This is a genomic window from Variovorax sp. CAN15, from assembly GCF_030462475.1.
In the GTDB taxonomy this organism is placed as follows: domain Bacteria; phylum Pseudomonadota; class Gammaproteobacteria; order Burkholderiales; family Burkholderiaceae_C; genus Variovorax.
On the sequence record NZ_JASMRZ010000007.1, the window covers coordinates 1 to 55,037 of the forward strand.

Sequence of the window (55,037 nt, forward strand, 5' to 3'; positions counted from 1 at the left end):
CACAGATGGTCACAGATGGTTGACCACCGCCAGGTCGTGACTGATGAGCAGGTAGCTGATGCCGAACTGCTGCTGCAGGTCCTGCATCAGGTTGAGCACCTGGGCCTGCACCGAGACGTCGAGCGCGCTCACGGGCTCGTCGGCCACGATGAGCTTGGGGCGCGTGATGAGCGCGCGCGCGATGGCGATGCGCTGGCGCTGGCCGCCCGAGAACTCGTGCGGGTACTTGTCCATGTCGGTGGTGCGCAGGCCGACGGCGGCGAGCGTTTCGGCGGCGCGTTCGCGCTGTTCGCTTTTCGTGGTGGCAGCCAGGGCTTCGAGCGGTTCGGCGACGATGCGCGCCACTGTCTGGCGTGGGTCGAGCGAGCCGTACGGGTCCTGGAACACCATCTGGAAGTCGCGGCGTGCGACGCGCAGCTCTTCCTTCGAGAGCGCGTGCAGGTTGCGGCCTTCGAGCGAGACGGTGCCGGAGGTCGGCGTATCGAGCGCCATCACGAGCCGGGCGATGGTCGACTTGCCCGAGCCCGATTCGCCGACGATGCCCACGCTCTGGCCGGCCTGCACTTCGAAGCTCACGCCGTTGAGCGCCTTCACGGTGGGCGGCGGGCCGAAGAGCTTCTCGCGAGGCAGCGCGTAGTGGCGATAGAGGTTGTTGACGGCCAGCAGGGGCTGGCGGGCGGTGGCAGCGGGCTGGCTCATGCGGTGGCGGTCCTGGCGGTGGATGCGGCGATCTCTCCGAGCCGCAGGCAGCGCACCACGTGGTTGTTGGGCAGCAGCGTCTCGCGCGGCCGCGTGCTCTGGCACAGGTCGATGGTATGGGCGCAGCGGCCGGCGAAGGCGCAGCCGCGCGGCATGTCGACCAGCTCGGGCACGCTGCCCTGGATGGTCGGCAGCCGGCCCGCGCGCACCGCGCCGATGGCCGGGCGCGCCGCGAAAAGGCCGCGCGTGTAAGGATGCGCGCGGCCGGCGAAGACCGTGTCGGTCGGGCCGCTTTCCACCGCGCTGCCGCCGTACATCACGAGCATGCGCTTGACGCTGTTGGAGATCACCCCGAGGTCGTGCGAGATCAGGATCAGCGCCATGCCCATTTCCTTGACCAGGCTCTGGATCAGGTCGAGCACCTGCTTCTGGATGGTCACGTCGAGCGCGGTCGTCGGCTCGTCGGCGATCAGCAGGTCGGGCCCGCAGGCGAGCGCCATCGCGATGCCGATGCGCTGGCGCTGGCCGCCGGAGAACTGGTGCGGGTAGGCGTCGAGGCGCGACGCCGCATCGGGAATGCCCACGCGGTCGAGCAGGTTCAGAGCTTCCTTGCGGGCCTGCTCCTTGGTCAGGCCGCGATGCAGCCGCAGCGGCTCGCCGACCTGGCGTGCGATGGTGTGCACCGGGTTCAGGGCCGTCATCGGCTCCTGGAAGATCATGCCGATGCGGTTGCCGCGGATCTCGCACATCTTCTTTTCGGGCAGGCCGACGAGCTCCTGCCCGTCGAGCTTGATGCTGCCCGAAACCTTGGCGGTGGAGGGCAGCAGGCCCATGAGCGACATCACGGTGATCGACTTGCCGCAGCCCGACTCGCCGACGATGCCCAGCGTTTCGCCGCGCTCCAGCGAGAAGGAGATGCCGCGCACGGCCTGCGCCGGCCCGCGTTGGGTCTGCAGGCCGATCTGGAGGTTGTTGACTTCGAGGAGAGGCATATCGCTTAGCGGGCGCGTGCGAGGCGCGGATCGAGCAGATCGCGCAGGCCGTCGCCGAGCATGTTCAGGCCGAGCACCGCGAGCGCGATGGCCATGCCGGGGAAGACGGCCAGCAGCGGCTGCTGGAACATGAGGGTCTGCGCTTCGCTCAGCATGCGGCCCCACGAGGGTTGCGGCGGCTGCGTGCCAAGGCCCAGGTAGGAGAGGGCGGCTTCGGCAAGGATGGCGATGGCGAAGCGGATGGTGATCTGCACGATCAGCACGGCCGAGATGTTCGGCAGCACGTGCTGCATGGTGATGGCGAAGCTGCCCTTGCCGCAGGCGCGTGCGGCGGCGACGTACTCGCGCGACCAGATCGCGTTGGCCGAGGCCCGCGTGATGCGTGCGAAGGTAGGTATGTTGTAGATGCCGATGGCCACGATCGCATTCACGATGCCTGCGCCGAACACTGCCGTCATCATGATGGCCGACAGGATCGCGGGAAATGCCAGCGTGAAGTCGGACAGCCGCATCACGGCTTCCTCGACCCAGCCGCGCTTGGCGGCGGCGAGCAGGCCGAGCGCGGTGCCGACCACGAGGCCGATGCCGACCGCGATCACGCCGACCAGGATGGATGCGCGCGCGCCGACGAGCAGCAGCGAGACCACGTCACGGCCGAACGCATCGGTGCCCAGCCAGTGCGAGCCGGAGGGCGCCTGCAGCTTGTTCGCCATGTCCATTCCGTAGGGCGAGTAAGGCGTCCACACATAAGAGAGCAGCGCCGCCAGTACCAGCAGCGCGGCAAGCACGCCGCCGATGCAGAAGCTGCGATGGCGAAGCGCGCGGTGCCAGAAGCCGGGGGCCTTCAGCGCCACGCCGGTAGCGGCCGGCAGCGTGCCGGAGGTCGGGTTGATGGCACTCATATGTCGCTGGCCTTGATGCGCGGGTCGATGACGGCATAGAGCACGTCGACCACGAAGTTCACGATGACCACCATGGCCGCCAGCAGCATCACGCAGTTGCGCACCACGAYCAGGTCGCGGTTGCTGATGGCCTGGAAGATCAGCCGGCCCAGGCCGGGAAGATAGAACACGTTCTCCACCACGATGGTGCCGGCCARSAGTTCCGAGAACTGCATGCCCATGACCGTGATGACGGGAATCATCGCGTTGCGCAGCACGTGCGTCCAAAGCACCATGCGCTGCGACACGCCCTTGGCGCGGGCYGTGCGAACGAAGTCTTCGCGCATCACTTCCAGCACTGCCGAGCGCGTRATGCGCGCGAGGATCGCCGCCTGCACCACCGCCAGCGACAACGCAGGCAGCAGCAGCGAYTTGATGCCGGCAAAGATGCCTTCGCCCCAWCCYTCGAAGCCGCCGGCTGAGAACCACTGCAGCTGCACCGAGAACACCAGGATCAGCAGGATGGCGAACCAGAAGTTSGGAATGGCGATGCCGACCTGGGCCATGCCCATSAGGCCGACGTCGCCGAGCTTGTTGTGGCGGGCCGCSGCGGTCACGCCCACYAGCAGCGCGATCACGACGGTSAGYGCCATGGCCATCACGGCCAGGGGCACMGTCARKGCAAGGCGCTCGAGGATSARGTCGAGCACCGGCGAGCTGTAGGCGTAGCTGTCGCCGAGGTTGCCGGTGAGCAGGCCGCCGATCCAGTGCCAGTAGCGCGTCCAGGCGGGCTGGTCGAGGCCGAGCTTGGTGGCGAGTGCYGCCACGGCCTCGGGCGAGGCGTCGGGGCCCATGAGCATCTGCGCGGCGTTGCCGGGCAGGATCTCGAGCACGAGGAAGACGATGACCGAGGCGCCGATCAGGGTGCCGATCAGCGTGGCGAGGCGCTTGACTAGGAACAGACTCATGGGGCGGGGCGCAGCATAACTGACTCCCGCAACAAATGTGCCGCGAATGTGGCCTTTGTCATTCACCGGCTGCCGGCCCGGCCCGAGCCGCGATAATCGAGGCCATGGCCCTCATGATCACCGACGAATGCATCAATTGCGATGTCTGCGAGCCCGAGTGCCCGAACGATGCGATCTACATGGGCGAGGCCTTCTACGAGATCGATCCGCACAAGTGCACCGAGTGCGTGGGCCATTTCGATGAGCCGCAGTGCGTGCAGATCTGCCCTGTGGCCTGCATTCCCGTGAACCCCGAGCATGTGGAAAGCCGCGAGACGCTGATGCAGAAGTACCAGCGTCTCACGGCGATCAAGGTGACTGCTGCTGCAGCAGCAGCTTCATCCGGCGCCTAATCGGCCGACTTCCGCTTCTTTTTCTTGCGTTCCGGTGCGTCGGCGCCCCGGCCGCTGCTGAAGCTCATGCTCGATTTGCGGGGTGCATTGGCTTCCTTGCGAGCACGGTCGCGCTCCCTTTGCTCGGCCATGGCGAGCCGCCTCTCCGCCAGGGCCGCGCTTCTTGCCTCCCGCGCGGCGCGCTGCTCCCGGTCGTACGCGGCCTTTTCCAGCGAAAGGCGGTTGCGCTCCATGCGGTCGGCCTGGGTTTGGGCGCTGCGGATGCCGGCGTCGGCGGCCCGACGGTCCTCGTCGCTGCGGCGATCGTCCACCTTGACCGTTTTGCCGCCTTCGCAGGGCTGGTCTGAGTAGGCGTTGCCGCAGCGCCAGGTGTTCGCCCCTTGGGCGGCAGCACCTGCGGAACAGACGCCGATTGCTATTGAAAAGATAGCGGCCGCGGTTTTCGAAACCGTCTTTCCGTCCTTCTCTTTCTTCTCGCTCATTTTTATTTCTCTCCCTCCCTGCACTTCAATGGCCGGCTAGGTGGCGGCAGGCGTGCCCCCTTCGCCGGGCTCCCTCCGCGGCGGTTTGGGCCGGGGTGGTTTGCTCGTGTGAATGACCAGGGTCGCCTTTTCCATCTCGCCCGCGACCAGCGCGGGAATCGCGTGCAGCGTGCGGGTGATGGCGTCCTCGATCGCTTCGCGCTGTTCCTTGAGCGGCTTCTTGAGCACCCAGTTGACGACCTCCGACTTCACGCCGGGGTGCCCGATGCCCAGGCGCAGCCGCCAGTAGTCGCCGGTGCCCAGTTGCGCGTGGATGTCGCGCAGCCCGTTGTGGCCTGCATGGCTGCCGCCGAACTTGAGCTTGACCTGTCCCGGGACCACGTCGAGCTCGTCGTGCACCACGAGGATCTCTTCGGGCGCGATCTTGAAGAAGCGCGCGAGGGCGGCCACCGACTTGCCCGACAGGTTCATGAAGGTCTGCGGCTCCAGCAGCCAGATGCTCTGGCCGCCGATGCTTGTGCGTGCGGCGAGGCCGTGGTAGCTGCGCTCGGGCACGAGATTGAGCTTCCATTCGCGCGCGAGGGCGTCGATCCACCAGAAACCGGCGTTGTGCCGCGTGGCTTCGTACTCGGGGCCCGGGTTTCCGAGGCCGACAAACAGCTTGATCATGGTCGTGGATTATCCGGTCGCCGGAAAAGCAGAAGGCCCGCACGAGGCGGGCCTTCGACAAGCAACAAATGCGAAAGAAGCGAATTACTTCTTGGCAGGTGCCTTGGCGGCGGGCGTCTTGGCCGCGGCCTTGCCACCCTTGCCGGCCGGAGCGGCTGCTGCTGCGTCCGCAGCTGCTGCGCCTTCGGCGGGCGCTTCTTCTTCGGCAGCCGGCGTCACGGCCGAAGCCAGCACCGGGTTGGCCTTGCCGTGGCTGACCCACTTCACGCCGCGGGGCAGCTTGATGTCCTTCAGCGTGACGGTGCCGTTCTTCTTCAGGCCCGACAGGTCGACTTCGATGAATTCGGGCAGGTCGGTCGGCAGGCAGTTCACTTCCAGTTCGGTCGTGATGTGGTTGACCAGGTTGTGGTCGAGCTTGACGGCGTCGGACTCTTCCTCGCCCTTGAAGTGCACGGGCACCTTCAGGGTCATGCGGGTCTTGGCGTCCACGCGCTGGAAGTCGATGTGCTGCACCAGCTGGCGGAAGGGGTGGTATTGCACGTCGCGCAGCAGAACCTTGCTGACGTTGCCGCCCAGTTCCATCTCGAGGACGCTGGAGTGGAAGGCTTCCTTCTTCAGGGCGTGCCACAGCGCGTTGTGATCGATTTCGATCAGTTGCGGCTGGGTGTCGCCACCGTAGACGATGCCGGGGGTCTTGCCCGAGATGCGGAGACGGCGGCTCGCACCCGTGCCCTGCTTTGCGCGCTCAAAAGCGACGAATTTCATAACTAGCTCCTGTAAGAGTCCACCGCGACCAGTGCGACTCCGGTTCAAAAAGGCCGCCCGTAAAGGAGGCCCGCTTCATGCCCCGGTCAGAACAGGTTGTCCTGATCCGAGAACAAACTCATCACCGACTCGCCCTTGGCAATGCGCTGGATCGTTTCTGCGATCAGCGGTGCCACGGAGAGCTGGCGGATCTTTCCGCAGGCTTTGGCGCCGTCGGAAAGGGGAATGGTGTTGGTCACGACCACTTCGTCGAGGGCCGAGCCTTGGGTGATGCGCTCGATCGCCGGCCCCGAGAAGATCGGGTGCGTGCAGTAGGCGTAAACGCTCTTGGCGCCGCGCTCCTTGAGTACTTCGGCCGCTTTGACCAGCGTGCCGGCGGTGTCGATCATGTCGTCCATGATCACGCAGTTGCGGCCGTCGATCTCGCCGATCACGTTCATGACTTCGCTGACGTTGGCCTTCGGGCGGCGCTTGTCGATGATGGCGAGGTCGCAATTCAGCTGCTTGGCCAGTGCGCGGGCTCGAACCACGCCGCCGACGTCCGGCGAAACCACGATCAGGTCTTCGTAGTTCTTGGCGCGCAGGTCGCCCAGCAGCACCGGCGAGGCGTAGATGTTGTCGACGGGGATGTCGAAGAAGCCCTGGATCTGGTCGGCGTGCAGGTCCATCGTGAGCACGCGCTCGACGCCGACGGTTTCCAGCAGGTTGGCCACGACCTTGGCCGAGATCGGCACGCGGCTCGAGCGCGGGCGGCGGTCCTGGCGGGCATAGCCGAAGTAGGGGATCACGGCGCTGATACGTTCGGCCGAAGCGCGCTTGAGCGCGTCGACCATGATCAGCAGTTCCATCAGGTTTTCGTTCGTCGGTGCGCAGGTCGACTGCACCACGAACACGTCGCGTGCGCGGACGTTCTGGTTGATTTCGACGGTGACTTCGCCGTCGGAGAAGCGGCCGACGCGGGCAGCGCCCAGCGAGGTGCCGAGGTTGTGCGCGATTTCTGCGGCAAGGCCCGGATTGGCGTTGCCGGTGAAAACCATGAAATCAGGGTGATTAGCCTGCATGAGCGCGTCCCGGCAGTGCAAGTGGGCTTAGGAAGCCGCCAAAAGGTTCGTAGGCGTGGCGGCCGGTGAGCCGCCGATTATTGCAGCGGGTGGGCTGCAAATGAAGACTGCGGCCCTCGGGCCGCAGTCGTGAAGATTTGGCAGGGGAGAAAGGATTCGAACCTTTGCATGCTGGAATCAAAATCCAGTGCCTTAACCAGCTTGGCGACTCCCCTACACGGGTCGACGGCTTTCGCCATCAACCGATATATGTCGCATCGAACCGAATGAACGATCCGATCATCTTCAGGTTGCCCATCCGCAGAGTGGATGGGCTTCCAGGTTGCTGCATTGACGAACCTGCCAGCCTTCGGGGGCTTCGAGCAGTTCCGCTTCCTGCGGCGATTGCGGCAGCTTTGCGAACACCGAGCTTCCGGAGCCGGTCATCCGGGCCTTCAATCCTTGGGCGCCGAGCCATTCGATGGCGTCGGTGACCACGGGACAAAGTCGCTGGGCAACCGGCTGCAGGTCGTTGTGGCCGAAGTCGAAAACCCGGTTTCCCAAGTTTGTCGCTTCCGACGATTCGCTGTCTGCAGCAAAGCCTGAGATTATAGCAACAGGCGTGGCACGTTGAAGGTCTGAGTCCGAAAAAATTAATCGGGTATCGAGTCCCTCGGGTGGTTTGACCACCGCGAAGCGCGCCGACGGAAGTGTAACCGGTGTGATTTCCTCCCCGATGCCTTCCACCCACGCGTTGTGCCCGCCGAGGAAGAAGGGCACGTCGGCACCCAGCTTCAGGCCGATGTGGGCCAGCCGCGACAGCGGCAGGTTCAGCCCCCACAGGCGGTTGAGAGCGAGCAGGCAGGTGGCGGCATCCGACGAGCCTCCGCCCATGCCTGCCTGCGCCGGAACATGCTTGGCGACGCCGATGTGCGCACCCTGGCCGGGCGCCGCGAACGGCTGCAGGGCGCGCGCGGCGCGCAGGATCAGGTCGTCCGCGGGCAGCTCCGTCGTCAGGTCCTCGCGGCTGAGCTGGCCGTCGCGCCGCAGTTCGACGTGCAGCGTGTCGCACCAGTCGATCAGCATGAACACCGACTGCAGCAGGTGATAGCCGTCGTCGCGCCGGCCGGTGATGTGGAGAAAGAGATTGAGCTTGGCCGGCGCAGGGAGGTCGTAGATCGCCTTCATGACCGCTCGAACACGATGCGCAGGTCGGCGCGCGGGCTCGGCGACTCACGCACCGCCTGCAACCGCCCGCTGCCGAGTTGCGCGAGATCGGGCTTCCAGCCGGGCACGGGCTCGTTGCGGCCCGCGAGCCAGCCGAAGAGGGCGCCGACCGGAATGGCCGCGCCAGTAGCGGCCTCGATCAGCTCATCCACGGAGTCGAAGCGCCGAGTCTTGCTGCCGTCCTTCAGCAGCGCCTCGCCCGGTGCCCAGTGCAGTTGCGCGAGCGTGCTGCCGATGGGCGTCGTGAGCGTCAGGTCGCCCGCCTCGGCCGAGCCGCGCAACTCGAACAGCGCCGCGAAGGTCTGCACCGGCTCGCTTTCGATGCGCAGCGACATGCGGCCGCTCCAGTTGTCCGTGCTCTTCGGCGTAGAGGAGCCGCCGGACAATTGCGCGCAGCCGGTAACCAGTATGGCCGCTGCCCCGCCCGCCGCCAGAAAAGCGCGACGGCCGCCCTGCATCGGCGCGAATGCCCCTGCCTGCGCCATGTCAGGGCTTCACTCGCAGGCGCTTGAGCGTTTCCTGCAGCGTCTCGTTCTCGGCGTCGCTCAGCAGGGCTTCCTTCCAGATCGTGACCGCGCGGTCCTTCTGGCCGGAGGTCCACAGGACTTCGCCGAAGTGCGCTCCGATCTCGGGATCGGGCCGCGTCTTGTAGGCCGCCTCGAGGATGCGGATGGCTTCCGCGGTGTTGCCGAGCCGGAATTCGACCCAGCCCAGGCTGTCGGCGATGAACGGATCTTCCGGCGCCAACTGCACCGCCTTCTGGATCAGCGTGCGCGCCTCCTCGAGCCTGATCTTGCGATCGGCCAGCGAGTAGCCCAGCGCGTTGTATGCGTTCTGGTTCTCGGGCTTGAGTTCGATGAGCCGGCGCAGCAGGCGCTCCATGTCATCGAGGCGGTTGAGCTTTTCCGCGACCATGGCCTGGTCGTAGACCAGATCGCCGTCGTCCGGCGACGCAGCCGAAGCCTGGGCGAGCATGTCGTAGGCCGCCTGGTACTGCTTGGCGTCGCGCAGCAGCTGCACTTCGGCGAGGAATTTCTGCTTCTTGTCCTCGGCCGTGCGCTCGGGCAGGCTGCGAATGACTTCGCGTGCCTGCGGCAGCTTGCCCTGGCGGGCCAGCAGGCTCGCGCGGCGGGTCTGTGCGGCCACCAGTTCGTCGGCGCCGTCGACGCGCGAGAGCCAGCGCTCGGCCGCCGCATAGTCCTTGCGCCTCTCCGCCAGCTGCGACAGCGCGAAGTACGCCTGCGACACACCGCGTTTGCGGTCGGCGGCATCGTCGGCATCCTTGCTGTTGCCGCCGCCTTTCGGGCTACCCGACAGTTCGATGAAGCGCTTGATCGAAGTTTCGGCCGCGGCGTCCTGCCGGGCCTGCATCTGCAGGCTGCCCAGCAGCAGCCACGGCTCCGCGAGTCCGGGGCGCGTGGTGGTCAGCGTCTGCAGCTGGGCGGAGGCATCGCTGTAGCGACGGTTTTCGACCAGCACGCGCGCATAGGCGACGCGCAGGTCTGGCGAGGCCTTCGGGTTGTTGTTGAGAAAGCGCATGACGATCGGCTCGGCGAGCGGCTGGCCAGGGTCGATCATTTCGAGGGCCAGCGCGGCGGGGGCCTCGGAGGTCGGGTCGATCTCCTGGCCCTTGCGTGCGGCCTCCAGTGCACCGGAAGCATCGCCCGCGTTCAGGCGCAGCCGGCCGACGGTGGCCCAGGCCAGCCCGCCCGTTGCAGGGTTCTTGAGTTCGTCGGCCAGCGCTTGCTCGACCACCGAGGCAGCCAGCTTCTTGTCCGATGCGCGCGAGTAGTTGCGCACGATCACGGCCATGAGCAGCGGTCGCTCGATCTGCGAGGTGGCCGCAACTTCGGCGCGCAGCGGCTCGACGGTTTCGCTGATGCGGTTCAGCGCGATCAGGATCTGCAGTTCGATGCGGCGTGCGTCGCGCGAATTCGGCAAGGTTTCCTGCCAGGCGCGTGCCGCGGCGAGCGCCGCGTCGCCGGAGCGCGACTGCAGCGCGATCTCGACTGCGCGCTGGAACAGCTTGCCGTCGCGCAGCCGGCGCGCGGCGTCGAGCACGAGCGCATAGCCGGAGCCGGGGTCGCCGGAGCGGGCGGTCATCTCGCCCATCAGGATCTCGTAGAACAGGTCGGCCGTCAGCGCGGATTGCAGCGGCGCGGGTTCGGCGGCTTCCTTGGCCGCAGTCGGCCGGGGCCTGGCTGCGGGCTTCGATTGCGCCGGCCGTTCGATGGCGGGAGTGGGGCTGATGGGAGCTGCCGGATCGGAAGTTTGCGCGTGGGTGGCGCAGGCCAGCAAGGCGAGAGACGCGGCCGCCGCAAGGCGGTGTCGGCGGGGCGAAAAGTTCATGCAACCATAATAATCCAGCCTTTTGTACGAGCATCGCGTGGGGCTTCGCCGCCGCGGGCGTTTGCCGAAGATTTACTTTCCATGCCCGAGCTACCCGAAGTCGAAGTCACCCGCCGCGGATTCGCCGAGCGGATCGCGGGAGGCCGCATCGAGGCGGTGCGCATCGGCAAGCCGCTGCGATGGGCGCTGATGGTGCTGCCCGAGGCGCTGGTCGGCCGGCAGGTGCGCGAGGTGCGCAGGCGCGGCAAGTACCTGCTGATCGATCTCGATCGCGGCATCCTGCTGCTGCACCTGGGCATGTCGGGCAGCCTGCGCTTCGATGCCGCGCTGCCGCCGCCTGGCCCGCACGATCACTTCGATCTTGTTACCGACCGAGGCACGCTCAGGCTCAACGACCCGCGCCGTTTCGGCGCAGTTGTTTACGTGGAAGACGAATCCGCCCCATGGGCCATCAAGCTGCTGGGCGGCCTGGGCATGGAGCCGCTGGATGAAGGCTTCGACCTCGACGCCTTCCACGCCGGCCTGAAGAAGCGCAAGACGGCCGTCAAGCAGGTGCTGCTGGCGGGCGACGTGGTGGTGGGTGTGGGCAACATCTATGCGTCGGAGGCGCTGTTCCAGGCGGGCATCCGGCCGACGTTGTCGGCCGCGCGCATCAGCCGCCCGCGTGCGGCCAAACTGCACGCGGCGGTGCGCGAGATACTGGCGCGGGCGGTGGAGAAGGGCGGCAGCACGCTGCGCGACTTCTCCAACATCGACGGCCAGAACGGCTACTTCCAGCTCGAGGCGACCGTCTACGGCCGGGCGGGCGAGCCCTGTCGGGTTTGTGCAACGCCGATCCGGCTGCTGCGGCAAGGACAGCGTTCCACCTATTACTGCCCCCAATGCCAGAAGTAGGCGCGGGCTCGCCTGCCGGGGCGGGAAAATAGAAACAATCAGGAAACGTCAGCGGCACGCATGCCGATGTATATTTGTAAATTGTTTCTTACATATTCCCCTTGAGCCGCTCCTTCAACCAACAACTCGATCAGCACGGTGCGTGGCGGAGCAATTTCGCCCACCGGCTGCAGTGGCTGTCCCGCTGGCTGACCGAGAACGAGCTGCTCGACCAGGCGGTGGCGGAGCGCCTGCGCGGGCTCGAGACGCAGATCCGCACCAGCAAGGTCATGGTTGCCTTCGTGGCCGAGTTCTCGCGCGGCAAGTCGGAGCTGATCAACGCCATCTTCTTCGCCGGCTACGGGCGGCGCATCATGCCCGCGAGCGCCGGCCGCACCACGATGTGCCCGACCGAGCTGGGCTATGACGCCGCGATCGCGCCCAAGCTGCGGCTGCTGCCCATCGAGACCCGGCTGGAGCCCCATTCGCTGGCCCACTGGCGCGACAAGCCCACGCGCTGGACCGAGATCGCCATCGACGTCGGCAACGCCGAGCACCTGGCGCAGGCCATGGGCAAGGTGGCCGAGGTGCGCTGGGTCAGCAAGGACGAAGCCCGCACGCTGGGCTTCTGGAACGACGAAACGCCCGACGACAACCCGGTGCAGGACGCCGAAGGCCGCGTCGAGATTCCGCGCTGGCGCCATGCCGTGCTGAACATGCCCCATCCGCTGCTGGAGCAGGGACTGGTGATTCTCGACACTCCGGGCCTGAACGCCATCGGCGCCGAACCCGAACTCACGGTGAGCCTGATTCCGCAGGCGCACGCTGTGGTCTTCATCCTGGGCGCGGAGACCGGCGTAACGCGCTCCGATCTTTCCATCTGGCGCGAACACCTGATCACCGAGGACGAGGGCAACGACACGCGCTTCGTGGTGCTCAACAAGATCGACACCATGTGGGACACGCTCAGCACGCCCGCGCAGATCGAGCTGCAGATCGAGCGTCAGCGCGAAGGCGCGGCCCGTCTGCTCGAAGTGCCGCTGGCGCAGGTGCTGCCGGTGTCCGCGCAGAAGGGGCTGCAGGCCAAGATCCAGCACGACGGCCAACTGCTGCAGGCCAGCCGCCTGCCGGCGCTCGAATCGCTGCTGGCCGAAGGCGTGCTGGGCAAGCGCGAAACCATGCTGCGGCTCGCGGTCGATGCGGGCATGACCGCGCTGCGCGCCGAGGCCGAGCGCATCCTGAAGGTGCGCCAGCGCGACCTCGCCGAGCAGGCGCTCGAACTGCAGGGCCTGCGCGGCAAGAACGTCTCGGTGATCCGCCACATGCGCGCGCGCATCGATCAGGAGCATGCCGAGTTCGAAGGCAGCAACACGCGCATCCTGGCGCTGCGCTCGGTGCAGGGCAAGCTGCTGCGCGAGGTGTATGCCGTGCTCGGGCGCACCGCGCTGAAGGCCGACATGGTGAAGCTGTCGGCCGCGCTCAAGCGCCCCGGCGTCAAGTTCAACGTGCGCAAGGTGTACGCCGAGACTTTCGACTCGCTGCGCAACAACCTGCGCGAAGTGCAGGCGACCACGGCCGAGATCCAGTCGATGCTGCACGCCACCTTCCGCCAGCTCAACGCCGAGCAGGGCTTCACTCTGCAGGCGCCGGCCGAGCCCGACCTCACGGGCTTCGAGCAGGAGCTGGCGCAGATCGAGCGCAGCCACATCCACTACCTGGGCGTGGGCAACCTGCTCAAGCTCGCGCAGGCCGACTTCTGCGACAAGCTGGTGCGCGCGCTCGCCAGCCGGCTGCGGCTGGTGAACGAGGCCGCCATGACCGAGGTCGAGCGCTGGAGCAAGGGCGCAAGCGCGCAGATCGATGCGCAGCTCAAGGAGCGCCGCCGCAACTTCAGCAAGCGCATCGAGGCGATCGAGCGCATCCAGAGCGCGGCGGGCAACCTCGACGAGCGGCTGGTCGAACTGGCCGCGCAGGAGAGCAACCTCACCGAGCTCCATGTGCAGCTGCGCGAGTTCACTTCGCTGATCGCGCAGCACGGAAAGCCGCAGCCCGCGGCCACCATCGGCGAACTGCGTGCGGCCTGAAAAAACCGCCTCCACGGCGGCGACCGCGACCCAGCCATTGCCCCCGGATTTCGCAGCGCAGATCGTGAGCTGGCAGCGCAGCCACGGGCGCGGCCAGCTGCCGTGGCAGAACACGCGCGACCCGTATCGCGTGTGGCTGTCGGAGGTGATGCTGCAGCAGACGCAGGTGTCGACGGTGCTCGGCTATTTCGCGCGCTTTCTCGAACGCTTTCCCGACGTGAAGGCTCTCGCCGCCGGCACCGAGGACGAGGTGTTCGGCCTGTGGAGCGGGCTGGGCTACTACAGCCGGGCGCGCAACATGCATCGCTGCGCGCAGGAGGTCGTCGCGCGTTTCGGCGGCGAGTTTCCGCGCACTGCGACCGAGCTCGTCACGCTGCCGGGCATCGGCCGATCGACCTCGGCGGCCATCGCGGCCTTCTGCTTCGGCGAGCGCGTGGCGATCCTCGACGGCAATGTCAAGCGCGTGCTGACGCGCGTGCTCGGCTTCGCGGGCGACATGTCTTCGGCGGCGCAGGAGCGCGCGCTGTGGGATCTGGCGACGCACCTGCTCCCTCCTGCGAGCGACAAGGAAGCCATCGCGTCCTACACGCAGGGCGTGATGGACATGGGTGCCACGGTGTGCCTGCCGCGCAAGCCTAGCTGCATGATCTGCCCGGTTCAGAAGAGCTGCGCGGCCCTGCGCGAAGGCGCGCCGGAGCGCTACCCGGTCAAGACGCGCAAGCTCAAGCGCAGCGCGCAGTCGCTGTGGGTGCTGCTGGCGCGCGATGCCCAGGGCCGAGCGTGGCTAGAGAAGCGGCCGGCGAAGGGAATCTGGGGCGGTCTTTACTGCCTGCCGGTGTTCGAGAGCCGTGAAGAGCTTCTTGCTGCCCTGCCTTTAGCCGCGCGGCGCGGTGCTCACGACCTGCCGGCCTTCGTGCACGTGCTGACCCACAAGGACTTGCATCTGCATCCGGTGCAGATCGATGATGGCCAGCCGCAAGGCGAGGGCGCGCGCTGGTTCGCAGCAAAGGAGTGGAGCCGGCTGGGCCTGCCGGCCCCGATGCGCAAGCTGCTGGAGGGCGGCGAGGCCTAACCCCGCCAGCCGATCAGTTCGCGTCGAGCTCGCGGTGCCGCTTCAGGGCGCCCCAGCGAGCGCCGAACGAGCGCGCCAGTTGCTCGACCAGGAACACCGAGCGGTGCTGCCCGCCCGTGCATCCGATGGCCACCGTCACGTAGCTGCGGTGGTCGCGCGCCAGCGCGTCGAGCCAGTGCGTCAGGAACTGCTCGATGTCGTCGTACATGCGCGCCACGTCGTCGTGCTCGCGCAGCCATTCGATCACAGGCTCGTCGCGGCCCGTGAGCGGGCGCAGCGCGGGCACGTAGTGCGGGTTGGGCAGCATGCGCACGTCGAACACGTAGTCGGCATCCAGCGGCACGCCGCGCTTGAAGGCGAAGGATTCGAACACCAGCGTCAGCGCGCTCTGGGGTGCCGAGATCAGAGATTTGATATAGCTCTGCAGCTGCGCCGGGCGGATCAGGCTGGTGTCGATCACGTCGGCGCCGTCGCGCAGATCGGCCAGCAGCTCGCGCTCGAGTTCGATCGCCTGAGCCAGCACACGGTGCTGCTCGGGCACGTCGGTGCGGCTTTCCTGGCGTGAAAGCGGGTGGCGGCGGCGGGTTTCCGAATAGCGGCGCAGCAGCGCGTCGGTGGTCGCGTCGAGGAAGAGCGAGCGAAGCGAAATGCCGCCATCGCGGCGCAGCGCGTCGAGCTGCTGCGGAACGGTGGGCAGCGAGACGCCACTGCGCACGTCCATGGCAATCGCCACGCGCGTGGCCTGCTGCTCGTGCTGCAGCGCGATGAACGAGGTCAGCAGCTCGGGCGGCAGGTTGTCGACGCAGTAGTAGCCAGCGTCTTCCAGCGCATGCAGGGCCACCGACTTGCCGGAGCCCGACATGCCCGTGATGAGCACGAGGTCGAGCGTCATTGCGCCGTCGCCGAGGTCTTGTGGCCGAGCATCTCGCGCGCGTGGGCGAGCGAGGTCTGCGAGACTTTTTCGCCGCCCAGCATGCGGGCGATTTCCCTGGCGCGGTTGTCGTCGTCCAGGCGCGACACGCCGCTTTCGGTGCGCGGGCCGTCGCTGCCGGTTGCAGCCGTCTGGCGCTTGGCCACCACCAGGTGGTGGTCGGCGCAGGCCGCCACCTGCGGCAGGTGGGTCACGGCGAGCACCTGGCGGTCGCGGCCGAGCTGCTTCATCAGGCGGCCGACGGTCTCGGCGACCGCGCCGCCCACGCCGGAATCGACCTCGTCGAAGATCAGCGTCTGCGCCGCACCGAGCTCGCTGGTGGTGACCGCGATGGCCAGCGCGATGCGCGAGAGTTCGCCGCCCGAAGCCACCTTGCCGATGGCCCGCGGCGTGCTGCCGGTGTGGCCGGCCACGAGGAAGGCCACGTCTTCGAGGCCAGCGCGGCTGGGTTGAGCCAGCGGCTGAAGCTCGACCTCGAAGCGCCCGCCCTGCATGCCCAGGCCCTGCATTGCGTCGGTAACGGCCTGCGAGAGTCGGGGCGCCGCCTGCTTGCGGATCTTGCCGAGCGCCTTGGCTTCCTTCATGTAGGCCTGCTGCGCGGCTTGCTCGGCGCGCTCCAGGCCTTCGAGATCGCTTTGCGCGTCGAGCGCCTGCAGCTCGGCCTGCCAGCCGGCCAGCAGCGCCGGCAGCTCGGCCGGCGGGCGCTTGTAGCGGCGCGCCAGCGACATCCAAAGGCCCATGCGCTCGTCGAGCTCCGCAAGGCTTTGAGGGTCGGTTTCGGCATCGCGCAGGTAGCCATGCAACGTGTGGGCCGCGTCGGAGGCCTGGGCCACGCAGGAGGCGAGCACTTCGCCAAGCGAACGGAACTCGGGCTCGATGTGCTCGCAGTTCTGCAGCAGCGTGGCCGCGCGCTGGAGCGCGGAAAGGGCGCCGTTGTCATCGTCCTCCAGCGCCTGGCTGGCGCCCTGGGCCGCGTCGATCAGCGCCTGTGCATTGGAGATGCGCGAGTGGTTGGTCGACAGCTCTTCCCATTCGTCGGCGCCCGGCGCGAGCTTGGCGACTTCGGAAATTTGCCACTGCAGCCGTTCGCGTTCGCGCTGCAGCGAGTCTTGAGCGGAGCGGGCGTGTTCGAGTGTGGATAGCGCCTGCCGCCAGGTCTGCCAGGCGGCGTCGAGCGCATCGGTACGCGCGCCCGCGTAGGCGTCGAGCAGGCCGCGCACCGCTTCGGGCCGCGTCAGGCTCTGCCAGGCGTGCTGGCCGTGGATGTCGAGCAGTCGGTCGCCGAGCTCGCGCAGCTGGGTGGCGGTGGCGGGGCTGCCGTTGATCCAGCCGCGGCTGCGGCCCTGCAGATCGACGGTGCGGCGCAGCAGCAGCGCGTCGCCGGGTTCGAAGCCGCCTTCGTCCAGCCAACTGTCCAGCGCCGGGTCGGCATCGAATTCGGCGCTCACGTCGAGGCGCTCGGCGCCTTCGCGCACCGCGCCGGCATCGGACCTGTTGCCCAGCGCGAGTTGCAGCGCGTCGATCAGGATGGATTTGCCCGCGCCTGTTTCGCCGGTCAGCACCGTGAAGCCGCCGGACAGGTCGAGTTCTAGTGATCGCACGATCACGAAGTCGCGCAGTGCGATGCGTCGCAATGCCATCTCAGTTGTTCCTCCAGGGTCCGTGCAGGGGGCGTTGTGCGAAGTCGTAGGGTTCGAGGCGCGAAACACCGCGGAACCGGCTTTGCCGGGCTGCCGGTGTTGCCCCCTGCAAGGGGGTTGGCGAAGCGACACGAAGTGCGCGCAGCCTGGGGGCGAGCTTCATTCAGGAGCCCCCTTCGTTCCAGTGAAGTTTCTTGCGCAGCGTGTCGAAGTAGCTCCAGCCGCGCGGATGCAGGAAGCGCACGCGGAAGTCGGAGCGGCGCACCACCACGCGGTCGCCGATAGCCAGCGAGGCGAGCGACTGCATGTCGAAATTGGCGCTGGCATCGCGCCCGCCCACCAGCTCGATGACGATCTCGTCGGCATCGGGCAGCAGGACCGGGCGGTTCGACAGCGTGTGCGGCGCGATCGGCACCAGCACCCACCCCGGCACCGCCGGGTGCAGCAGCGGGCCGCCGGCCGACAGCGCGTAGGCGGTTGAGCCCGTGGGCGTTGCGATGATCAGTCCGTCGGCGCGCTGGTTGGCCACGAAATGCCGGCCCACCGAGACGCGAAGCTCGACCATGCCCGATGTGGCGCCGCGGTTGACGACCACGTCGTTCATGGCGAAGGCGTCGAACACCGAGGCACCGTCGCGCACGACCCTGGCCTGCATCAGGCTGCGGTGGTCTTCCTCGTACTCGCCGGCCAGCATCGGAATCAGCGTGGCCTGATAGTTGTCGAGCGGAATGTCGGTGATGAAGCCGAGCCGGCCGCGGTTGATGCCGATCAGCGGAATGCCATAGCTGGCGAGCTGACGGCCGATGCCGAGCATGGTGCCGTCGCCGCCGACCACCAGTCCGAGGTCGCAGCGCTGGCCGATTTCCTCGACGCTCAGGGCTTCGTAGCGTGGATGGGCGGGGAGGGTGTCATCGGTGTCATCGGCTTCTTCGCATGTCGGGCGCTCGACGTAGACCGTGCAGCCTTGCGATTCGAGAAAGGCACCGATGTCTTCCATGACGCTGTCGCGCGCATCCGCCTGCGCCCGGGCGCCGGAAGCCTGGTATTTGCCGATCAGGGCGACGTGACGAAAGCGTGAGGTCATATCTCACAAATTACAACACTAAAATCTTGCAATGCTGGACGACCGTGCCAAGTTGCTGCTCAAGACGCTCGTCGAGCGCTACATCGCCGATGGGCAACCCGTCGGATCGCGTACGCTGTCGCGTTCTTCGGGGCTCGATCTGTCGCCGGCAACCATCCGCAACGTCATGTCCGACCTCGAGGCGCTGGGGCTGATCGCCAGTCCGCACACTTCGGCCGGCCGCATTCCGACGCACCGCGGATACCGCCTCTTCGTCGACACCATGCTGACCGCGCAGCGCGAGCAGATGACCGCGCCGAGCCTCGCGCCCGACCAGCCGCAGAAGGTGATCGCCAATGCGGCGCACCTGCTGTCGAACATGTCGCAGTTCGTGGGCGTGGTGATGGCGCCGCGGCGCGCTTCGGTCTTCAAGCAGATCGAGTTCCTGCGGCTGTCGGAGCGGCGCCTGCTGGTGATCATCGTCTCGCCCGACGGCGACGTGCAGAACAGGGTGATTTTTCCGGAGGCCGACTACTCGCAGTCGCAACTGGTCGAGGCATCGAACTACATCAACGCGAACTATGCGGGGCTCACCATCGAGCAGGTGCGCGACAGGCTGCAGTCCGAGATCGAGAAGCTGCGCGGCGAGATCGCCACGTTGATGCAGGCGGCGGTGCAGGTCAGCTCGGAAGTGCTGACCGAGGCGCAGGAAGATGACGTCGTCATTTCCGGCGAGCGCAACCTGTTGGCGGTGAGCGATTTCTCCAGCGACATGGGGCAGTTGCGCCGTGCCTTCGAGCTCTTCGAGCAGAAGGCCCAGCTAATGCGTCTGCTCGACGTGTCGAGCAAGGCAGAGGGCGTGCGCATCTTCATCGGTGGCGAGAGCAAGGTTGTGCCGTTCGAGGAGCTTTCCATCGTCAGTGCCAACTACGAGGTCGACGGGGAAGTCGTGGGCACGCTTGGTGTGATCGGACCGACGCGCATGCCCTACGAGCGGATGATCCAGATCGTCGACATCACGTCGCGTCTCGTGAGCAATGCGCTGAGTCATCGCAAGTAGGCTCGTCGGCGCGCATAGAATCGTTCCACGTGGGCCGTTAGCTCAGTTGGTTAGAGCAGCGGACTCATAATCCGTTGGTCGATGGTTCAAGCCCATCACGGCCTACCAACAATAAGACTTCAGAGTCAATGAAGGGTTTGCTACTGAAAATGTAGCAAACCCTTTTCTATTGTGACTATTTTTCTTTGATGCAAGGGTCGATGTAAGAAGATTTCGGGGTCCGGCTTTCGTGATGAGTTGCAGGACGTGATGGCGCTGGTCCACGCCACGCCCGCATTCGTGCGCGACCACCCGGCGCGCGGTGCGGCCCGGCAGTTCCCCAAGGCGAAGTGCAACACTGCCGGCACCCGCCGTCGGGGCGCGGCGTGCGCACGCGCTGCTCAGACGACTACCTGTGGCTGCCGCTCGCAACCTGTCGCCGCGCCCTCGTCACTGGCGACAACGCCGTACTCGACGAGCCGGTGCGTTTTCTGCAGGGGTGGCCCCTGAAGGACGGCAAGGCCTCCTACTACGAACTACCGACCGAGTGCATCGAATCGGCCAGCTTGTACGAGCGCTGCGTGCGCGCCGTGGCGTATGTCCTGCGTTTCGGCGAGCATGGGCTTCCCTCGATGGGGACAGGTGGCTGGAACGACGGCATGGACCCCGTCGGTGCCGTGGGGCGGGGCGAGAGCGTCTGGCCGTCCTTCATCCTCGACACGGTGCTCACCCAATTCGGCCAGTTGGCTACTTGGCGAGGCGACGCATCGTTCGCGCGGCGCTTCGCCGTCGAATCGGTGCGGCTGCGCGCCGCGAGGGAGCAAAGCGACTCGCCGCGTGCCGTCGCGACCTACAAGACCGAGCCGTACGTCAGCGCATCGGATGTGTATGCGCCGGCGCCGCACGCAAGCCGTTGCGGCTGGGCCTGGTACACGGGGCCGGCTGGCTGGATGCCGCGTTTCATTCTCGAGTCGCTGTTGGGATTGACGGTGGAGTCGAACGGACTGCGGATCGCTTCCTGCGTTCCGAAAGACTGGGGCTCGTTTCAGTTGAACTATCGGTATCGCGAGACGCTCTACCGAATCGAGGTGTTGCCCACATCACGCGAAGGCGATGGTCCTGCGCCGATGCTGGACGGCACGGAGTCGTTCGGCTCGGCCATTCCCCTGATCGACGATCGCCGCGAACACGCGTTCGTTGTTCGCCTCAACCAGACGGGAGACTCGCGATGCAGATCGGCATGATCGGACTCGGACGCATGGGCGCCAGCATGGCAACCCGCCTGCTGCGCGGAGACCATGCATGCGTCGTCCACGACGCGCACCCCGAAGCGATGGCGCCTTTGGCGGCGCTGGGCGCGCGCAGCACGACTTCGCTGCAGGCCTTCGTCGCGGCGCTGGCGCCTCCACGCGCGGTGTGGGTGATGGTGCCGGCGGCAGTCGTCGACGATTTGCTCGCACAGTTGGTCCCGCTGCTGCAGCGAGGCGACATCGTCGTCGATGGCGGCAACTCCTACTACCACGACGACCTGCGCCGCGCCGCCGCGTTGCGCGAATCTGGTATCCAGCATGTCGACGTGGGCACCAGCGGCGGGGTTGCGGGGTTGGGGCGCGGGTATTGCCTGATGATCGGTGGCGAGGACACCGCTGTGCAGCGGCTCGCGCCGGTGTTCGCCACGCTGGCGCCGGGGCCTGGCACATCCGCGCCGACGCCGGGTCGGCGTGCCGACGCCGGCACCGCCGACCAGGGCTGGCTGCACTGCGGTCCACACGGCGCAGGCCACTTCGTCAAGATGGTCCATAACGGCATCGAATATGGCGTGATGGCGGCCTATGCCGAGGGCCTGAACATCCTGCGCGGCGCCAACGTCGGCAAGTCCGCGAGCGCCGCCGATGCAGAGACGACGCCGTTGCGCCATCGCGAGCTGTACCAGTACGACATGGACCTGCCCGAGATCGCAGAGGTCTGGCGTCGTGGCAGTGTGATCGGTTCATGGCTGCTCGACCTGACCGCAGCGGCACTGGCCGAGGACCCGGAGCTCTCGAAATTCGAGGGCCGTGTCTCCGACTCCGGAGAAGGCCGCTGGACCGTCCAGGCCGCGATCGACGAGGCGGTGCCGGTCCCGGTGCTGAGCGCGGCGCTCTACGCGCGCTTCAGCTCGCGTGGCGAAGCCGATTTCGCCAACCGCGTTCAGTCGGCCATGCGGCACGAGTTTGGCGGCCATCTCGAAAAGCCGGCTCCTGGCCCGGCGTCCAAGGGGGGCGCATGAACCATCAAACCCCAGCCGCGTCTTCCGAGGCGCGCATCCCCTCCGATGCGTTGGTGGTGTTCGGCATCACCGGCGATCTGGCACGCAAACAGATCTTTCCAGCGCTCTACGCGATGTGCAAACGCGGAACGCTGCGCGTGCCGGTGATCGGTGTCGCCTCGTCGGACTGGGGCATCGAGCATCTGCGGGCCCGTGCGATCGAGAGCATCGGGCACGACGATGACGGCGTCGACAAAGGCGCCCTTGACCGATTCCTCTCGCTTTTGCACTATGTGCGCGGCGACTACGCGGACCGGGCCACTTTCGATTCGCTCAAGCACACGCTCGGCGACGCGCAGCGGCCCGCGCACTACCTGGCCATTCCGCCGGCGCTGTTTCCGACCGTCATCGAAGGCCTGGGGGCGGCGGGCCCCGGGGCGAATGCCCGCGTGATCGTCGAGAAGCCTTTTGGGCGAGACCTCGCTTCAGCCCGCGAACTCAACCGCGTGGCCCTGGCGGTGTTTCCCGAAGACTCGATCTTTCGCATCGATCACTTCCTTGGCAAGGAGTCGATCATGAACATCCTGTACTTCCGCTTCGCCAATTCGTTCCTCGAGCCGATTTGGAACCGCAATCACGTGGCGAGTGTGCAGATCACGCTGGCTGAGCAGTTCGGGGTCGAAGGGCGGGGCGCTTTCTACGAGAGTGCCGGGTGCCTGCGCGACGTGGTACAGAACCACCTGTTCCAGATCGTCGCCTTGCTGGCGATGGAGCCACCGGCGAGCCGCGACTTCAAGGCTGTGCACCGCCACAAGGCCGACGTGTTCGCGGCCATGCGCCCGTTGCAGCCAGCCGACCTGGTGCGGGGCCAGTACCTCGGCTACCGCGACGAACCGCAGGTCGCCCACGACTCCGATGTCGAGACCTATTGCGCGTTGCGGCTCCACGTGGATTCTTGGCGCTGGGGCGGCGTGCCCTGGTACCTGCGTTCCGGCAAGTGCCTGCCGGTGACCGCTTGCGAGGTGGTCGTGCAGCTGAAAGCACCGCCGCAGAACCTGTTCGCCGACTCTGCGGTGCGCGAGGACGCGAACTATCTGCGCTTTCACCTCTCACCGCATTCGACGATTGCGCTCGCCGCGCGCGTCAAGCGCGCTGGCAAGGAATTCGTCGGGGATCAGCGCGAGTTCTCGCTGCTGGAAGAGGAGCCCGGCGAACAGACGCCCTATGAGCGGCTGCTGACCGACGCGATGGATGGCGACGGTGCGCTGTTCACACGCGAAGGGGCGATCGAGTCCGCGTGGGCGGTGGTGGAGCCGGTGCTGGCCAGGTATCCACCTGCCATTGGTTATGCGCCGGACACCTGGGGGCCGCCGGCCGCGAATCACCTGATCGCTGCCGATGGCGGCTGGCACAACCCCGAACCAGCGAGCTGAGGCCATGCCTCTGCCCATTGAAGACTACGCGCTGATCCGTGATGGCCACACCGGCGCGCTGGCGGGGCGCGACGGCCCGATCGATTGGCTGTGCCTGCCACGCTTCGACTCGAGCGCGTTCGGCTGCGGATGGAACTCGTCATCCGCTTCGACTGCGGCTCCATCGTGCCCTGGGTACGGCGCGCCAACGGCACCTTGTTCGCAACCGCCGGGCCCGACACGCTGGAGCTTCACACGCTGGTTCTCACATGCGGCGAGCACATGACTTCGACGGCCAGCTTCGAGGTTGGTGTCGGCGAGTGCGTTCCGTTCGTGCTCAACTACCGGCCGTCGCACGTGCCGGCACAAGAGCCCGTCGACGCGGGCAGCACATTGGCGCAGACGCACAGCCGTTGGCAGGACTGGTCGCAGCGGTGCAGCTACCAGGGAGGTTGACAGGAACCGGTGGTGCGCTCGCCGATCACGGCAAGGTAGAACGCGCCCTGCCCATGGACGGCAGCTGCGCCGAAGCCGTGATCGAGAAGTTCAGGCCTGAAAGTCTGGACGGCGGCGCGTGGGCGACCCGCTTGCAGCGCGTGGGCGTCGACGAGGCAGCCGGACTGTTGTCGCGTCACCATGGCCATCCAGCGTCGAGTGGCGGCAAAGCAAGGGTGCCGGGCGGATGTCGGCGAGCACGGTGATCGTGGGTAGCCTGAAGTTGTTGACAATGTCGCATATGCATCACGAGCCCAACTTCCTCGAAAATTTGCGCGCTGAACTTTCGGGCTGGCGGGTTTGGATAGATCGCTCGATCGTGCTGGGGTATGCGGTTGCGGCCGGTCTCTTCGTGGTGGGATTCACGATCGCCAGCGATTGGGCTTTCGGCCTTTTTCGCCAACTCTATGGCTCTCACGCCTGGGTCGTGCTTCTTTGGACGCCGGCTGCGGCCGCTGGCATCGTCTGGGCCACACGGCGCTGGTTTCCGGGTGCGGCTGGTTCGGGCATCCCTCAGATCAAGGCGGCACTTCACCCAGCATTGCCTCCCGAGCAGCGCGGCCTGTTCGCATCGTTGAGGCTGACACTGGCCAAGGTGGCTCTCGGAGTTGCGGGGTTCACCGCCGGGCTTTCGATTGGCCGTGAAGGGCCCTCGGTGCAGGTGGCCGCCGGTGTAATGCAGCACGCGCGCCGTTGGCTTTCGCCGAATTCGACCATCAACATTCACGCACTGCTGGTGGCCGGAGGCGCTGCTGGCATTGCCGCGGCCTTCAATGCACCTCTGGCCGGCATCGTGTTCGCGATCGAGGAGCTGTCGGGCCGTATCGAGGCGCGAACCAGCGGGGTCATCATCACGGCCATCGTGCTGGCCGGTTTGGTGGCGGTGTCGGCGTTCGGAAACCTGAGCTACTTCGGCGTGATCCGGGCCCCGCAACTGGGCTGGGGAGCACTGGGTCCCGGCCTTCTGGTGACCCTGGTCAGCGGCGCGGCGGGCGGCCTTTTCGCGCGGCTGCTGATTGCTTCGCTCACTGGGGCGCCGCAGCGCATGAATCGCTGGCGCGCGCGCTGGCCGGTGCGTTTTGCCGCTGCCGGCGGTCTGGTCGTGGCGGTGATCGGCCTGGTCACGGGGGGCGTTACCTTTGGTGCGGGCTCCGAGGCCGTCAAGCAGATGCTGGCCGGTCATGATGAACTTACACCTCTGTATACCCTCCTCAAATTCATTGCCACCTGGATCACGGCCTGGTGCGGCGTGCCGGGCGGCATCTTTGCTCCTGCGTTGTCCATCGGTGCGGGCATCGGCGACGGGATTGCCCGGCTGGCGGGCACCGACCTTGGGCCGGCGCTGATCGCCATGGGCATGGCAGGCTTTCTGGCAGCAGTGACCCAGGCGCCGCTGACTGCTTTCATCATCGTGATGGAGATGGTGGATGGCCACTCGATGGTGTTGAGCCTGATGGCGTGCGCCATGTTGGCAAGCCTGGTTTCGCGCATGATCAGTCGACCGCTCTACGACACCCTGGCCGAGCACATGGTGAACGGTGCCAATGCGTTGCGCGGGATAGAACCGGCGCCGCGGCCGTCGGCAGAGCCAACGACCAAGAGCGCCTGAGCCGCTTTCGGACAGATGCAGGCCACAGCGAAGTCATCTTGATTGCCTGAGCGAGGGGCATCCTGTGCGCGATGAGCGGCCGCGCGCCACAAGCACAGCGCGCAGTTCAAGGCCGTGGTTCTGACGGCATGTCGGAAATGGAATGCGTGACACCGTACAGACGTCGTGAGCTTTTGCCACGAATGTTCTCCCTTGAACCACAAGCTGCTGTGGCCCTGGATTGCAATTGAAGGAATCCGATGAATGTTCATGATGATCTTCTCGCTCTGGAAGAGCGTATCGGCAAGGCCTTGAAAGACTGCGAAACTTGGCGGGCAACAGGTTTTGGCGAAAAGTATCTCGAAGCCTACGATCTGGTCGAAGCCCTGCAGTTGCAGTTGCAGCTGCGGCAACGCCTTCGACTGCCCCCAGAGGCCAGGCCGAGTACGGATCTGCTGGCTCTGGGGACCCGTTGAGTTTTCTCATCGCAAAACCGCGGCATCGTTAAAATGCTCTGATGCACAAAGGCAGCCGCGTTTCCATGAAGCACCAGCCGGGCTATCCCGGTAGCCAGCTTCCGCGCGGCTACTTCTGCTCGGTAACCCCGCCCTAAGGCCATCCCTTCGCTTCGCTGCGCTCTTCAGCGCACGCATCTGTGCAAGCTCGTTCCGCTTGCGATCGTCTCCCTCTGAATACCTGAGGCCGCCGGCATGCCCGGCGCAGTCTCCATTTTTCCCATGCTCCTTTCATGCATCCGCAGGGACTGGCTCTCCAACGTGCGAGGCGACCTCCTGGCCGGCCTCGTCGTGGCACTCGCTCTCATCCCAGAGGCCATCGCCTTTTCCATCATCGCGGGCGTTGATCCCAAAGTGGGTCTGTACGCCTCTTTCAGCATGGCCGTGGTTATCGCCTTCGCAGGTGGACGCCCAGGCATGATCTCCGCCGCGACGGGGGCCATGGCGCTCGTCATGGTCCTCCTGGTCAAGGAGCACGGGCTTCAGTACCTTCTTGCCACGACCGTACTCACAGGTGTCCTCCAGATCGTGGCCGGGCTGCTCAAGCTGGGCTCGCTGATGCGCTTCGTCTCGCGCTCGGTGGTGACCGGCTTCGTCAACGCGCTGGCTATCCTGATATTTCTTGCGCAGTTGCCAGAGCTGACGAATGTCACCTGGGTGGTCTATGCGATGACCGCCGCAGGTCTGGCGATCATCTACGGCTTCCCGTACATCACGCGTGCGATTCCCTCACCGCTGGTGTGCATCGTGGTGCTGACCATCGTTGCCATCGTGCTGAAGCTGGACATTCGTGCCGTGGGCGACATGGGGAGGCTGCCGGACAGCCTGCCGATCTTCCTGCTGCCGGACGTGCCGCTCGACTTCGAAACCCTCAGGATCATCTTCCCGTATGCGCTGACGCTGACCGTGGTTGGTCTGCTCGAGTCGATGATGACCGCCGCCATTGTGGACGACCTGACAGACACGACCAGCAACAAGAACCGCGAATGCATGGGCCAGGGCGTGGCCAACATCGCCACCGGCTTCATCGGCGGCATGGCCGGCTGCGCCATGATCGGCCAGTCGGTGATCAACGTGAAATCGGGCGGCCGCGGCCGGCTCTCCACCTTCTGCGCGGGGCTGTTTCTCCTGATCCTGATCGTGTTCCTCGGCCCCTGGGTCAAGCTGATACCGATGGCGGCGCTGGTCGCCGTGATGATCATGGTCAGCATCGGTACGTTCAGCTGGGATTCGATCCGCAAGCTGCGTGAGTACCCTCCGAGCTCCTCGCTGGTGATGATCGCTACCGTGGCCGTCACTGTCTCCACGCACGACCTGGCCAAGGGCGTGTTCGTCGGCGTTCTGCTGTCGGGCATCTTCTTCGCCCACAAGGTCGGCCGCGTGCTGCGTATCGACCGCACTAGCGACGCCGAGGGCCGCCTGCGCAACTACTCCGTGGTCGGCCAGGTCTTTTTCGCCTCGTCCGAGACTTTTGTCGGCGCGTTCGACTTCAAGGAAGTGGTCGAGACGGTCCGGATCGACGTGAGCGGCGCCCATTTCTGGGACATCACGGCCGTCAGTGCGCTGGACAAGGTCCTCCTCAAATTCAAACGCGAAGGCACCGAGGTCGAGGTCATCGGCCTCAACGAGGCCAGCGCCACACTCGTGGACCGCTTTGCCATCCACGACAAGCCCGGCACTGTCGAAAAACTCACGCACTGAAGGATATGCGCCATGAACAAGGGTTGCGCCTGTATTGATGGGTTCGGCAATACCGCTGCCGTGATCGACTGGGCCGCCTGGTCGGCGCTGCGGCTTGATATCCCTGTGGAATTCCTGCATGTGCTGGAACGAGACCCGGGTCGGAGTGCGGTCGGCGACTGCAGTGGCGCCGTCGGGCTCGGCGCCCAGGAGTTCCTGCTGCAGGAGCTGAGCGAGTTGGACGGAAAACGCAGCAAAGTGGCCATGGAGAGCGGCCGCCGCTTGCTGGCTGCCGCCCGCCAACGGGCGCATGCCGCGGGGATTGCGCGTCAGGACGCGCCTGCGCCATGGCGAGTTGGTGGAAGGCGCGCCCGATGCCGAGCCTGACACATGACTGTTGGTGCTGGGCATGCACCACCGCGCAGAGACGCACGGCAGGATTCATCTCCACCACCGTGCGGAGCGCGTCATCAGCTCGATCAAGCGCCCGGTGCTTGTCATTACGGGCGATTCCCTTCGCGGCGCCCACCCGATTCGTCATCGCCTTCGACGGTAGCCCTGTCGCCCGCAAGACGGTCGAAACCGTTACGCGCAGCCCGATGAGGACGGGCCTTCCGGTGCTGCTGGCTATGGTCGGCTCCGGTGCGCCCGAGGCCCGACGTCAAGTGGAAGATGCCTGCCTTGTGCTCGAGACAGCCGGCTTCGTTGCGGAGACGGAACTGGCACCCGGTGAGCCCGAGGATGTCCTTCCTGCGCTGATATAAGTAGCTCACTTTGCTTGCAGGTAGCATGCCGGGGTCGACAGCGCACCGCACGATCAACTCTTTCCACTGATGTCCGCCGTCGTTCATCACGGCGGCGCAGGCGCTACGGCGGCAGGATTGCGGGCAGGCAAGCACACCGTGATCTGTCCTTTTTTTCGGAGACCAACCCTTCCGGGGGGCGTCGTGTCGCGGCGCCGGGCGCGGGACCGGGTTTTGACAGGCCCTCCGTGCGGGGCCAGTTACACTCGGAAAAAGGGTGCGGACTCGCGCGATGCGGTACGCAGGTTCATGCGCTGGTCGGGCCGCCACGCGGAATTGAAACGTCAGCACCTGATGCAAGAACCCGCCATCCAATACATCGCCGCAGCCCTTTTTGCTGTGGCGCTCCTCCATACCTTCACGGTCAAGCAGTTCGAGCGCCTGTCGCACCGTTTTCCGCGGCATGCCGGCATGTTTCACTTGCTGGGCGAGGTCGAGGTCGTCTTCGGGTTCTGGGCCATCGTGCTCGTTCTTTCGATGGCGCTGGTGGTCGGCGGCGATCAGGCGCTGACCTACGCCGAGTCGCGCAACTACACAGAACCGCTCTTCGTCTTCGTTGTCATGGTAGTGGCTGCGTCCCGGCCAGTGCTGATGACGGTCATGTCCAGCGTGAACACCATTGCGCGCGTATTGCCGTTGCCTACGCCGATTGCGGTGGCCTGGCTCGGGCTCGCGGCTGTTCCGCTGCTCGGATCCCTGATCACCGAACCGGCGGCCATGACCATTGCTGCGCTGATGCTCGCGCCGCAGATTTTCAGATCACAGGTGCCCGAGTCTCTGAAATACATGGCCTTGGGGGTGCTGTTCGTCAATGTGTCGATCGGAGGCACGCTAACTTCCTATGCCGCGCCGCCCGTTCTGATGGTCGCCTCAACCTGGCAGTGGGACAGCGCGTTCATGGTTGTCACCTTCGGCTGGAAGGCCGCGCTGGCTGTGCTTGTGAATGCCACCGTCGCCACGTATGTGTTGCGCAAGCACTTGCCCGTTGTCTCTGCAAGTGCGGCGTCTTCCGGTGCGCGGGTGCCGATTCCGGTAGTGTTGACACACCTGATCCTGCTCGCTGGCATCGTGATATTCGCGCACCATCCGGTGGCCTTTCTCGGGCTCTTCCTGATGTTCCTGGGGTTCACACAAGCCTACGAGCGGCATCAGAACCCTCTGATCATCAAGGAGGCGCTGCTTGTCGGCTTTTTCCTGGCTGGCTTGGTGGTGCTTGGCGGAATGCAGCAGTGGTGGTTGCAGCCGGTGGTGTCCGGCTTGGAGCCGGTGGCCCTGTTCTTCGGCGCCCTCGGGTTGACAGCCATCACGGACAACGCGGCGCTGACCTATCTGGGATCGCTCATCGCGGGAATCTCGGACGAGTCGAAATACATGCTCCTGGCCGGAGCGGTGGCTGGCGGTGGACTGACGGTGATCGCCAATGCGCCGAACCCGGCAGGCGTTGCGCTTCTCAAGAAGGGATTCTCCGACGAGACGATCGGCGCTGGCGGCCTGCTGCTCGGAGCGCTCGGGCCGACGATGGTCGCTGCCGCAGCGTTCATGCTCTTGTAGAAGGCTGAACCGGGGGACGGCGCATCGCGCGAGGCGGCTGTTCAAACCGCTCGGGCCGTCCATCCTTTTCTAGACTGCCGCGGCGCGATCTGGCGGAAGTTGCGGCAATCACGAGCGAGCGGAAAGCACGCGGCAACCCGAAGACGATGGCCCGTCGCCTCGATCGATGAACGTGTCCTTGAGTGGCGTGGTTGGGGTGCACCTCAAAACAACGAGGCGCTGCGCCATGGATGACCTCGCCGTTGCAGGCTTGCTGATCGTCAGCTCGTTCCTCATTCTTGGCAGCGGTGCCTGGATCGGCCTCACCCTCTCGGGGGTGGCGTGGATCGGCATGGGGTTCTTTTCGTCGCGCTGCGCCGGGATGCGATGGCCTGGGGATCTGCTTCCAGCTGGACATTGACCGCGATGCCACTCTTTGTATGGATGGACGAGATCCTGTTTCGCACCAGACTATCGCAAGACATGTCATGACGGGGCGCCCGCTGCCGCACATCGCGAAGGTGACACTGCCCATGTTCTTGTAGATGGTTCTGGCCGTGCTGCTCATCTACTTCGTGCCCGGAATCGTGACCTGGCTCCCGCAGCAAATGCCCCTGTAAGGCAGACAGCCAGCCAAGTTCCGCGGGCATGCGATCGCGACCTCCGCGAAGAGGCCATTGGCGTCGGAGGTCGCTTGCCGGTCTCGTTCGTGAGCATGCAGGCCGCGAGGGCGGCGCAGGAGCGGCCGCGCAGCGATGACAATGGCGTTCCAAGCAGCTAGGGAATCTGGAATGCTCGACATCGCCGCCACCTGTCTCGTTATCACGGCCCTTCTGGCATACCTGAATCATCGTTTCATCAGATTGCCGACGACCATTGGCGTCATGGTGATTGCCTTGGTTCTTTCGCTGGGCATCGTCATGCTCGATGCGCTGGGCTTGGATCACGGGTTGCGGCAGTACGAGGAATCCTTCGTCCGGTCGATCGATTTTTCGGACGTGCTGATGCAGGGAATGCTCTCGCTGCTGCTGTTCGCAGGTGCGCTTCACGTGGACATTAGCGAACTGAAGGCCTATCGATGGCAGGTCGGCGTCTTGGCACTCGTCGGCACCCTGGCTTCGACCTTGGTCGTCGGCTTCGGCATGTACTTCGTGCTGCCCTGGGTCGGCATCAAACTACCGTTGCTTCAATGCTTGCTTTTCGGCGCGCTGATCTCCCCTACCGATCCGATTGCCGTGATGGGTATCCTGAAATCGGCCGGCGCCCCCAAAAATCTGGAGTTGGTGGTCGCCGGTGAGTCGCTGTTCAACGACGGCATTGGCGTGGTGATTTTTGTCCTGATCCTCGGCATGGTGACGAGCGGCAGTGCACCAACGGCGGGCGTCGCATTCGAGCTGCTGGCGCGCGAAGCCGGCGGTGGAGTCGTCTTCGGCCTCGTGCTCGGCTACATCACTTATCGGATGCTCAAGAGCGTGGACCAATATCAGGTCGAAGTGCTCCTGACACTCGCCGCCGTGCTGGGCGGCTATGCGCTCGCAAGCCATCTTCACATCTCAGGACCCCTGGCCATGGTCGTCACGGGGCTGATGATCGGTAACCGCGGCCGGGCGCTGGCCATGTCGGACACCACGCGGCGCTACATCGACATGTTCTGGGAACTGCTCGACGAAATCCTCAATGCGGTGCTGTTCGTATTGATCGGGATGGAAGTGCTCTTGATTGCGTTCACTGCACCGCTCCTTGTCGGTGGCGTGGCAGCTGTTGCTGTGACGCTGCTGGCGCGGTGGCTGACGGTCGGTGTGCCTGTCGGCGCGCTTGGGAGTTTCTTTCGACTTCCGGCGGGGTCTTCGCGCGTGCTCACCTGGGGTGGACTGCGCGGCGGCATTTCCGTGGCGCTCGCTCTGTCGTTGCCCGCTGGGCAGGAACGTGACACGATCCTCGCGCTGACCTACTGCACGGTGGTGTTCTCGATCCTGGTGCAGGGATTGACCATTGGGCGAGTGATCAAGCAAACCATTGCAACGGGTTCCGCCGGCAAGTAAGGACCTCTTCCCGCCCAGGGGGAAGGCGGTCTGGCCAGAGTCGGCTGATCGCGGCGAAGGTCCCCGAAGCACGCCGCGTCGTGACTCAGTCCGGGGTTTGGCTGGCCAGCCGCACGACCTCCGCGAGCTCGGAGAGTTGGTCGGCGTGCTGCGCCGCCAGGCGCGCCAACTTCTTTCGACCAGCGGCAAGCAGATGCACCTCGACTTGCCGGCGATCGACAAGGCTCGGCTTCCGCTTGACGAGCCCCGCCTCTTCGCAGCGCGACACCAGCGCGACCACGCCATGCGGCTGAGCTTGCAGGCGCTCGGCGAGCTCTCCGATGGTGGCCCATTGGCGACCGGGAAAACCCTGGGTGTGAAGCATCAGTTGGTACTGCAGCACCGTGATGCCCTCGGCCCGTGCGGCGTCTTCGCTGAATCGCAGAAAGCTGCGCAGCCTGAAGCGGAACTCGGAGAGTGTTTCGAAGCGCTGCTTTTCGAGAGCGCCTTGATCGTTCGACATGTCGTTTCTTGAAAGTGGCCGCCGAATGTATCAGCCCGATCGCAGAACGCACAGGGTTATTACTCACGGCGTGATATAAATAATCTCATAACATGACATATCTGATCGGCAGCTGACCAAGCGCGGTCATGCAGCCTCATCTCGCCTGCAAGGCTCGCTGCGAGCTAGCGGGTGTTCGGCGTTGCCGAAGCCGTGCCTTTTCTTTGTCCGAACTTCCCCGCCATTCCATGAAGATCAAGAGTCAGAAGGACTTCCTGTCCGGTGTCATGTTCATTTGTGTCGGCCTCGCATTCGCGATCGGCGCCACGAATTACCCGATAGGCTCCGGCGCCCGAATGGGGCCGGGTTACTTTCCGTTGGTGCTTGGCATCCTGCTCGTGATCGGAGGAGCGATCGTCATCTTCGGCGCGCTCAAATTCAATACGCCCGACGGCGATCCGATGGGGCGGATCGCGTGGAAGCCCCTGGTGCTGATCATCGGCGCCAACCTTGTGTTCGGGCTGCTCCTGGGAGGGTTGCCGACGCTGGGCGTCCCCGCAATGGGCCTGTTGATCGCGATCTACGCGCTGGTCGTGATCGCCAGCATTGCCGGACCCAGGTTTTCGTTGAAGACGTCGTTGATTCTCGCGACGATTCTGGCGATCGGGAGTTACCTCACCTTCATCGTCGGCCTGAGTCTGCAGTTCCAGGTCTGGCCCACTTTCATCACAGGCTGAGGACGATCGCATGGAACTGATCAACAACTTGTCCATCGGCTTCGAAGCTGCATTCACGCTGCAGAACCTGGTCTATGCGTTCATCGGCTGCCTGCTTGGAACGCTGATCGGGGTGTTGCCTGGCATCGGCCCCGTCGCAACGATTGCCATGCTGCTACCGGCAACCTACGCGCTTCCACCTGTGGCAGCGCTGATCATGCTGGCTGGCATCTACTATGGCTCGCAGTACGGCGGTTCGACCACGGCGATCCTGGTCAACCTGCCCGGAGAATCCTCATCGGTGGTGACCGTGATCGATGGCCACCAGATGGCCAAGCAGGGGCGAGGAGGGCCCGCGCTCGCGGCAGCGGGCCTTGGCTCGTTCTTCGCTGGCTGCGTCGGCACGCTCGTTCTTGCAGCGTTCGCGCCACCGCTGACAGAGCTGGCCTTCAAGTTCGGTCCCGCCGAATATTTCTCGTTGATGGTGCTGGGCCTGATCGGTGCAGTGGTCCTGGCGTCCGGTTCGCTGATCAAGGCCATCTGCATGATCATGCTGGGTCTGCTGCTGGGGCTGGTTGGCACAGACGTGAATTCGGGCGTGGCTCGCTACAGCTTCGACATCCCGGAGCTCACCGACGGCATCAGCTTCATCGCGATCGCAATGGGTATCTTCGGCTACGGCGAGATCATCGCAAACCTCTCCCAGAGCGAAGACGAGCGTCAGGTCTTCACTGCCAAGCTCCAGGGCCTTATGCCGACGCGGGAAGACTTCAAGAACATGTTCCCTGCCGTGCTGCGCGGCACCGCGCTCGGCTGCACGCTCGGAATTCTTCCAGGGGGCGGCTCGCTCCTGTCGGCGTTCGCCTCCTACACGCTGGAAAAAAAGCTCAAGCTGAAGCCTGGCGAGATCCCTTTCGGCAAGGGCAACATCCGCGGGGTGGCGGGGCCGGAGTCGGCAAACAATGCGGGGGCGCAGACCTCGTTCATTCCGCTCCTTACCCTCGGCATTCCGGGCAACCCCGTGATGGCATTGATGGTCGGGGCCATGACCATCCACAACATCCAGCCGGGCCCGCAGGTCATGACGAGCAATCCGGAGCTTTTCTGGGGTCTGATCGCATCGATGTGGATCGGGAACCTGATGCTGATCGTGTTGAACCTTCCACTGATCGGCATCTGGATCAAGCTGTTGTCCATTCCCTATCGATGGCTGTTCCCCGCCATCGTCCTGTTCTGCGCCATTGGCGTGTATTCGACGAACAACAACACGTTCGATGTCTGGATGGTCGGCTTCTTCGGTGTTGTCGGCTACGCGTTCATCAAACTCGGCTGCGAGCCGGCCCCCTTGTTGCTGGGGCTGATCCTGGGGCCGATGATGGAGGAAAACCTTCGGCGTGCCTTGCTGCTTTCACGAGGCGATTGGAGCGTGCTCGTGACACGCCCGATCTCGGCGACCCTACTGGTCTGCGCGATGCTGCTGCTGATCATCGTCCTCTTGCCAGCTGTCAGATCCAAGCGCGAGGAAGCGTTTGTCGAGGAGGGCTGAATATGACGTTGACTCACTGGAGCGCGGGAAGGCTTTGCAGATTCGCAATCCTGTTGCTGTCTGCGGGGCTGACTGCCTGCGGAGTGCTCGGTCCTTCGCCGCGAGCCGATCCAGTGCCCGTCTTGTCCGCCCATGACGAAACGCCTGCTGCCGCGTCCGCGCCCCTGCCGGGTAGGGAGCCAGAATTTGCATGGCCCGCGAAGGGCGCGGTCGTCGGCCGCTTCGACGGTCAAGCGAATCGCGGGGTGGACATCGCCGGCAAGCCGGGCGACGCCGTTATGGCCGCGCGCGACGGCCGGGTGGTGCTTGTGAGCAATGCGCTTGCCACTTACGGGACGATGATCGTCCTCATGCATGACGAAGCCCTGCTGACGGCCTACGCTCACCTCGACAAGACGCACGTGAAAGAGGGCGAGACGGTGCGCAAAGGCCAGCGCATTGCCGACATGGGACACAGTGCGGCTGGCGACATGGAGCTGCACTTCGAGATTCGCGAGCGAGGCGTGCCGGTCGATCCATTGCCATATCTGCGCGCCCGCTCGCATTGACGTCGCGGCTTTCCCGCAGGCCTGGAGTGCCGTTAGGGGGTCATGTCCGAACTGGTGAAAAGCCGTGTGGCGCACCAAGCGATACGCGCAGGCTCAACTCTGAAGAAAGTCGATTTCAGCTTTGCAATATCTTGAAAACATCAATTGGGAGCGGTGGAGTGCTCCCGCGCTCGCAGGACTGCGGATCGTACTGATCGTGGCAGCTGCCTGGGTCTCCATCAGCCTGCTTCAGCGCATGGTTCGCATGGTGCGCCTGCGCGTCGAAGGACGGTTGGGCGGTACAGATGGTGCCCGTCGCGCGGAGACGCTGGGACGCGTCGTGCGATACCTCATCGCGCTGGTCATCAGTGCGGTTGCGGTCATGCTGGTGCTGGCGGAAGTCGGCGTCTCTCTCGCGCCCATTCTCGGCGCGGCAGGCGTCGTTGGCCTGGCCATCGGCTTTGGCGCACAAAGCTTGGTGAAGGACTACTTCACCGGGTTCTTTCTCCTGTTCGAAGACCAGATCCGCACTGGCGATGTCGTCAAGATCGCGGGCATCGGCGGCTCCGTCGAGGACATCACGTTGCGGCATGTGCGCCTGAGGGACTACGACGGCAACGTGCATTTCATTCCAAACGGGATGATCACGTCGGTCACCAACATGTCGCGCTCCTTCGCCCAGGCTGTGGTCGATGTCGGTGTGTCCTATCGCGAGAATGTCGACGAGGTGATGGCGCTGATGTGCAAGGTGGCCGGTCAACTGCGTGCGGACCCCGAGCATGCGGGCCGGATCCTCGCCGACCTGGAGATGGCCGGCGTCGAACGGCTCGACGACAGTGCCGTGGTCTTGCGTTGCCGCTTCAAGGTGGCGCCGCTGCAGCAATGGACCATCAGGCGTGAATTTCTCCGGCGGCTGAAGGCGGCATTCGACGATCAGGGCATCGAGATCCCGTTCCCCCATGTCACCGTGTACGCGGGCGCCGGCAAGGATGGATCGGCTCCGGCACTTCCATTGCGCGTCTCGGGCGACACCGGTGCCACGCTCCCGGCCACAGAGCCTTCGCTGCCATGACCTCTGCCGAGCGGCGGGTATTTCCCGATACGACTTTCTTTCCTTGCCGCCAGAGTCGTGGTCTTTGCCGCAGCGGCAAGTGATCCGGTTCGAATCGAGCCTTCAAGACTTCAATGGAGACCGCCATGCACCACCCCATCCACTTGTCTCGCCGCACACTGACGCTCGGCGCCGTGGGAGCGGCCGCCCTGGCGGCGCTGTCGCCGGCCAGGGCCCAGCAGAAATTCATCAACATCCTGACTGGCGGGCAGAGCGGCGTCTACTACCCGATGGGTGTGGCGCTGTCGCAGATCTACGGCAAGGCCATTCCTGGTGCGAAGGTGACGGTGCAGTCGACCAAAGCCTCTGCGGAGAATCTCAACCTGCTGCAGGCTGGCCGCGGGGAGATCGCGTTCACGCTCGCCGACGCGTTGTCCGACGCCTGGAAAGGCAACAAGGACGCGGGTTTTGCCACACCGCTCAAGAAGTTGCGTGCCGTCGCAGGGATCTACTCCAACTACATACAGATCGTGGCAAGCGCTGATTCGGGGATCAAGACCATGGCGGACCTGAAAGGGAAGCGCATTTCGGTCGGAGCCCCCAAGTCGGGCACCGAGCTGAACGCGCGTGCCATCCTGAAGGCTGCGGGACTGACCTACGCCGACTTCTCCAAGGTGGAATATCTCGCGTTCGGCGAATCGGTCGAACTCATGAAGAACCGGCAGCTCGATGTCACCTTGCAGTCCGCGGGCCTTGGCGTGGCCTCGATCCGCGACCTCGCGACGAGCGTGAAGATCGTGGTGGTGCCGATCCCTGCAGAGATGGTCGCCAAGGTCGGCGATGCCGCCTACCAGCCGGCCACGATCCCTGCCAACACCTATGACGGCCAGACCGTCGACATGCCGACCGCGGCGATCAAGAACTTCCTGGTCAGTCATGAAGGGGTTCCGGCCGACGAGGTCTACGCCATGACCAAGAGCATGTTCGAGAACCTCGATGCACTTGTGGCTGCGCACAATGCGGCAAAAGGCATCAAGCGCGAATCGGCAATTGCCGGCACCACGGTCACATTCCATCCTGGCGCCGAAAAGTACTACCGTGAGATAGGCCTTCTGAAATGAACGCACCGACCGCGCCAGCGCACGCGCCGGGCGTTGTCGACGCGGCCTCGCAGGAGACAGAGACTGCCGATCCTGCGGCATTTTCGGGCGCGTTGTTCTGGGTGGCCGTGGCCTTCTCGGTCTTCCAGATCGTCACCGCCGCGTTCAGTCCGCTGTCCAGTTCCGTGGTGCGGGCGGTCCACGTCGGATTTCTGTTGCTGCTGGCATTTGTCCTGTATCCGCCCCTGCGCCAACGTTGGCTGGGATGGTGCATTGGAGCCGCTGCATTCGCCACCGGCATCTATCACTGGGTGTTCGAGGCTGACCTGATCCAACGCGCGGGAGACCTTACGACATCCGACATGATCGCCGGCATCCTTGTCATCGTGCTGGTATTCGAAGGGGCACGCCGGATCATGGGGCTCGCGCTACCTTTGATCTGCGCGATGTTCCTTGCCTACGGCCTCTTCGGGCAGTACCTGCCCGGCGGGCTGGCCCATCGGGGCTACGGCCTGGACCAGATCGTGGGTCAACTGAGCTTTGGCACCGAAGGCATCTACGGCACGCCGACCTACGTGTCGTCCTCCTACATCTACCTCTTCATTCTGTTCGGCGCCTTCCTGGAGCAGGCAGGGATGATCACGCTGTTCACCGACTTCGCGCTCGGACTGTTCGGGCATACCAAGGGGGGGCCGGCCAAGGTCGCCGTCGTGTCTTCGGGGCTGATGGGTACGATCAGCGGCTCCGGCGTCGCCAACGTCGTGACGACAGGACAATTCACGATACCTCTCATGAAGCGCTTCGGCTACAACGCCGCATTTGCCGGCGGGGTCGAGGCGACGTCCAGCATGGGAGGCCAGATCATGCCGCCCGTGATGGGGGCGGTGGCCTTCATCATGGCCGAGACGATCGACGTGCCCTACGTGGAGATCTGCAAGGCGGCGGCCGTTCCCGCCCTGCTGTATTTCCTCACCGCCTTCATCATGGTTCATCTCGAGGCTGGACGCCGCGGGCTCGTTGGCATTCCCAGGGATCAATGCCCGGACCCGTGGGCCGCGATCAAGTTGCGCTGGTACCTGATCCTTCCGCTGGCAGTGCTCGTATGGCTGTTGTTCTCCGGCTATACGCCGCTGTTTTCGGGAATGGTGGGATTGGCATTGACCGTCGTGCTGATCTTTGGTGCTGCCATCACGGTGCGCTTCGGCGGCAACACGCTGCGCGCCATCTTCTGGGTCCTGATCGGTCTGGCCGCGTCGGCGTTCTTCAAGTACGGCATTGGCGCGATCATCGCGCTGGCCATGGCGATGGCGGGCGCCCTGTGGTTCCTCAAGGGTGGTCGGGCCGCCCTGCGTGCTGCACTGAACTCCCTGGCCGACGGTGCCAGACACGCATTGCCGGTGGGCATTGCGTGCGCCCTTGTCGGTGTGATCATCGGCGTGCTCACTCTGACCGGTGCCGCCACGCTGTTTGCCGGCTACATCATCCAAATTGGCCGGAACAGTCTGTTCCTGAGCCTCGTGCTCACGATGCTGGTCTGTCTGGTCCTGGGCATGGGCATTCCGACAATCCCCAACTACATCATCACCAGCTCGCTCGCGGCGCCTGCGTTGCTGCAGCTCGGCGTGCCATTGATTGTTTCCCACATGTTCGTGTTCTATTTCGGGATCATGGCCGACCTCACGCCGCCAGTGGCTCTGGCCGCGTTCGCGGCAGCGCCCATCGCACGCGAATCGGGTCTGAAGATCGGGATGCAGGCGCTGCGAATTGCGATTGCCGGCTTCGTCATTCCATTCATGGCGGTCTACGCACCGGCCCTGATGCTGCAGGGCGGGACGTGGCTGGATACGGGCTATGTCGTGGTCAAGGCCATTGCGGCCATCTTGCTCTGGGGCGGTGCAACGCTGGGTTACTGGGTAGGGCCGTTGCGCTGGTACGAGCGGATCTGGGCCTTCACGGCGGCGGGCTTTCTCGTCGCCGCACTGCCGGCTACGGATGAAATCGGCATTGGCATGACGGCCGCGCTGATGCTGTTGCACGGCCTGAAGCAGCGCCGCGCACGCGGCGCCGCGCCCTGAGCATGGCCGCTGTCGCCGCACTGTGCCTGGTGGCTGGCGCTCTGCATGTGGTCATTCCCGAAGACCACTTCACCCTGCGCTGGCAGCATTCGATCGAGAAGATCGAATGGGACGAAGACTATGCGGTCGTCGGCGGGTGGCTCATGCTGAATGAGGCTCGAATTCGAGGATCGGGGGCAGGCATGGAGCCGCCGCCCGGGGCATGGTTCCATGACGGCGTCTGGCACTACAAGCTGCGCGATCCTTGGCGTAAGGAAGTTGTCCTGGCCCGTTCTCCCTATGTGCGTGACTACGAAGTGTGCACGCAGCGCGGATGCGCATCGATGGGGCGGTGGATTCCCGTGTCTGCCGGTACCACGGTTCTGTCGGCGTGCGCGGTCGGGCGCTGACACAGACGCTGCCGGGTTTTGCGTGGAGGGAGACGAAATCCATCCCATGACCGCAAGTCCCGCATCTGCAAAACCCGGGGTGATTCACGCAAGCAAGACGCTGCCGTTGTTACCTGCCTGGCGATCCGCGCGGCGTAGGTGCCTGCTGTGCCGCGCAACGCATTTGCAGTTGTTGGAAATGTGACCGCCAAGCCACCGCCTCGAGCCATTCTCCAACCGAAAGGCTCAGTCGGGTCGTTGTTTTCCCGTTCGCGACGTCGACCAGCTTTACCAAAAAATGACCGCTGTCGGAGTCTGTACCCAGAATGACATTGGTAGAGCGCAAGGACAGCAGAAGGCCCGTCGGCCCGGGGGTGTCGAGTTTCGACAAAACCAGATGACAAGGGTCGCGGATCATCAGCTTGCGCTTCTCGCCTGCAAGTGCGTGGTTCAACAATTGCAGATGGGTGGAGACGCTCATGCTCCTGTCGCCTGGTCGATCGCCGCGGGGGTATCCGTCGCGGCATGCCACAAGCAAGGCAAGAATCGTCAATGCTAGGCAAAGTGCGGCGTTTCGTGCGACGACAGAATTCATCGAGATGGCTTTCCTGGGGTGGGGAGGCGCTACGTCATCGCCATTGCCCCGTGCACTTCGCCCAACTGCAATCGGCAACGAAGCGTTTAGACACGCCTCCACGGGTGCGTACAACCAGGTCGCGGTTCGAAGGTTTGCGATGGGGCGTGCCTGAGTTTCGCGGGACTGGCCTATGCCTAGACATAAACGATAAGCGATTTCAGGCGCAGCCCCTATCCTGAATGAAATGAAGAGTCTTTTCCAACTTGGAATGCGGCACCGCAGCGTGGCGAGCGGCGATAGATTTCAACATTGCGGCATGACCAAGTTTCCATTGCGGAAAGGCACAGTAGCCATGATGGCTGCGGGCCTTGGAGCCGCTCGAGAATGTTCCTCCGATGGAGTGGTTCAGTCATGAATGCCCGAATTCGCAAGCTTCTCAATCAACTCGGCGAGACCTTCTGGCTCGTACCTGGCGCCATGGTGCTCGCGGGGATCCTGCTCTCGATCGCCTTGCTGAACGTCGATCGCAGCGGCCGCTTGCCCGCATGGCTGACCGAAAGCAACTGGTTCTATAACGGGGGTGGCACCGGCGCACGGACCTTGTTGGGAGCGATTGCATCGTCGACGATCGGGGTCGCGGGCACGGTGTTCTCCATCACCATTGCCGCCTTGTCACTCGCCGCCGGGCAGATGGGGCCACGCTTGCTGCGCAATTTCACGCGTGACCGTGGCGTGCAGATGACGCTGGGTGCATTCCTCGGTACTTTTTCTTATGCCCTGATGGTGCTGCGCAGTGTCAGAACCCAGGAGGAGGGGTCTTTCACACCGCACCTTGCGTTGAGCCTCGGGATTTTGCTGGCCTTCGCCTGCGTTGCGACTCTTGTCTATTTCGTGGCACACATGGCCAATCGGATCAATGTCGACACGGTGGTCGAACTGGTAAGCGATGACATACGCAATGCGATCGAATCCACGGTGACCGACAAATTGCAGGCAGAGCCGCCACCTGCAACGTTCTGGTCCGCCTCGACTGTCATCGTCGATGCAAGGCGCGGCTACCTGCAGCAAGTCGATGAACAAGGCCTCGCAGACTGGGCGGCGAAGAACGGCACGGCCATCCGGCTGCTCGCCCGCAAAGGCGATTATGTCTTTCCGGGTGCGCCGATTGCAGTAATGTCCGTCCATGTGCCGGAAGCGGAGGAGGCGGTGCGCAATGCCACGGCCCTGGGGGTCGCACGGGGCAGCGCCGGTAATGCCGAACACGCCGTCCGGCAACTGGTTGAGGTGGCGGTGCGCGCGCTGTCTCCCGGCATCAACGATCCGCACACCGCCATGAGCGTGCTCGATCGGCTGGGTGCTACGCTCTGCGACCTTTCGGGCACCCATTTGCCGAGCGGTGTCACGTTACGCGAAGGAGCGGTTGCGCTCGTGGTACCGAGCGTGACTTATCGCAGTCTCGCGGATGTCATGTTTCACATGATTCGCCAGAATGCCGCAGGCAGCACTGCCATGATGATCAGGCTGTTGGACGTGCTCACGGCCGTGGCCGCCTGCGAGTCCGATCCTGCGCGCAGGGAGGTGCTGGCGCGCCACGCGGATCTGGTCTGGTCAGATGCACGGCGTGGCATCGGCAACGAGTGCGACCTGGCCGACGTCGGCCGCCGGTATGCCACGTTTCGGCTCATCCTTGCCCACGGTGTGATCGGCGCCATAGGCGCGCTGGCCCACTAGGTCTGCTCGCGATCGGAGCCTGTCATGAATTTTGTGTTCGAGGCATGGCCTGACAACCAGGAGCATGTATGCCGATGAGCAAGACAAAAGCGAAGAACGCGGTGATCGCCGCCCGGATGGCGGCACTGCCGTCGAATCCCAAGGAACTGATTGACCGGTACTTGGCTGGTCCGATGACCGGCGAGGCCGTCAATGAAGCGACTGCTGCGCTCAAGAAGGCGCTCATCGAGCGCGCGCAGGGCGCCGAGTCGTCGCGCCATCTGGGCTACCCCAGTGGTGCCGCCACTCCCTTAGGCGAATCGATCCTGCAACGTATGGTCATGCGTTCGGGAGTCGCCCAAAAAACACGCTATAATCGAAAGCTTAGCGGCTGTAGCTCAGCTGGATAGAGTACTTGGCTACGAACCAAGGGGTCGTGGGTTCGATTCCTGCCAGCCGCACCATCTTGAAAATGCCTGGAAGATTTGTCTTCCGGGCATTTTTCTTTTCCGGGAGTACGTTTAGATTCGCCCCTGAATAGTTCAGGGAAGGGCTCCAAAGCGGGCTATAATTGCAAGCTGTGCGGCTGTAGCTCAGCTGGATAGAGTACTTGGCTACGAACCAAGGGGTCGTGGGTTCGATTCCTGCCAGCCGCACCACTATAAAGAAAGCCCGCAACGCAAGTTGCGGGCTTTTTTCTTTTCGGAGGATCAGTGTGAACAAGGCATTCACCAAGGAAACGGATTCCGACGGAGACGACGATGACACCGATGGCGTTTCGCCTCCGCTGCCTGCGGGCGGCAAGAACTACATCACTCCCGAAGGCTACGCGCGTCTGCGCGACGAATTGCTGCAGCTGATGGATGAGGAGCGCCCGAAGATCGTCGAAACCGTCCATTGGGCTGCCAAGAACGGCGACCGCTCGGAGAACGGCGACTACCTCTACGGCAAGAAGCGCCTGCGCGAAATCGATCGCCGCATCCGCTTCCTCACCAAGCGCCTCGAAATCGCGGAAGTCACCGACCCATCGGTTCACCATGGCCGCGATCAGGTCTTCTTCGGCGCCACGGTCCTCTATGCCGATGAGGCCGGCGAGGAGCGCAGCGTCACCATCCTCGGCATCGACGAGGCGCAGAGCGCGAAGTCGCAGGTCAGCTGGATTTCGCCCATCGCGCGGGCGTTGCTGAAGTCGCGTGAAGGCGATGTCGTGAAACTGGTGACGCCCGGCGGGGCGCACGATGTCGAAATCCTGTCCGTGAGCTATCCGGCGCCGCGACCGGCCGGAGCGTAGCAGCCGGCGAACGGACGCAGCCTCAGGGCGCGGGGACAGTCCTGGAGGCGGTCAGTACCGATGCCGTGCGCCGCGCCGCGCGCAGCACCGCATCCAGATGCGCACGGTCGCGCACGGCGATCACGAAGCGCAGGTCGGTCGAGTCCTGCGGGGTTTCGTCAGCCATTTCCACGTGCGTGATGTCGGCTTCCGCATCGGCCAGCGTGGCTGCGACACGTGCCAGCACGCCCTTGTCGTTGCGCACGGTGATGACAACACCGGTTTCAAAAGCACGCGTGGGCTCATCCGCCCATTCGACGGCGAAGAAGCGCTCACTGTCCTTGTGGCGCAGCCGCTGGCCGACGCCGCATTCTTCGGTGTGCACCACCAGGCCTTCTCCATGGCCGAGATATCCGACGATCGAGTCGCCAGGAATCGGCCGGCAGCACAGCGCAAAACGCACCGACGAGTTCTCGCTGCCATCCAGCGTCACGGCGCCCTGCGACACCGTCTCGTGCGAGATGAAGCGCTCGCGACTCAACAGCAGCGCGTCGGGCCGTTCGCCGAGCTCGGTGAGCATCGCCACCAGCCGCTTCGCGACGATGCTCGCGATGCGCTTGCCCAGGCCGATGTCGGTCAGCAGCTCCGAGCGTGTGCGGTTGCCGGTGAAGCGCAGCAGCTTTTCCCACAGCGCCTGGTGCTCTTCGTCGTCCTCCGGCAGCTTGCTCAGGCCTTCGGCGCGCAGCGCCTGAGCGAGCAGCTTCTCGCCCAGGCCCTCGGACTCGGCGTGCGCCAGGGTCTTCAGGTAATGGCGGATCTTGGAGCGAGCCCGGCCGGTGCGCACGAAGCCGAGCCACGCTGGATTCGGCGTCGACACGGGCGCCGTGATCACCTCGACCACGTCGCCGTTCTTGAGTTCGGTGCGCAGCGGCACCTGGTCGCCGTTGATGCGTGCGGCCGAGGTGTGATCGCCGATGTTGCTGTGGATGGCGTAGGCGAAGTCGACCACCGTGGCTCCGCGCGGCAACGCCATGATCTGGCTCTTGGGCGTGAACACGTAGACCGCGTCGGGAAACAGGTCGACCTTGACGTGGTCCCAGAACTCGGCGGCGTCGCGGGTCTCGTCCTGAATGTCGAGCAGAGACTGCAGCCACTTGGTGCCCAGCCGGTCGTTGCTGGCAGCGCTCGGCTCGGCCGCCTTGTAGAGCCAGTGCGCGGCCACGCCCGATTCCGCCACCACATGCATGGCCTCGGTACGCAGCTGGAACTCCACGCTCACCCCGGCCGGACCCACGAGCGTGGTGTGCAGCGACTGATAGCCATTGAGCTTGGCGATCGCGATGTGGTCCTTGAACTTGCCCGGCAGGGGCTTGTACATCTGATGCAGGATGCCAAGCCCGGTGTAGCAGGCGATCACGTTCGGCACGATCAGGCGGAAGCCGTAGATGTCGGTCACCTGGGCGAAGCTCAGGTGCTTTTCTTCCATCTTGCGGTAGATGGAATAGAGCGTCTTCTCGCGGCCGGCGATCCGCAGCGTCATCCCGGCGGCGGAAAAGGCGGCCTCGACTTCCTTTTGTACCTTCTGGATCAGGTCGCGTCGTCGGCCGCGTGCCTTGGCGACGGCCTTCGACAGCGTGGCATAGCGCCACGGTTTCAGATGACGGAACGACAGCTCCTGCAGTTCGCGGTAGGTCTGGTTCAGCCCCAGCCGGTGGGCGATTGGCGCGTAGATGTCCAGCGTCTCGCGCGAGATCCGGCCCCATTTCTCGCGGGGTGTGTCGGCGAGCGTGCGCATGTTGTGCGTGCGGTCCGCCAGCTTGACCAGGATGACGCGAACGTCGCGCGCCATGGCCAGCAGCATCTTGCGGAACGACTCGGCCTGATTTTCCTCGCGAGTATTGAACTGCAGCTTGTCGAGCTTGGTGAGCCCGTCGACCAGGTCGGCGACCGGGGCGCCGAAGCGCTCGATGAGTTCGGGCTTGGTGACGCCGCAGTCCTCGATCGCGTCGTGCAGCAGGGCGGCCATCAGCGCCTGCGCGTCGAGCTTCCATTCGGCGCACTGCGCCGCAACGGCGATGGGGTGGGTGATGTACGGCTCGCCGCTGTTGCGCAGCTGCCCCAGGTGCGCCTCGTCCGCGAAGCGGTAGGCGCGGCGGACCAGCTCGGTGTCTTCGGGGCTCAAGTAGTCCAGCCGCGCGGTCAGTGCAGCAAAGCTCGCAGCGGCCGCATTCAGCGCCGCCGGGCTCGGCTTCGGCGTGCCTTTGGGGGCATGGGACTGAGATTTGGCGACCGCGCTCATGCCTATCACTTTAGCGTGACCGATGTGTGGGTGCCTCCGGCCATAAAAAAAGCACCGCTTTGCGGTGCCTTTTCGTTGCAGGGCTGCGTCAGATCAGCCCGGCACCTTCTTGAGCATTTCGAGGCCGATCTTGCCTTCGGCGATCTCGCGCAGGGCAGTCACGGCGGGCTTGTTCTTGCTCTCGATCTTGGGGGCGTGGCCCTGGCTCAGCATGCGCGCACGGTAGGTGGCGGCCAGGACGAGCTGGAAGCGGTTCGGAATGTTGACGAGACAATCTTCGACGGTGATGCGGGCCATGATGAGGATCTTTCGGTCGGTCTGGGAGCGGTGGGCTCGGAAATCAGGGGATGTTCAGTGCGGCGAAGGTGTCGGCACGCGCTCGGCGTTGCGCGGAATACCGCAGCCGCTGAGCGTGGACGATCGCCTTGAGATCGAAAAGTGCCCGCTCAAATAACTCGTTGATTATAACGAAGTCGAATTCCCCGGCTTGCGCCATCTCTTCCGCGGCGTTCTTCAGGCGCAATTCGATGACCGAGGCGCTGTCCTCGCCGCGCCGTTCGAGCCGGGAGCGCAGCTCTTCCCAACTGGGCGGCAGGATGAAGATCATGACTGCGTTGGCGAAGGTCTTGCGGATCTGCAGCGCGCCCTGGAAGTCGATTTCAAGGATGACGTCGGCCCCCTGGGCGATGCGGTCTTCGACGGCCTTCTTGGAGGTGCCGTAGCGGTGGCCGTGCACATGGGCCCATTCCACGAAGCCGTCGGCCGCGATCATCGCGTCGAACTCGCTCGGCGAGGCAAAGAAGTACTCGCGGCCGTGCTTTTCCTGCCCGCGCGGCGACCGCGTCGTGTGCGACACCGAAGGCTGCACCGCCGAATCGAGCTCCATCAGCGCCTTGACCAGGCTCGACTTGCCCGCGCCGCTGGGCGCCGCCACAACGAAGATATTGCCGGGGTAATCCATTCTTTCGCTCGTCTTCGTCGTCGTCATTCGATGTTCTGGACCTGCTCGCGCATCTGCTCGATCAGGACCTTCATGTCCACGCCGATGCGCGTGAGCTCCAGCGCCGCCGACTTCGACCCCAGGGTGTTGGCCTCGCGGTGCAGCTCCTGGATCAGGAAGTCGAGGCGCTTGCCGATCTCGCCACCCTTCTTGAGAAGGCGCTCGATCTCATCGAGGTGCGAGTTCAGCCGGGTGAGTTCCTCGGCCACGTCGATGCGGATCGCGAAGGCGGTGGCCTCGGTCAATGCGCGGTCCTGCGCGGCCTCGGGTAGCGTGCCACCGGCTCCGGCGGTCAGGCCCATGGCCTCCTGCCAGCGCTCCAGGAAGCGCGTGCGCTGCTGCTCGACCAGCTGCGGCACCAGCGGTCCTGCCTGCCGCACCAGGGTGCGCAGTTGCTCAAGATGGGCTTCGAGCATCTTCGCCAGGCGGGCGCCTTCGCGCTGGCGGGCGGAGACCAGGCCTTCGAGCGCCTTGCCGGTAACGTCGAGGAGGTCGGGGCCCCAGTCGCCGCGCGCGGCGCTGTCGCCGCCGGCCAGGCTCAATACGTCGGCCACGCTGAGCTCGCGCGCGCCGGGCAGCCATGCCTTGATGCTGTCCTGCACGCCGTTGAGCCGCTGCAGCAGCTTGACGGAGGGCTCGACCACGCCCGATGAGGAAGTGCTTTCGATGGCCGCGCGGACCTCGACCTTGCCGCGCTTGAGCTTTGCGGCGAGCAGTTCGCGCAGGGCGGTTTCATGCTGGCGGAGTTCTTCCGGCAGCTTGAAGGTCAGATCGAGGAAGCGGCTGTTGACCGAGCGGATTTCAACCCCGAGCCGGCCCGCGGCGGAAGGCCGTGCCTCGGCTTCGGAGTGGCTGCCCGCGGACCCGTTCTGGCCGCTGGCGTAGCCGGTCATGCTGTAAACTGGCATTGCGCCTCACTGTGGTTTTGCTTGCATGCACCGAGGCGTCGGCACGGCGTTCGCTTGCCGCACCATCGCCTTCGGGCGAAACTCCCGGATTATGTCAAAGGTCAAGCCTACGCCCCTGCCGCCGGATACGGTCATTGGAGGTTACCGCGTTGTACGCCGGCTTTCCGCAGGCGGATTCGGCGTCGTCTACCTCGCCATCGATTCGAGCGGCCAGCAGGTTGCCATCAAGGAATACCTGCCGTCGTCGCTTGCCACGCGCGGCCCCGGCGAACTGGCGCCGCAGGTGCCGCCGGAGAAGCTGTCGCTGTACCGCCTGGGCCTGAAGAGCTTTTTCGAGGAAGGGCGCTCGCTGGCGCAGATCTCGCACGCATCGGTGGTCAGCGTGCTCAACTTCTTCCGCGAGAACGAAACCGTCTACATGGTCATGAACTACCTGGAGGGCGCGACCCTTCAGGACTTCGTGGTCACTGCGCGCGACCTGAAAAAGCAGAAGGTTTTCCGCGAGTCGACCATCCGCTCGCTCTTCGACGAGATCCTGCGCGGCCTGCGCATCGTCCACCAGTACAAGATGCTGCACCTGGACATCAAGCCGGCCAACATCTTCGTCACCGACGACGACCGCGCCGTGCTGATCGACTTCGGCGCCGCGCGCGAAGTGCTCAGCAAGGAAGGCATCTTCATCCGCCCGATGTACACCCCCGGCTTCGCCGCCCCCGAGATGTACCGGCGCGATTCGTCCATGGGCCCCTGGACCGACATCTACGCCATCGGCGCCTGCATCTATGCCTGCATGCAGGGCTACCCGCCCAACGACGCGCCCCGGCGCATCGAGAAGGACCGCCTCAGCCTGTCGCTCTCGCGCCTGCGCGGCGTGTATTCCGACAACCTGATCGAGGTGGTCGAGTGGTGCATGTCGCTGGACCCGCTGTCGCGCCCGCAGTCGGTCTTCGCGCTGCAGAAGGAGCTCAGCCGAGAGGGCGAGCGCCGCTACACCAAGCTGACCGTGGGCGAGAAAGTGCGCCTGTCGATCGACAACATCCGTTCCTTCGACAAGAAGGCCCTGCCCAAGGCTGCCGCGCCCACCACGCGCCCTGCATGACATCATGAAATTCTCCGTCTTCCAGGTCAGCCGCAAGGGCGGGCGTCTCAAGAACGAAGACCGCATGGGCTATTGCTACACGCGGGAATCGGGGTTGTTCGTGCTGGCTGACGGCATGGGCGGCCATCCGGAAGGCGAAGTGGCGGCGCAGCTCGCGCTGCAGACCATCGCCGCGCTCTACCAGCGCGAGGCGCGCCCGACTGTGAAGGACGTGAAGTCCTTCCTCGCCGAATCGGCCATGGCCGCGCACCAGCAGATCATGCGCTACGCGAGCCACAAGGCCATGCTCGACACCCCGCGCACCACCGTCGTCGCGGCCGTGTTGCAGGGCACCACCGCCACCTGGATGCACTGCGGCGATTCGCGCCTTTACGTCGTGCGCGACGGCCGCCTGCTGGTGCGCACGCGCGACCACTCGCACGCCGAGCGCCCGAAGCCGCACGGCTCCGACGCGCCCGTCAACCGCAACCTGCTGCTGACCTGCCTGGGCTCGCCGACCACGCCGCTCTTCGACGTCTCGGCACCGCTGCAGTTGCAGCGCGGCGACCGCATCATGCTGTGCTCCGATGGCGTCTGGGGCGTGCTCGACGACGAACTCATCGTGCACACGCTGTCTTCCGGCAAGCCCGTGTCCGACGCCGCCCCCGACCTCGCCGAGATGGCCCTGCGCAAGGGCGGCTCCCACAGCGACAACGTCACGCTCATCGCGCTCGAATGGGAAATGCCCGACAGCGCCGACGACCGCAGCGGCGTGTCGACCGAGACCATCGAGGACGGCGTCTTCGCCTCCACCATCCAGGCCGGCATGCCCTCGGACAACGAGATCGACGACCTCGACGAAGACGCGATCGAGCGCTCCATCGCCGAGATCAACGAAGCCATCCGCAGATCGGCGGCGCGCAAGACCTGAGCGCCGCTTTCCTTCCTTTTTCCTTTTCCGGTTCTCGAACAATGACTGCTTTCACACGAAGCGGCGGCCGCGCCGCAGACCAGCTGCGCCCGGTGCGCATCACCCGCGGCTTCACCATCCATGCCGAAGGCTCGGTGCTCATCGAGTTCGGCCAGACCCGCGTGCTGTGCACCGCCTCCGTCGAAGAGAAGGTGCCGCCGCACAAGAAGGGCAGCGGCGAAGGCTGGGTCACCGCCGAATACGGCATGCTGCCGCGCGCCACCCACACCCGCAGCAGCCGCGAGGCGGCCAAGGGCAAGCAGACCGGCCGCACGCAGGAAATCCAGCGCCTCATCGGCCGCTCGATGCGCGCCGTGTTCGACCTCGCCGCGCTCGGCGAACGCACCATCCACCTCGACTGCGACGTGCTGCAGGCCGACGGCGGCACGCGCACCGCGGCCATCACCGGCGCCTTCGTCGCCGCGCAGGACGCCGTCAACAGGCTGATCGCCTCCGGCGCCATCACCGCCTCGCCCATCAAGGGCCACGTGGCCGCCATCTCGGTCGGCATCGTCGAAGGCACGCCGCTGCTCGACCTCGAATACACCGAAGACTCGGCCTGCGACACCGACATGAACGTCGTCATGACCGGCGCCGGCCACTTCGTCGAAGTGCAGGGCACGGCCGAAGGCGTGGCCTTCACGCGCGACGAAATGGACATCCTGCTCGGCCTTGCCGAAAAGGGCATCGGCGAACTCGTGACCCTGCAGAAGCAGGCACTGCTCTCGAACTGACGATCACTGACAACTGCATGAAACTGGTTCTGGCTTCCAACAACGCGGGCAAGCTCGCCGAACTCCAGCAGCTGTTCGCGGAGCTCGCCGTCACCCTCGTGCCGCAATCGGCGCTGGGGGTGAGCGAGGCTGAAGAACCCTTCCGTACCTTCGTCGAGAACGCGCTGACCAAGGCGCGCCATGCCAGCGCCGCCACCGGCCTGCCGGCCATCGCCGACGACGCAGGCCTGTGCGTCGACGCCTTCGGCGGCCTGCCGGGCGTGGACACCGCCTACTACGCCACCCAGTTCGGCTACGCCAAGGGCGACGCGAACAACGTGAAGGCGCTGCTCGAGCAGCTCGACGGCGTCGCCAACCGCCGTGCCGCGCTCGTCAGCACGCTGGTCGCGCTGCGCAGCCACGATGACCCCGAGCCGCTCATCGCCGTGGGCCGAGTTGTCGGCGAGATCGCGCCCGCGCCCATCGGCGACAACGGCTTCGGCTTCGACCCCGTCATGTACCTGCCGGCCTTCGGCAAGACCTTCGCGCAGCTGCCGCCCGAAGTGAAGAACGCCAACAGCCATCGCGGCCGCGCGGCGCAGGCCATGCTGGCGCTGATGCGCGAACGCTGGTTCTGATGGGCGATTGATGGCCACCACGTTCCCGATCCAGCCAGCGCCGCCCACGGGCGCGCCGCAAGCCAACGACGTCCTGCACTGGATGCGCCCCGGCCCGCTGCAGCTCAGCGCGCTGCCGCCGCTGTCGCTGTACATCCACCTGCCGTGGTGCCTGCGCAAGTGCCCGTACTGCGACTTCAATTCGCACGAATGGCGCGCCGCCAGCGAGGCCGACATCGACGGCATTCCCGAGGCCGCCTACATCGACGCGCTGGTCGCTGACCTCGATGCAGCGCTGCCGCTCATCTGGGGCCGCACCGTCCACACCATCTTCATCGGCGGCGGCACGCCCAGCCTGTTCTCCCCGCAGGCCATCGACCGCCTGCTGGGCGACATGCGCGCACGCCTCAAGCTCGCGCCCGACTGCGAGATCACGCTAGAAGCCAACCCCGGCACCTTCGAGCGCAACCGCTTCCGCGCGTACCGCTCGGCCGGCGTCACGCGCCTGTCGGTGGGCGTGCAGAGCTTCAACGACGAGCACCTGAAGGCGCTGGGCCGCGTGCACGACCGCGCGCAGGCCATTGCCGCCCTCGAAGAAGCCGCGAGCACCTTCGACACCTTCAACCTCGACCTGATGTACGCGCTGCCCGGCCAGACCCTGGAGGGCCTCGACGCGGACCTTTCGCAGGCGCTGGCGCTCGCGCCGCCGCACATCTCGGTCTACCACCTGACCATCGAGCCCAACACCTGGTTTGCCAAGTTCCCGCCGGCCCTGCCCGAGGACGACATCGCCTACGCCATGCTCGACCGCATCACCGAGCGCACCGGCGCCAGCGGCATGTCGCGCTACGAGGTGTCGGCCTATGCGCGCGAAGGGCACCGCTGCGCGCACAACCTCAACTACTGGCAGTTCGGCGACTACCTCGGCATCGGCGCCGGCGCGCACAGCAAGCTGAGCTTCGCGCACCGCATCGTGCGGCAGGTGCGCTTTCGCGAGCCGCGCCTGTACATGGAGAACGCGCGCGCCGGCGCGGCCGTGTCGCAGAGCGACGAAGTGGCGCTGGCCGACCTGCCGTTCGAATTCATGCTCAATGCATTGAGGCTGAAGCAGGGCTTCACGCTGCCGCAGTTCAGCGAGCGCACGGGGCTGGCGATGACGTCGATCCAGCGCGGTTTGGAAGAGGCCGAACGCAAGGGCCTCGTCGCCCGCGACCTGTTCCGCGTATGGCCGACCGAGCGCGGCCTCGACTTCCTGAGCGACCTGCAGTCGATGTTCCTGCCCGACGAGGAGTAGGGCGCCGCCGTCGGCATAAAATCGCCGGTTCCGGAGAGTTGGGTGAGTGGTTTAAACCAGCAGTCTTGAAAACTGCCGACGTGAAAGCGTCCGTGAGTTCGAATCTCACACTCTCCGCACCCCAAACACTCGCCGGTTGCGCGGGTGCGTGTTTTGACGCTCATGCTGCAAAGCACTGAGCTCGAACAAGCCGATCTCAGTGCTGAAAGATGCCGGCGCAGTGCCGCATTGCTGGAACTCAGCGCCTGGGGATAGGCCAGGCCGACGTCCGCGGCCTCCAGGATTTCTCCGCGTCGGCGCATCGCAATCCTGAAGACTTTCAACGCTCCTCACCGCCGCTGGTCCGCATGAAGCTGTGCGCGACACGTCCGGACGCATGTGACGTGCTTCGAGCCATCGATTCGGGAATCCCGTAGCCAAAGCCAATCCCGTTCCCACCGATTCCCGTAGGCCACAGTCGGGTTTTGTAATCTAGTGTTTTTATTTGAAACGGATGTTATATTTTCCCAGAAACATTTTGATAACACTTATGCATTCAGTCCAGGCCAGACGCCACGTCTCCCTGTGAATGTTCACCTTGGGGAGTCCTGGAATTGCAGTTCAAGCCGCAAGAAAACCCCAATTTGGTGCAACTGGCCCTGGTCATCGCTTGGCAGTTCGGGTGCCATCCATGAGCACGCCAACCGCCGCACCTCGTGCCCGCCGGCCGCTGCTGAGCTTCAGCGTCGAGGGGCTGCCGGCCCGCGACGAACTGCTCTTCAAGTCCCTTGTCCGGTTGCTCGACCACCGCACCCACCAGCACTGGGCCTGGCAGGTCGAGGGCGCCGACCTTCGCGTGGTGGGCGACAGGCTCCCCGCGCCGCCTGAAGAAGAACCGGCCGACAGCCCGGTGCCGCTGTTGACGATCGGCGAGACGCCGCCGCCGCGCGGGCCGTTCCTGCGTTTGCCGTTGCATGCCGATGCGCTCGAGGCCATGCTCAACCGCCTCGGCGCGCTGGTGGTCCATGCCCGCGAGCTCGGGCTGGCTGCGGCTTCCCGCCGCCGCAACGAGCAGGCAGCGCATGGCGAGGAATACCGCTTGCTGCGCTGGCCCTCGGCCACGCTGCTCGACTCCACCCTGCGCATGAAGCTCGCCACGCTGCTCGCGAGCCGTCCGGCTTCGCTGCAGGCGCTGCAGCAGCGCTCGAACGCCAGCGCGCAGGAGTGCGCGGATTTCATCTCCGTGCTCGAGCGCGCGGGCTTCATCGCGAGCAGTGGCGGAGGCGCCACCGGCTTCGCCAACAGCCGCGCGCCCGAGTCGATCTGGCCCGATTCGCACATCTCCACCGGCAACGACGCGCCTCATGCCGCGCCCCCCGCGCCGCGCGCCAACGTGGAACCAGGCCTGTTGGCGCGCATCCGCAGCCGCCTCGGGCTGCTGTCATCCGGACCGAGGGCCTGAAGAGCGTGGAGCACAAGATTCTTTTCACCGGCACCATGGGTGCGGGCAAGACCACTGCCATCGCCGCGGTGAGCGAGATTCCACCGGTGCGCACCGAGGTGCGCAACAGCGACACCTCCGTCGCCAAGGCCACCACCACCGTGGGCCTGGACTACGGCGAGCTCACGCTCGACAACGGCGAGAAGCTGCGCCTGTACGGCACGCCGGGGCAGATGCGCTTCGACTTCATGTGGCGCATCCTCGCGCGCGGCGCGCTGGGCCTCGTGGTCCTGGTCGACAACAGCCGCCCCGATCCGCTGGCCGACCTGGAGGTGTACCTCGACGGCTTCGCCGAGTTGATCGAGAGCACCGCCTGCGTGGTTGCTGTGGGCCGCATGGAGGCGCACCCCGAGCCCGGCCTCGACGCCTATGCCCGGCGCATGCAGGACAAGGGCGTGCTGTGCCCCGTGCTGCCGGCCAACGTGACCGATCCGCAGCAGGTGGTGCAGCTGCTGGAGCTGCTGCTGATCCAGCTCGAAGCCTGATCGCGGCGGACGGCTTTCCCCCTTTCTTTTTCACCGCAACGCCGGACCCCAACCACATGAACATCGCACCCCGCATCAAGGACGCCGCCGAGACCGTCGTCGACACGCTCATGCGCGAGGTCAAGGGCGTGAAGGCCGTGGTGATCGCGACCGAGGACGGCATGGAGCTCGCCGCGCGCGCGGAGAACACCGCCCAGGTCGCGCGCATGTCTGCCATCGCGAGTTCGCTCGCGGCGCTTGGCGCGGTGGCTGGCGAGGAAAGCGGCCTCGGCCAGTGCGAGAACGTCGTCATCGAAACCGCGCTGGGCCACATCCTGATGCTGCAGGCCCGGCACGAGGAAGCCGGGCTGATCGTGAGCGTGGTGACGGGCAAGGACGCCGTCATCGGCCAGGCCCTGTACTTCTCCAAGCAGGCCACGCTCGCGCTGCAGCGGGCCTGAACGCTTTCACCACCGGCTGCCGCTCATCATTCGCCCGGGCGGCGGCCGATCATCAGGGCGATGGAATACCTACGAAAGACTCCGATGGCAAACATCAAGCAATCCATGGACGAACTCATGACGATCGACGGCGCGCTCTGCGCGGCACTGGTCGATTCGGGCAGCGGCATGATCCTTGGACAGATCGGTTCGGGCGTCGACCTGGAAGTGGCCGCCGCCGGCAATACCGAAGTGGTGCGCGCCAAGCACAAGACGATGCGCGCGCTGGGCCTGAACGAYGTGATCGAGGACATCCTGATCACGCTCGGACGCCAGTACCACATCATCCGCCCGCTGCAGAAGCACGAAGGCCTGTTCATCTACCTGGTGCTCGACAAGTCGAAGTCGAACCTCGCGCTCGCGCGCCGCAAGACGCAGGACGTGGAGCAGACGCTGACGGTCTGAGCTGGCTGGCGAACCGGCGGGCCAAGGGAGAGACGCCGGGGCTCGCCAATCCGGATCGCTCAGAAGCCGCGCAGCGCCCGCGTCTCCGAAGGCCGCTCCCCGAAGCGCGCGCGGTATTGCGCCGCGAAGTGCCCGAGGTGGAGGAAACCGTACTTCTGCGCCACATCGCGCACGCCGGCTCCGGTGGCGCCGGCCGACGTCTGCTGCAGCTCGGTGCGCACCCTGTCGAGCCTCGTCTCGCGCAGGAACTCCATGGGCCCCTGTCCCGCATGCTGGCGAAACGCCAGCTGCAGGGCGCGTGCGCTGCAGCCGACCTCGCGGCAGACATCGGCCAGCGACAGGGGCTGGTCCGCATGCGCCGACATGTATTCCTGCGCCTTGCGGACCACGCGCGGCAGCAGGCGCCGCT

53 protein-coding genes, 5 tRNA genes and 3 pseudogenes (1 of these 61 running past the window's edge) are annotated in these 55,037 nt (G+C 65.2%); 39 read left to right on the forward strand and 22 right to left on the reverse strand.

Features of this window, described 5'->3' with window-relative positions; translation table 11 throughout:
* Window positions 1-12 precede the first annotated feature (12 nt).
* The 4 genes and pseudogenes from QMO14_RS07685 to QMO14_RS07700 form a co-directional block, all read right to left on the reverse strand.
* A pseudogene (locus QMO14_RS07685) lies at window positions 13-699 on the reverse strand (ATP-binding cassette domain-containing protein); the annotation flags it as partial.
* Window positions 696-1,691: an ABC transporter ATP-binding protein gene (locus QMO14_RS07690; RefSeq protein WP_301505779.1), complete on the reverse strand. Its 996-nt coding sequence runs from the start codon at window positions 1,689-1,691 to the stop codon at window positions 696-698. The gene QMO14_RS07690 and the pseudogene QMO14_RS07685, both read right to left, overlap by 4 nt.
* 5 nt (window positions 1,692-1,696) lie before the next feature.
* Window positions 1,697-2,593 (reverse strand): ABC transporter permease, encoded by an 897-nt coding sequence (locus QMO14_RS07695; RefSeq protein ID WP_301505780.1) that lies wholly within the window; start codon window positions 2,591-2,593, stop codon window positions 1,697-1,699.
* The gene (locus QMO14_RS07700; protein WP_301505781.1) at window positions 2,590-3,540 is read right to left on the reverse strand and encodes an ABC transporter permease; all 951 of its coding nucleotides are present in this window, start codon (window positions 3,538-3,540) and stop codon (window positions 2,590-2,592) included. Before QMO14_RS07700 ends, QMO14_RS07695 begins: the two co-directional genes overlap by 4 nt.
* 104 nt (window positions 3,541-3,644) lie before the next feature.
* Between QMO14_RS07700 and QMO14_RS07705 the strand changes: the two genes are divergently transcribed.
* Entirely contained in the window at window positions 3,645-3,932 is a 288-nt protein-coding gene (locus tag QMO14_RS07705) for a YfhL family 4Fe-4S dicluster ferredoxin (RefSeq protein WP_176663271.1), read from the forward strand.
* Here QMO14_RS07705 and QMO14_RS07710 read toward each other — a convergent pair.
* The 8 genes from QMO14_RS07710 to QMO14_RS07745 all read right to left on the reverse strand — a co-directional run bounded on the left by QMO14_RS07710 (window position 3,929) and on the right by QMO14_RS07745 (window position 10,464).
* Entirely contained in the window at window positions 3,929-4,414 is a 486-nt protein-coding gene (locus QMO14_RS07710; protein WP_301505782.1) for a hypothetical protein, read from the reverse strand. The two genes, QMO14_RS07705 and QMO14_RS07710, sit on opposite strands and share 4 nt — an antisense overlap.
* Window positions 4,415-4,450: 36 nt before the next feature.
* Complete coding sequence (pth, locus tag QMO14_RS07715) at window positions 4,451-5,083, reverse strand: aminoacyl-tRNA hydrolase (protein ID WP_184640656.1); 633 nt, start codon at window positions 5,081-5,083, stop codon at window positions 4,451-4,453.
* Between the two features lie 84 nt (window positions 5,084-5,167).
* Window positions 5,168-5,848 (reverse strand): 50S ribosomal protein L25/general stress protein Ctc, encoded by a 681-nt coding sequence (locus tag QMO14_RS07720; protein ID WP_301505783.1) that lies wholly within the window; start codon window positions 5,846-5,848, stop codon window positions 5,168-5,170.
* An 86-nt stretch (window positions 5,849-5,934) separates the two neighbouring features.
* Complete coding sequence (locus QMO14_RS07725) at window positions 5,935-6,909, reverse strand: ribose-phosphate pyrophosphokinase (protein WP_301505784.1); 975 nt, start codon at window positions 6,907-6,909, stop codon at window positions 5,935-5,937.
* 138 nt (window positions 6,910-7,047) lie between these two features.
* Window positions 7,048-7,124, reverse strand: a tRNA-Gln gene (locus QMO14_RS07730).
* Window positions 7,125-7,194: 70 nt separating this feature from the next.
* Complete coding sequence (ispE, locus tag QMO14_RS07735; RefSeq protein ID WP_301505785.1) at window positions 7,195-8,076, reverse strand: 4-(cytidine 5'-diphospho)-2-C-methyl-D-erythritol kinase; 882 nt, start codon at window positions 8,074-8,076, stop codon at window positions 7,195-7,197.
* A complete protein-coding gene (locus tag QMO14_RS07740; protein ID WP_301505786.1) occupies window positions 8,073-8,450 on the reverse strand; it encodes a lipoprotein insertase outer membrane protein LolB in 378 nt (125 codons plus the stop codon). Before QMO14_RS07740 ends, ispE begins: the two co-directional genes overlap by 4 nt.
* Before the next feature lie 151 nt (window positions 8,451-8,601).
* Window positions 8,602-10,464: a tetratricopeptide repeat protein gene (locus QMO14_RS07745; protein WP_301505787.1), complete on the reverse strand. Its 1,863-nt coding sequence runs from the start codon at window positions 10,462-10,464 to the stop codon at window positions 8,602-8,604.
* Between the two features lie 81 nt (window positions 10,465-10,545).
* Between QMO14_RS07745 and mutM the strand changes: the two genes are divergently transcribed.
* The 3 genes from mutM (at window position 10,546) to mutY (ending at window position 14,493) form a co-directional block, all read left to right on the forward strand.
* Entirely contained in the window at window positions 10,546-11,358 is an 813-nt protein-coding gene (gene mutM / locus QMO14_RS07750; protein ID WP_301505788.1) for a bifunctional DNA-formamidopyrimidine glycosylase/DNA-(apurinic or apyrimidinic site) lyase, read from the forward strand.
* 101 nt (window positions 11,359-11,459) lie between these two features.
* A complete protein-coding gene (locus QMO14_RS07755) occupies window positions 11,460-13,421 on the forward strand; it encodes a dynamin family protein (protein WP_301505789.1) in 1,962 nt (653 codons plus the stop codon).
* 37 nt (window positions 13,422-13,458) lie between these two features.
* A complete protein-coding gene (gene mutY, locus QMO14_RS07760; protein ID WP_301505790.1) occupies window positions 13,459-14,493 on the forward strand; it encodes an A/G-specific adenine glycosylase in 1,035 nt (344 codons plus the stop codon).
* Between the two features lie 13 nt (window positions 14,494-14,506).
* Here mutY and rapZ read toward each other — a convergent pair whose 3' ends face one another.
* The 3 genes from rapZ to QMO14_RS07775 all read right to left on the reverse strand — a co-directional run bounded on the left by rapZ (window position 14,507) and on the right by QMO14_RS07775 (window position 18,148).
* The gene (rapZ, locus tag QMO14_RS07765) at window positions 14,507-15,385 is read right to left on the reverse strand and encodes an RNase adapter RapZ (protein WP_301505791.1); all 879 of its coding nucleotides are present in this window, start codon (window positions 15,383-15,385) and stop codon (window positions 14,507-14,509) included.
* Window positions 15,382-17,064 (reverse strand): DNA repair protein RecN, encoded by a 1,683-nt coding sequence (gene recN, locus QMO14_RS07770; RefSeq protein WP_301505792.1) that lies wholly within the window; start codon window positions 17,062-17,064, stop codon window positions 15,382-15,384. Before recN ends, rapZ begins: the two co-directional genes overlap by 4 nt.
* A 163-nt stretch (window positions 17,065-17,227) precedes the next feature.
* Window positions 17,228-18,148 carry an NAD kinase gene (locus QMO14_RS07775; protein WP_301505793.1) on the reverse strand — a complete coding sequence of 307 codons (921 nt, stop codon included), beginning with the start codon at window positions 18,146-18,148 and terminating at the stop codon, window positions 17,228-17,230.
* A 31-nt stretch (window positions 18,149-18,179) separates the two neighbouring features.
* Between QMO14_RS07775 and hrcA the strand changes: the two genes are divergently transcribed.
* From hrcA to QMO14_RS07840, 13 genes and pseudogenes are all read left to right on the forward strand, one after another.
* Window positions 18,180-19,187 (forward strand): heat-inducible transcriptional repressor HrcA, encoded by a 1,008-nt coding sequence (gene hrcA / locus QMO14_RS07780; protein ID WP_301505794.1) that lies wholly within the window; start codon window positions 18,180-18,182, stop codon window positions 19,185-19,187.
* Window positions 19,188-19,218: 31 nt separating this feature from the next.
* A tRNA-Ile gene (locus QMO14_RS07785) sits at window positions 19,219-19,295 on the forward strand.
* 221 nt (window positions 19,296-19,516) lie between these two features.
* Window positions 19,517-20,410: a hypothetical protein gene (locus QMO14_RS07790; protein ID WP_301505795.1), complete on the forward strand. Its 894-nt coding sequence runs from the start codon at window positions 19,517-19,519 to the stop codon at window positions 20,408-20,410.
* Window positions 20,395-21,435, forward strand: coding sequence for a phosphogluconate dehydrogenase (NAD(+)-dependent, decarboxylating) (gene gnd, locus QMO14_RS07795; protein ID WP_301505796.1), 1,041 nt, complete (start codon window positions 20,395-20,397; stop codon window positions 21,433-21,435). Before QMO14_RS07790 ends, gnd begins: the two co-directional genes overlap by 16 nt.
* Window positions 21,432-22,847 carry a glucose-6-phosphate dehydrogenase gene (gene zwf, locus QMO14_RS07800; RefSeq protein WP_301505797.1) on the forward strand — a complete coding sequence of 472 codons (1,416 nt, stop codon included), beginning with the start codon at window positions 21,432-21,434 and terminating at the stop codon, window positions 22,845-22,847. Before gnd ends, zwf begins: the two co-directional genes overlap by 4 nt.
* Before the next feature lie 129 nt (window positions 22,848-22,976).
* Entirely contained in the window at window positions 22,977-23,282 is a 306-nt protein-coding gene (locus QMO14_RS07805) for a hypothetical protein (RefSeq protein WP_301505798.1), read from the forward strand.
* Window positions 23,283-23,562: 280 nt separating this feature from the next.
* Entirely contained in the window at window positions 23,563-24,930 is a 1,368-nt protein-coding gene (locus QMO14_RS07810) for a chloride channel protein (RefSeq protein WP_301506020.1), read from the forward strand.
* A gap of 239 nt (window positions 24,931-25,169) precedes the next feature.
* Window positions 25,170-25,385 carry a hypothetical protein gene (locus QMO14_RS07815; protein ID WP_301505799.1) on the forward strand — a complete coding sequence of 72 codons (216 nt, stop codon included), beginning with the start codon at window positions 25,170-25,172 and terminating at the stop codon, window positions 25,383-25,385.
* Between the two features lie 261 nt (window positions 25,386-25,646).
* Window positions 25,647-27,125: a SulP family inorganic anion transporter gene (locus QMO14_RS07820; RefSeq protein ID WP_301506021.1), complete on the forward strand. Its 1,479-nt coding sequence runs from the start codon at window positions 25,647-25,649 to the stop codon at window positions 27,123-27,125.
* A 12-nt stretch (window positions 27,126-27,137) separates the two neighbouring features.
* On the forward strand, window positions 27,138-27,491 hold the full coding sequence (locus tag QMO14_RS07825; protein WP_301505800.1) for a hypothetical protein: 354 nt from the start codon (window positions 27,138-27,140) through the stop codon (window positions 27,489-27,491).
* A gap of 710 nt (window positions 27,492-28,201) precedes the next feature.
* Window positions 28,202-29,458 (forward strand): putative Na+/H+ antiporter, encoded by a 1,257-nt coding sequence (locus QMO14_RS07830; protein ID WP_301506024.1) that lies wholly within the window; start codon window positions 28,202-28,204, stop codon window positions 29,456-29,458.
* A 226-nt stretch (window positions 29,459-29,684) separates the two neighbouring features.
* Window positions 29,685-29,923, forward strand: a pseudogene (locus QMO14_RS07835) (C4-dicarboxylate ABC transporter permease); the annotation flags it as partial.
* A gap of 305 nt (window positions 29,924-30,228) precedes the next feature.
* Entirely contained in the window at window positions 30,229-31,479 is a 1,251-nt protein-coding gene (locus QMO14_RS07840; protein WP_301505801.1) for a sodium:proton antiporter, read from the forward strand.
* A gap of 85 nt (window positions 31,480-31,564) precedes the next feature.
* Here the strand turns inward: QMO14_RS07840 and QMO14_RS07845 are convergent, their stop codons facing one another.
* Entirely contained in the window at window positions 31,565-31,981 is a 417-nt protein-coding gene (locus QMO14_RS07845; protein ID WP_301505802.1) for a MarR family winged helix-turn-helix transcriptional regulator, read from the reverse strand.
* Window positions 31,982-32,208: 227 nt separating this feature from the next.
* Between QMO14_RS07845 and QMO14_RS07850 the strand changes: the two genes are divergently transcribed.
* The 7 genes from QMO14_RS07850 to QMO14_RS07880 all read left to right on the forward strand — a co-directional run bounded on the left by QMO14_RS07850 (window position 32,209) and on the right by QMO14_RS07880 (window position 39,364).
* Window positions 32,209-32,697, forward strand: coding sequence for a tripartite tricarboxylate transporter TctB family protein (locus QMO14_RS07850; protein WP_301505803.1), 489 nt, complete (start codon window positions 32,209-32,211; stop codon window positions 32,695-32,697).
* Window positions 32,698-32,707: 10 nt separating this feature from the next.
* Complete coding sequence (locus QMO14_RS07855) at window positions 32,708-34,222, forward strand: tripartite tricarboxylate transporter permease (protein ID WP_301505804.1); 1,515 nt, start codon at window positions 32,708-32,710, stop codon at window positions 34,220-34,222.
* A 2-nt stretch (window positions 34,223-34,224) separates the two neighbouring features.
* Window positions 34,225-34,770 carry a murein hydrolase activator EnvC gene (locus QMO14_RS07860; protein ID WP_301505805.1) on the forward strand — a complete coding sequence of 182 codons (546 nt, stop codon included), beginning with the start codon at window positions 34,225-34,227 and terminating at the stop codon, window positions 34,768-34,770.
* A gap of 121 nt (window positions 34,771-34,891) precedes the next feature.
* Complete coding sequence (locus QMO14_RS07865; protein WP_301505806.1) at window positions 34,892-35,821, forward strand: mechanosensitive ion channel family protein; 930 nt, start codon at window positions 34,892-34,894, stop codon at window positions 35,819-35,821.
* Window positions 35,822-35,946: 125 nt separating this feature from the next.
* Window positions 35,947-36,921, forward strand: coding sequence for a TAXI family TRAP transporter solute-binding subunit (locus QMO14_RS07870; RefSeq protein ID WP_301505807.1), 975 nt, complete (start codon window positions 35,947-35,949; stop codon window positions 36,919-36,921).
* The gene (locus tag QMO14_RS07875; RefSeq protein WP_301505808.1) at window positions 36,918-38,975 is read left to right on the forward strand and encodes a TRAP transporter permease; all 2,058 of its coding nucleotides are present in this window, start codon (window positions 36,918-36,920) and stop codon (window positions 38,973-38,975) included. Before QMO14_RS07870 ends, QMO14_RS07875 begins: the two co-directional genes overlap by 4 nt.
* 2 nt (window positions 38,976-38,977) lie before the next feature.
* Window positions 38,978-39,364 (forward strand): DUF1850 domain-containing protein, encoded by a 387-nt coding sequence (locus tag QMO14_RS07880; RefSeq protein WP_301505809.1) that lies wholly within the window; start codon window positions 38,978-38,980, stop codon window positions 39,362-39,364.
* A gap of 109 nt (window positions 39,365-39,473) precedes the next feature.
* On the opposite strand, the gene QMO14_RS07885 is transcribed toward QMO14_RS07880, so the two are convergent.
* Window positions 39,474-39,824, reverse strand: coding sequence for a hypothetical protein (locus tag QMO14_RS07885; protein WP_301505810.1), 351 nt, complete (start codon window positions 39,822-39,824; stop codon window positions 39,474-39,476).
* Between the two features lie 507 nt (window positions 39,825-40,331).
* Between QMO14_RS07885 and QMO14_RS07890 the strand changes: the two genes are divergently transcribed.
* From QMO14_RS07890 to greB, 5 genes and pseudogenes are all read left to right on the forward strand, one after another.
* On the forward strand, window positions 40,332-41,651 hold the full coding sequence (locus QMO14_RS07890) for a DUF2254 domain-containing protein (RefSeq protein ID WP_301505811.1): 1,320 nt from the start codon (window positions 40,332-40,334) through the stop codon (window positions 41,649-41,651).
* A gap of 68 nt (window positions 41,652-41,719) precedes the next feature.
* Window positions 41,720-41,941: pseudogene (locus QMO14_RS07895) on the forward strand (IS256 family transposase); the annotation flags it as partial.
* Window positions 41,942-42,017: 76 nt separating this feature from the next.
* A tRNA-Arg gene (locus tag QMO14_RS07900) sits at window positions 42,018-42,094 on the forward strand.
* A gap of 118 nt (window positions 42,095-42,212) precedes the next feature.
* Window positions 42,213-42,289 (forward strand) — tRNA-Arg (locus QMO14_RS07905).
* Between the two features lie 56 nt (window positions 42,290-42,345).
* The gene (gene greB / locus QMO14_RS07910) at window positions 42,346-42,921 is read left to right on the forward strand and encodes a transcription elongation factor GreB (protein WP_301505812.1); all 576 of its coding nucleotides are present in this window, start codon (window positions 42,346-42,348) and stop codon (window positions 42,919-42,921) included.
* A gap of 22 nt (window positions 42,922-42,943) precedes the next feature.
* Here the strand turns inward: greB and QMO14_RS07915 are convergent, their stop codons facing one another.
* The 4 genes from QMO14_RS07915 to QMO14_RS07930 form a co-directional block, all read right to left on the reverse strand.
* Window positions 42,944-45,199, reverse strand: coding sequence for a bifunctional (p)ppGpp synthetase/guanosine-3',5'-bis(diphosphate) 3'-pyrophosphohydrolase (locus QMO14_RS07915; RefSeq protein WP_301505813.1), 2,256 nt, complete (start codon window positions 45,197-45,199; stop codon window positions 42,944-42,946).
* A 93-nt stretch (window positions 45,200-45,292) separates the two neighbouring features.
* Window positions 45,293-45,496, reverse strand: coding sequence for a DNA-directed RNA polymerase subunit omega (rpoZ, locus tag QMO14_RS07920; protein WP_007835875.1), 204 nt, complete (start codon window positions 45,494-45,496; stop codon window positions 45,293-45,295).
* 43 nt (window positions 45,497-45,539) lie between these two features.
* Window positions 45,540-46,160 (reverse strand): guanylate kinase, encoded by a 621-nt coding sequence (gmk, locus tag QMO14_RS07925; protein ID WP_301505814.1) that lies wholly within the window; start codon window positions 46,158-46,160, stop codon window positions 45,540-45,542.
* Window positions 46,161-46,183: 23 nt separating this feature from the next.
* The gene (locus tag QMO14_RS07930) at window positions 46,184-47,107 is read right to left on the reverse strand and encodes a YicC/YloC family endoribonuclease (protein ID WP_301505815.1); all 924 of its coding nucleotides are present in this window, start codon (window positions 47,105-47,107) and stop codon (window positions 46,184-46,186) included.
* A gap of 91 nt (window positions 47,108-47,198) precedes the next feature.
* Between QMO14_RS07930 and QMO14_RS07935 the strand changes: the two genes are divergently transcribed.
* The 10 genes from QMO14_RS07935 (at window position 47,199) to QMO14_RS07980 (ending at window position 54,628) form a co-directional block, all read left to right on the forward strand.
* Window positions 47,199-48,206: a serine/threonine-protein kinase gene (locus tag QMO14_RS07935; RefSeq protein WP_126025049.1), complete on the forward strand. Its 1,008-nt coding sequence runs from the start codon at window positions 47,199-47,201 to the stop codon at window positions 48,204-48,206.
* Between the two features lie 4 nt (window positions 48,207-48,210).
* A complete protein-coding gene (locus tag QMO14_RS07940; protein WP_301505816.1) occupies window positions 48,211-49,116 on the forward strand; it encodes a PP2C family serine/threonine-protein phosphatase in 906 nt (301 codons plus the stop codon).
* 41 nt (window positions 49,117-49,157) lie between these two features.
* A complete protein-coding gene (rph, locus tag QMO14_RS07945) occupies window positions 49,158-49,889 on the forward strand; it encodes a ribonuclease PH (protein WP_301505817.1) in 732 nt (243 codons plus the stop codon).
* A 17-nt stretch (window positions 49,890-49,906) separates the two neighbouring features.
* On the forward strand, window positions 49,907-50,506 hold the full coding sequence (locus tag QMO14_RS07950; RefSeq protein ID WP_301505818.1) for a non-canonical purine NTP pyrophosphatase: 600 nt from the start codon (window positions 49,907-49,909) through the stop codon (window positions 50,504-50,506).
* Window positions 50,507-50,516: 10 nt separating this feature from the next.
* Entirely contained in the window at window positions 50,517-51,779 is a 1,263-nt protein-coding gene (hemW, locus tag QMO14_RS07955; protein WP_301505819.1) for a radical SAM family heme chaperone HemW, read from the forward strand.
* Between the two features lie 32 nt (window positions 51,780-51,811).
* Window positions 51,812-51,896, forward strand: a tRNA-Ser gene (locus QMO14_RS07960).
* A 553-nt stretch (window positions 51,897-52,449) separates the two neighbouring features.
* Window positions 52,450-53,220: a hypothetical protein gene (locus QMO14_RS07965; RefSeq protein ID WP_301505820.1), complete on the forward strand. Its 771-nt coding sequence runs from the start codon at window positions 52,450-52,452 to the stop codon at window positions 53,218-53,220.
* A gap of 5 nt (window positions 53,221-53,225) precedes the next feature.
* Window positions 53,226-53,744, forward strand: a complete 519-nt coding sequence (locus QMO14_RS07970; protein WP_301505821.1) for an ATP/GTP-binding protein — start codon at window positions 53,226-53,228, stop codon at window positions 53,742-53,744.
* Window positions 53,745-53,800: 56 nt separating this feature from the next.
* The gene (locus QMO14_RS07975) at window positions 53,801-54,184 is read left to right on the forward strand and encodes a roadblock/LC7 domain-containing protein (RefSeq protein WP_301505822.1); all 384 of its coding nucleotides are present in this window, start codon (window positions 53,801-53,803) and stop codon (window positions 54,182-54,184) included.
* 84 nt (window positions 54,185-54,268) lie between these two features.
* Window positions 54,269-54,628, forward strand: coding sequence for a hypothetical protein (locus QMO14_RS07980; protein WP_301505823.1), 360 nt, complete (start codon window positions 54,269-54,271; stop codon window positions 54,626-54,628).
* A 59-nt stretch (window positions 54,629-54,687) separates the two neighbouring features.
* Here the strand turns inward: QMO14_RS07980 and QMO14_RS07985 are convergent, their stop codons facing one another.
* Window positions 54,688-55,037: the final stretch of an AraC family transcriptional regulator gene (locus tag QMO14_RS07985; protein ID WP_301505824.1), read on the reverse strand. 661 nt of this gene lie beyond the right edge of the window; the window shows 350 of its 1,011 coding nt (coding positions 662-1,011); its start codon lies off the right edge, out of view; it ends in the stop codon at window positions 54,688-54,690.

What these genes read in the sequence shown, in the direction of transcription:
- rapZ (WP_301505791.1), bottom strand. Translation starts at nt 15,385, where the DNA reads ATGACGCTCGACCTCGTGCTCATCACGGGCATGTCGGGCTCCGGCAAG.
- QMO14_RS07720 (WP_301505783.1), bottom strand. Translation starts at nt 5,848, where the DNA reads ATGAAATTCGTCGCTTTTGAGCGCGCAAAGCAGGGCACGGGTGCGAGC.
- QMO14_RS07885 (WP_301505810.1), bottom strand. Translation starts at nt 39,824, where the DNA reads ATGAGCGTCTCCACCCATCTGCAATTGTTGAACCACGCACTTGCAGGC.
- hemW (WP_301505819.1), top strand. Translation starts at nt 50,517, where the DNA reads ATGGCCACCACGTTCCCGATCCAGCCAGCGCCGCCCACGGGCGCGCCG.
- QMO14_RS07850 (WP_301505803.1), top strand. Translation starts at nt 32,209, where the DNA reads ATGAAGATCAAGAGTCAGAAGGACTTCCTGTCCGGTGTCATGTTCATT.
- QMO14_RS07845 (WP_301505802.1), bottom strand. Translation starts at nt 31,981, where the DNA reads ATGTCGAACGATCAAGGCGCTCTCGAAAAGCAGCGCTTCGAAACACTC.
- QMO14_RS07855 (WP_301505804.1), top strand. Translation starts at nt 32,708, where the DNA reads ATGGAACTGATCAACAACTTGTCCATCGGCTTCGAAGCTGCATTCACG.
- QMO14_RS07810 (WP_301506020.1), top strand. Translation starts at nt 23,563, where the DNA reads ATGCATCACGAGCCCAACTTCCTCGAAAATTTGCGCGCTGAACTTTCG.
- QMO14_RS07815 (WP_301505799.1), top strand. Translation starts at nt 25,170, where the DNA reads ATGAATGTTCATGATGATCTTCTCGCTCTGGAAGAGCGTATCGGCAAG.
- rph (WP_301505817.1), top strand. Translation starts at nt 49,158, where the DNA reads ATGACTGCTTTCACACGAAGCGGCGGCCGCGCCGCAGACCAGCTGCGC.
- QMO14_RS07930 (WP_301505815.1), bottom strand. Translation starts at nt 47,107, where the DNA reads ATGCCAGTTTACAGCATGACCGGCTACGCCAGCGGCCAGAACGGGTCC.
- gmk (WP_301505814.1), bottom strand. Translation starts at nt 46,160, where the DNA reads ATGGATTACCCCGGCAATATCTTCGTTGTGGCGGCGCCCAGCGGCGCG.
- hrcA (WP_301505794.1), top strand. Translation starts at nt 18,180, where the DNA reads ATGCTGGACGACCGTGCCAAGTTGCTGCTCAAGACGCTCGTCGAGCGC.
- QMO14_RS07745 (WP_301505787.1), bottom strand. Translation starts at nt 10,464, where the DNA reads ATGAACTTTTCGCCCCGCCGACACCGCCTTGCGGCGGCCGCGTCTCTC.
- QMO14_RS07690 (WP_301505779.1), bottom strand. Translation starts at nt 1,691, where the DNA reads ATGCCTCTCCTCGAAGTCAACAACCTCCAGATCGGCCTGCAGACCCAA.
- mutM (WP_301505788.1), top strand. Translation starts at nt 10,546, where the DNA reads ATGCCCGAGCTACCCGAAGTCGAAGTCACCCGCCGCGGATTCGCCGAG.
- QMO14_RS07975 (WP_301505822.1), top strand. Translation starts at nt 53,801, where the DNA reads ATGAACATCGCACCCCGCATCAAGGACGCCGCCGAGACCGTCGTCGAC.
- ispE (WP_301505785.1), bottom strand. Translation starts at nt 8,076, where the DNA reads ATGAAGGCGATCTACGACCTCCCTGCGCCGGCCAAGCTCAATCTCTTT.
- QMO14_RS07860 (WP_301505805.1), top strand. Translation starts at nt 34,225, where the DNA reads ATGACGTTGACTCACTGGAGCGCGGGAAGGCTTTGCAGATTCGCAATC.
- QMO14_RS07825 (WP_301505800.1), top strand. Translation starts at nt 27,138, where the DNA reads ATGAACAAGGGTTGCGCCTGTATTGATGGGTTCGGCAATACCGCTGCC.
- QMO14_RS07705 (WP_176663271.1), top strand. Translation starts at nt 3,645, where the DNA reads ATGGCCCTCATGATCACCGACGAATGCATCAATTGCGATGTCTGCGAG.
- QMO14_RS07915 (WP_301505813.1), bottom strand. Translation starts at nt 45,199, where the DNA reads ATGAGCGCGGTCGCCAAATCTCAGTCCCATGCCCCCAAAGGCACGCCG.
- QMO14_RS07775 (WP_301505793.1), bottom strand. Translation starts at nt 18,148, where the DNA reads ATGACCTCACGCTTTCGTCACGTCGCCCTGATCGGCAAATACCAGGCT.
- rpoZ (WP_007835875.1), bottom strand. Translation starts at nt 45,496, where the DNA reads ATGGCCCGCATCACCGTCGAAGATTGTCTCGTCAACATTCCGAACCGC.
- QMO14_RS07820 (WP_301506021.1), top strand. Translation starts at nt 25,647, where the DNA reads ATGCTCCTTTCATGCATCCGCAGGGACTGGCTCTCCAACGTGCGAGGC.
- QMO14_RS07940 (WP_301505816.1), top strand. Translation starts at nt 48,211, where the DNA reads ATGAAATTCTCCGTCTTCCAGGTCAGCCGCAAGGGCGGGCGTCTCAAG.
- QMO14_RS07875 (WP_301505808.1), top strand. Translation starts at nt 36,918, where the DNA reads ATGAACGCACCGACCGCGCCAGCGCACGCGCCGGGCGTTGTCGACGCG.
- gnd (WP_301505796.1), top strand. Translation starts at nt 20,395, where the DNA reads ATGCAGATCGGCATGATCGGACTCGGACGCATGGGCGCCAGCATGGCA.
- recN (WP_301505792.1), bottom strand. Translation starts at nt 17,064, where the DNA reads ATGGCATTGCGACGCATCGCACTGCGCGACTTCGTGATCGTGCGATCA.
- QMO14_RS07880 (WP_301505809.1), top strand. Translation starts at nt 38,978, where the DNA reads ATGGCCGCTGTCGCCGCACTGTGCCTGGTGGCTGGCGCTCTGCATGTG.
- QMO14_RS07830 (WP_301506024.1), top strand. Translation starts at nt 28,202, where the DNA reads ATGCAAGAACCCGCCATCCAATACATCGCCGCAGCCCTTTTTGCTGTG.
- QMO14_RS07950 (WP_301505818.1), top strand. Translation starts at nt 49,907, where the DNA reads ATGAAACTGGTTCTGGCTTCCAACAACGCGGGCAAGCTCGCCGAACTC.
- QMO14_RS07840 (WP_301505801.1), top strand. Translation starts at nt 30,229, where the DNA reads ATGCTCGACATCGCCGCCACCTGTCTCGTTATCACGGCCCTTCTGGCA.
- QMO14_RS07965 (WP_301505820.1), top strand. Translation starts at nt 52,450, where the DNA reads ATGAGCACGCCAACCGCCGCACCTCGTGCCCGCCGGCCGCTGCTGAGC.
- QMO14_RS07890 (WP_301505811.1), top strand. Translation starts at nt 40,332, where the DNA reads ATGAATGCCCGAATTCGCAAGCTTCTCAATCAACTCGGCGAGACCTTC.
- QMO14_RS07710 (WP_301505782.1), bottom strand. Translation starts at nt 4,414, where the DNA reads ATGAGCGAGAAGAAAGAGAAGGACGGAAAGACGGTTTCGAAAACCGCG.
- pth (WP_184640656.1), bottom strand. Translation starts at nt 5,083, where the DNA reads ATGATCAAGCTGTTTGTCGGCCTCGGAAACCCGGGCCCCGAGTACGAA.
- QMO14_RS07695 (WP_301505780.1), bottom strand. Translation starts at nt 2,593, where the DNA reads ATGAGTGCCATCAACCCGACCTCCGGCACGCTGCCGGCCGCTACCGGC.
- QMO14_RS07740 (WP_301505786.1), bottom strand. Translation starts at nt 8,450, where the DNA reads ATGTCGCTGCGCATCGAAAGCGAGCCGGTGCAGACCTTCGCGGCGCTG.
- QMO14_RS07725 (WP_301505784.1), bottom strand. Translation starts at nt 6,909, where the DNA reads ATGCAGGCTAATCACCCTGATTTCATGGTTTTCACCGGCAACGCCAAT.
- QMO14_RS07805 (WP_301505798.1), top strand. Translation starts at nt 22,977, where the DNA reads ATGGAACTCGTCATCCGCTTCGACTGCGGCTCCATCGTGCCCTGGGTA.
- QMO14_RS07870 (WP_301505807.1), top strand. Translation starts at nt 35,947, where the DNA reads ATGCACCACCCCATCCACTTGTCTCGCCGCACACTGACGCTCGGCGCC.
- zwf (WP_301505797.1), top strand. Translation starts at nt 21,432, where the DNA reads ATGAACCATCAAACCCCAGCCGCGTCTTCCGAGGCGCGCATCCCCTCC.
- QMO14_RS07935 (WP_126025049.1), top strand. Translation starts at nt 47,199, where the DNA reads ATGTCAAAGGTCAAGCCTACGCCCCTGCCGCCGGATACGGTCATTGGA.